General features: G+C 66.4%; 55 protein-coding genes (2 of these 55 only partly in view). 30 read left to right on the top strand and 25 right to left on the bottom strand.

The features are described 5' to 3' along the window. The 4 genes from AB0I14_RS07820 to AB0I14_RS07805 form a co-directional block, all read left to right on the top strand. Window positions 1-389, top strand: partial view of an ABC transporter ATP-binding protein gene (locus AB0I14_RS07820; protein ID WP_358018332.1) — the 3' portion only. The gene continues 544 nt to the left of window position 1, outside the view; only the last 389 of its 933 coding nucleotides appear in the window; its start codon lies beyond the left edge, outside the window; the stop codon is at window positions 387-389. Continuing rightward, the gene (locus AB0I14_RS07815) at window positions 386-1,168 is read left to right on the top strand and encodes an ABC transporter permease (protein ID WP_358018329.1); all 783 of its coding nucleotides are present in this window, start codon (window positions 386-388) and stop codon (window positions 1,166-1,168) included. The genes AB0I14_RS07820 and AB0I14_RS07815 overlap by 4 nt, the downstream gene beginning before the upstream one ends. Window positions 1,169-1,247: 79 nt before the next feature. Next, window positions 1,248-2,201, top strand: coding sequence for a heme A synthase (locus AB0I14_RS07810; RefSeq protein ID WP_358019040.1), 954 nt, complete (start codon window positions 1,248-1,250; stop codon window positions 2,199-2,201). 89 nt (window positions 2,202-2,290) lie between these two features. Continuing rightward, window positions 2,291-3,094 carry a DeoR/GlpR family DNA-binding transcription regulator gene (locus tag AB0I14_RS07805; protein WP_358018327.1) on the top strand — a complete coding sequence of 268 codons (804 nt, stop codon included), beginning with the start codon at window positions 2,291-2,293 and terminating at the stop codon, window positions 3,092-3,094. Here AB0I14_RS07805 and AB0I14_RS07800 read toward each other — a convergent pair. Both AB0I14_RS07800 and AB0I14_RS07795 read right to left on the bottom strand, forming a co-directional pair. Beyond that, window positions 3,077-3,814 carry an inositol monophosphatase family protein gene (locus AB0I14_RS07800; protein WP_358018324.1) on the bottom strand — a complete coding sequence of 246 codons (738 nt, stop codon included), beginning with the start codon at window positions 3,812-3,814 and terminating at the stop codon, window positions 3,077-3,079. The genes AB0I14_RS07805 and AB0I14_RS07800 overlap by 18 nt on opposite strands. Continuing rightward, the gene (locus tag AB0I14_RS07795) at window positions 3,811-4,626 is read right to left on the bottom strand and encodes a BtpA/SgcQ family protein (RefSeq protein ID WP_358018321.1); all 816 of its coding nucleotides are present in this window, start codon (window positions 4,624-4,626) and stop codon (window positions 3,811-3,813) included. Before AB0I14_RS07795 ends, AB0I14_RS07800 begins: the two co-directional genes overlap by 4 nt. 191 nt (window positions 4,627-4,817) lie before the next feature. On the opposite strand from AB0I14_RS07795, the gene AB0I14_RS07790 reads away from it, so the two are divergent. The 6 genes from AB0I14_RS07790 (at window position 4,818) to ugpC (ending at window position 11,268) form a co-directional block, all read left to right on the top strand. After that, complete coding sequence (locus AB0I14_RS07790) at window positions 4,818-6,305, top strand: FGGY family carbohydrate kinase (protein ID WP_358019037.1); 1,488 nt, start codon at window positions 4,818-4,820, stop codon at window positions 6,303-6,305. Continuing rightward, complete coding sequence (locus AB0I14_RS07785) at window positions 6,302-7,087, top strand: SDR family NAD(P)-dependent oxidoreductase (RefSeq protein WP_358018318.1); 786 nt, start codon at window positions 6,302-6,304, stop codon at window positions 7,085-7,087. The genes AB0I14_RS07790 and AB0I14_RS07785 overlap by 4 nt, the downstream gene beginning before the upstream one ends. Before the next feature lie 62 nt (window positions 7,088-7,149). Beyond that, window positions 7,150-8,451 carry a sugar ABC transporter substrate-binding protein gene (locus AB0I14_RS07780; protein ID WP_358018315.1) on the top strand — a complete coding sequence of 434 codons (1,302 nt, stop codon included), beginning with the start codon at window positions 7,150-7,152 and terminating at the stop codon, window positions 8,449-8,451. 55 nt (window positions 8,452-8,506) lie between these two features. Then, complete coding sequence (locus tag AB0I14_RS07775; RefSeq protein WP_358018312.1) at window positions 8,507-9,373, top strand: sugar ABC transporter permease; 867 nt, start codon at window positions 8,507-8,509, stop codon at window positions 9,371-9,373. Further along, window positions 9,370-10,185: a carbohydrate ABC transporter permease gene (locus tag AB0I14_RS07770; RefSeq protein ID WP_358018309.1), complete on the top strand. Its 816-nt coding sequence runs from the start codon at window positions 9,370-9,372 to the stop codon at window positions 10,183-10,185. The genes AB0I14_RS07775 and AB0I14_RS07770 overlap by 4 nt, the downstream gene beginning before the upstream one ends. Window positions 10,186-10,203: 18 nt before the next feature. Beyond that, the gene (gene ugpC, locus AB0I14_RS07765; RefSeq protein ID WP_358018306.1) at window positions 10,204-11,268 is read left to right on the top strand and encodes a sn-glycerol-3-phosphate ABC transporter ATP-binding protein UgpC; all 1,065 of its coding nucleotides are present in this window, start codon (window positions 10,204-10,206) and stop codon (window positions 11,266-11,268) included. 19 nt (window positions 11,269-11,287) lie between these two features. On the opposite strand, the gene AB0I14_RS07760 is transcribed toward ugpC, so the two are convergent. Further along, a complete protein-coding gene (locus AB0I14_RS07760; protein ID WP_358018303.1) occupies window positions 11,288-12,226 on the bottom strand; it encodes a hypothetical protein in 939 nt (312 codons plus the stop codon). Between the two features lie 32 nt (window positions 12,227-12,258). Here AB0I14_RS07760 and AB0I14_RS07755 point away from each other — a divergent pair, with 32 nt between their 5' ends. Continuing rightward, a complete protein-coding gene (locus AB0I14_RS07755; RefSeq protein ID WP_358019034.1) occupies window positions 12,259-13,233 on the top strand; it encodes a quinone oxidoreductase in 975 nt (324 codons plus the stop codon). On the opposite strand, the gene AB0I14_RS07750 is transcribed toward AB0I14_RS07755, so the two are convergent. Then, window positions 13,230-14,159: a DUF1214 domain-containing protein gene (locus AB0I14_RS07750; RefSeq protein WP_358019031.1), complete on the bottom strand. Its 930-nt coding sequence runs from the start codon at window positions 14,157-14,159 to the stop codon at window positions 13,230-13,232. The two genes, AB0I14_RS07755 and AB0I14_RS07750, sit on opposite strands and share 4 nt — an antisense overlap. A 60-nt stretch (window positions 14,160-14,219) precedes the next feature. Continuing rightward, entirely contained in the window at window positions 14,220-15,152 is a 933-nt protein-coding gene (locus AB0I14_RS07745; protein WP_358018300.1) for a heme o synthase, read from the bottom strand. Between the two features lie 232 nt (window positions 15,153-15,384). Here AB0I14_RS07745 and tkt point away from each other — a divergent pair, with 232 nt between their 5' ends. From tkt to AB0I14_RS07700, 9 genes are all read left to right on the top strand, one after another. Continuing rightward, entirely contained in the window at window positions 15,385-17,475 is a 2,091-nt protein-coding gene (tkt, locus tag AB0I14_RS07740) for a transketolase (protein WP_358019028.1), read from the top strand. A gap of 26 nt (window positions 17,476-17,501) precedes the next feature. Further along, window positions 17,502-18,617, top strand: a complete 1,116-nt coding sequence (gene tal, locus AB0I14_RS07735; RefSeq protein WP_358018297.1) for a transaldolase — start codon at window positions 17,502-17,504, stop codon at window positions 18,615-18,617. Further along, on the top strand, window positions 18,614-20,161 hold the full coding sequence (zwf, locus tag AB0I14_RS07730; protein ID WP_358018294.1) for a glucose-6-phosphate dehydrogenase: 1,548 nt from the start codon (window positions 18,614-18,616) through the stop codon (window positions 20,159-20,161). Before tal ends, zwf begins: the two co-directional genes overlap by 4 nt. After that, window positions 20,161-21,072, top strand: coding sequence for a glucose-6-phosphate dehydrogenase assembly protein OpcA (gene opcA, locus AB0I14_RS07725; protein ID WP_358018291.1), 912 nt, complete (start codon window positions 20,161-20,163; stop codon window positions 21,070-21,072). Before zwf ends, opcA begins: the two co-directional genes overlap by 1 nt. After that, window positions 21,069-21,800: a 6-phosphogluconolactonase gene (gene pgl / locus AB0I14_RS07720; RefSeq protein ID WP_358018288.1), complete on the top strand. Its 732-nt coding sequence runs from the start codon at window positions 21,069-21,071 to the stop codon at window positions 21,798-21,800. Before opcA ends, pgl begins: the two co-directional genes overlap by 4 nt. A 215-nt stretch (window positions 21,801-22,015) precedes the next feature. Further along, window positions 22,016-22,393: an ATPase gene (locus AB0I14_RS07715; RefSeq protein WP_358018285.1), complete on the top strand. Its 378-nt coding sequence runs from the start codon at window positions 22,016-22,018 to the stop codon at window positions 22,391-22,393. Window positions 22,394-22,598: 205 nt separating this feature from the next. Continuing rightward, a complete protein-coding gene (locus tag AB0I14_RS07710; protein ID WP_358018282.1) occupies window positions 22,599-23,891 on the top strand; it encodes an MFS transporter in 1,293 nt (430 codons plus the stop codon). Next, entirely contained in the window at window positions 23,861-25,168 is a 1,308-nt protein-coding gene (locus tag AB0I14_RS07705; protein ID WP_358018279.1) for an ABC transporter substrate-binding protein, read from the top strand. The genes AB0I14_RS07710 and AB0I14_RS07705 overlap by 31 nt, the downstream gene beginning before the upstream one ends. A 17-nt stretch (window positions 25,169-25,185) precedes the next feature. Beyond that, window positions 25,186-26,310 (top strand): FAD-dependent monooxygenase, encoded by a 1,125-nt coding sequence (locus tag AB0I14_RS07700; RefSeq protein ID WP_358018276.1) that lies wholly within the window; start codon window positions 25,186-25,188, stop codon window positions 26,308-26,310. Here the strand turns inward: AB0I14_RS07700 and ppc are convergent. The 9 genes from ppc to AB0I14_RS07655 all read right to left on the bottom strand — a co-directional run bounded on the left by ppc (window position 26,307) and on the right by AB0I14_RS07655 (window position 37,105). Beyond that, the gene (gene ppc, locus AB0I14_RS07695) at window positions 26,307-29,123 is read right to left on the bottom strand and encodes a phosphoenolpyruvate carboxylase (RefSeq protein ID WP_358018273.1); all 2,817 of its coding nucleotides are present in this window, start codon (window positions 29,121-29,123) and stop codon (window positions 26,307-26,309) included. The genes AB0I14_RS07700 and ppc overlap by 4 nt on opposite strands. Before the next feature lie 112 nt (window positions 29,124-29,235). Next, window positions 29,236-29,469, bottom strand: a complete 234-nt coding sequence (gene secG, locus AB0I14_RS07690) for a preprotein translocase subunit SecG (protein WP_166904538.1) — start codon at window positions 29,467-29,469, stop codon at window positions 29,236-29,238. Window positions 29,470-29,513: 44 nt separating this feature from the next. Then, window positions 29,514-30,299 carry a triose-phosphate isomerase gene (gene tpiA, locus AB0I14_RS07685; RefSeq protein WP_358018270.1) on the bottom strand — a complete coding sequence of 262 codons (786 nt, stop codon included), beginning with the start codon at window positions 30,297-30,299 and terminating at the stop codon, window positions 29,514-29,516. A 3-nt stretch (window positions 30,300-30,302) separates the two neighbouring features. Continuing rightward, complete coding sequence (locus tag AB0I14_RS07680) at window positions 30,303-31,529, bottom strand: phosphoglycerate kinase (RefSeq protein ID WP_358018266.1); 1,227 nt, start codon at window positions 31,527-31,529, stop codon at window positions 30,303-30,305. A gap of 5 nt (window positions 31,530-31,534) precedes the next feature. Then, the gene (gene gap, locus AB0I14_RS07675) at window positions 31,535-32,557 is read right to left on the bottom strand and encodes a type I glyceraldehyde-3-phosphate dehydrogenase (protein ID WP_358018263.1); all 1,023 of its coding nucleotides are present in this window, start codon (window positions 32,555-32,557) and stop codon (window positions 31,535-31,537) included. Between the two features lie 81 nt (window positions 32,558-32,638). Then, entirely contained in the window at window positions 32,639-33,631 is a 993-nt protein-coding gene (locus tag AB0I14_RS07670; RefSeq protein WP_358018260.1) for a phospholipase D-like domain-containing protein, read from the bottom strand. After that, window positions 33,628-35,403, bottom strand: coding sequence for an ABC transporter ATP-binding protein (locus tag AB0I14_RS07665; RefSeq protein WP_358018257.1), 1,776 nt, complete (start codon window positions 35,401-35,403; stop codon window positions 33,628-33,630). Before AB0I14_RS07665 ends, AB0I14_RS07670 begins: the two co-directional genes overlap by 4 nt. A 119-nt stretch (window positions 35,404-35,522) precedes the next feature. Beyond that, window positions 35,523-36,443: a sterol desaturase family protein gene (locus AB0I14_RS07660; protein ID WP_358018254.1), complete on the bottom strand. Its 921-nt coding sequence runs from the start codon at window positions 36,441-36,443 to the stop codon at window positions 35,523-35,525. Between the two features lie 5 nt (window positions 36,444-36,448). Beyond that, complete coding sequence (locus AB0I14_RS07655) at window positions 36,449-37,105, bottom strand: TetR family transcriptional regulator (RefSeq protein WP_358018251.1); 657 nt, start codon at window positions 37,103-37,105, stop codon at window positions 36,449-36,451. Window positions 37,106-37,199: 94 nt separating this feature from the next. Here AB0I14_RS07655 and AB0I14_RS07650 point away from each other — a divergent pair, with 94 nt between their 5' ends. Continuing rightward, the gene (locus tag AB0I14_RS07650; protein WP_358018248.1) at window positions 37,200-38,165 is read left to right on the top strand and encodes a DUF1152 domain-containing protein; all 966 of its coding nucleotides are present in this window, start codon (window positions 37,200-37,202) and stop codon (window positions 38,163-38,165) included. Between the two features lie 239 nt (window positions 38,166-38,404). Here AB0I14_RS07650 and AB0I14_RS07645 read toward each other — a convergent pair whose 3' ends face one another. Beyond that, window positions 38,405-39,262, bottom strand: a complete 858-nt coding sequence (locus AB0I14_RS07645) for a hypothetical protein (protein WP_358018245.1) — start codon at window positions 39,260-39,262, stop codon at window positions 38,405-38,407. 497 nt (window positions 39,263-39,759) lie between these two features. Here AB0I14_RS07645 and AB0I14_RS07640 point away from each other — a divergent pair, with 497 nt between their 5' ends. The 6 genes from AB0I14_RS07640 (at window position 39,760) to AB0I14_RS07615 (ending at window position 43,283) form a co-directional block, all read left to right on the top strand. Continuing rightward, on the top strand, window positions 39,760-40,119 hold the full coding sequence (locus tag AB0I14_RS07640; protein WP_358018242.1) for a hypothetical protein: 360 nt from the start codon (window positions 39,760-39,762) through the stop codon (window positions 40,117-40,119). Window positions 40,120-40,181: 62 nt separating this feature from the next. Continuing rightward, window positions 40,182-40,709: a hypothetical protein gene (locus AB0I14_RS07635; protein ID WP_358018239.1), complete on the top strand. Its 528-nt coding sequence runs from the start codon at window positions 40,182-40,184 to the stop codon at window positions 40,707-40,709. Window positions 40,710-40,822: 113 nt separating this feature from the next. Continuing rightward, a complete protein-coding gene (locus tag AB0I14_RS07630) occupies window positions 40,823-41,731 on the top strand; it encodes a YwqG family protein (RefSeq protein WP_358018236.1) in 909 nt (302 codons plus the stop codon). A gap of 200 nt (window positions 41,732-41,931) precedes the next feature. Continuing rightward, on the top strand, window positions 41,932-42,363 hold the full coding sequence (locus tag AB0I14_RS07625) for a ferredoxin (RefSeq protein WP_358018233.1): 432 nt from the start codon (window positions 41,932-41,934) through the stop codon (window positions 42,361-42,363). A gap of 194 nt (window positions 42,364-42,557) precedes the next feature. Beyond that, window positions 42,558-42,959 (top strand): hypothetical protein, encoded by a 402-nt coding sequence (locus AB0I14_RS07620; RefSeq protein WP_358018230.1) that lies wholly within the window; start codon window positions 42,558-42,560, stop codon window positions 42,957-42,959. Window positions 42,960-42,980: 21 nt separating this feature from the next. Further along, complete coding sequence (locus AB0I14_RS07615; protein ID WP_358018227.1) at window positions 42,981-43,283, top strand: hypothetical protein; 303 nt, start codon at window positions 42,981-42,983, stop codon at window positions 43,281-43,283. A 151-nt stretch (window positions 43,284-43,434) separates the two neighbouring features. On the opposite strand, the gene whiA is transcribed toward AB0I14_RS07615, so the two are convergent. Genes whiA through uvrC form a run of 4 tightly spaced genes read right to left on the bottom strand, consistent with a single transcriptional unit; the run spans window position 43,435 to window position 48,518 of the window. Continuing rightward, the gene (whiA, locus tag AB0I14_RS07610; protein ID WP_358018224.1) at window positions 43,435-44,412 is read right to left on the bottom strand and encodes a DNA-binding protein WhiA; all 978 of its coding nucleotides are present in this window, start codon (window positions 44,410-44,412) and stop codon (window positions 43,435-43,437) included. Beyond that, window positions 44,409-45,470, bottom strand: a complete 1,062-nt coding sequence (gene yvcK, locus AB0I14_RS07605) for a uridine diphosphate-N-acetylglucosamine-binding protein YvcK (protein ID WP_358018221.1) — start codon at window positions 45,468-45,470, stop codon at window positions 44,409-44,411. Before yvcK ends, whiA begins: the two co-directional genes overlap by 4 nt. After that, window positions 45,467-46,381, bottom strand: a complete 915-nt coding sequence (gene rapZ, locus AB0I14_RS07600) for an RNase adapter RapZ (RefSeq protein ID WP_358018218.1) — start codon at window positions 46,379-46,381, stop codon at window positions 45,467-45,469. The genes yvcK and rapZ overlap by 4 nt, the downstream gene beginning before the upstream one ends. A gap of 37 nt (window positions 46,382-46,418) precedes the next feature. Further along, window positions 46,419-48,518, bottom strand: coding sequence for an excinuclease ABC subunit UvrC (uvrC, locus tag AB0I14_RS07595; RefSeq protein WP_358018215.1), 2,100 nt, complete (start codon window positions 48,516-48,518; stop codon window positions 46,419-46,421). A 50-nt stretch (window positions 48,519-48,568) separates the two neighbouring features. Here uvrC and ggt point away from each other — a divergent pair, with 50 nt between their 5' ends. Then, window positions 48,569-50,527: a gamma-glutamyltransferase gene (gene ggt / locus AB0I14_RS07590; RefSeq protein WP_358018212.1), complete on the top strand. Its 1,959-nt coding sequence runs from the start codon at window positions 48,569-48,571 to the stop codon at window positions 50,525-50,527. A 10-nt stretch (window positions 50,528-50,537) separates the two neighbouring features. Here ggt and AB0I14_RS07585 read toward each other — a convergent pair whose 3' ends face one another. The 4 genes from AB0I14_RS07585 to AB0I14_RS07570 all read right to left on the bottom strand — a co-directional run bounded on the left by AB0I14_RS07585 (window position 50,538) and on the right by AB0I14_RS07570 (window position 53,511). Then, window positions 50,538-50,990, bottom strand: coding sequence for a PH domain-containing protein (locus tag AB0I14_RS07585; RefSeq protein WP_358018209.1), 453 nt, complete (start codon window positions 50,988-50,990; stop codon window positions 50,538-50,540). 19 nt (window positions 50,991-51,009) lie between these two features. Further along, entirely contained in the window at window positions 51,010-51,489 is a 480-nt protein-coding gene (gene ribH / locus AB0I14_RS07580; protein WP_358018206.1) for a 6,7-dimethyl-8-ribityllumazine synthase, read from the bottom strand. Beyond that, complete coding sequence (locus AB0I14_RS07575) at window positions 51,486-52,814, bottom strand: bifunctional 3,4-dihydroxy-2-butanone-4-phosphate synthase/GTP cyclohydrolase II (protein ID WP_358018203.1); 1,329 nt, start codon at window positions 52,812-52,814, stop codon at window positions 51,486-51,488. The genes ribH and AB0I14_RS07575 overlap by 4 nt, the downstream gene beginning before the upstream one ends. A 97-nt stretch (window positions 52,815-52,911) precedes the next feature. Then, complete coding sequence (locus AB0I14_RS07570; RefSeq protein WP_358018200.1) at window positions 52,912-53,511, bottom strand: riboflavin synthase; 600 nt, start codon at window positions 53,509-53,511, stop codon at window positions 52,912-52,914. A 73-nt stretch (window positions 53,512-53,584) separates the two neighbouring features. Here AB0I14_RS07570 and AB0I14_RS07565 point away from each other — a divergent pair, with 73 nt between their 5' ends. Further along, window positions 53,585-54,301 carry an LppX_LprAFG lipoprotein gene (locus AB0I14_RS07565; protein ID WP_358018197.1) on the top strand — a complete coding sequence of 239 codons (717 nt, stop codon included), beginning with the start codon at window positions 53,585-53,587 and terminating at the stop codon, window positions 54,299-54,301. Further along, window positions 54,301-55,977: an MFS transporter gene (locus tag AB0I14_RS07560; RefSeq protein WP_358018194.1), complete on the top strand. Its 1,677-nt coding sequence runs from the start codon at window positions 54,301-54,303 to the stop codon at window positions 55,975-55,977. Before AB0I14_RS07565 ends, AB0I14_RS07560 begins: the two co-directional genes overlap by 1 nt. Before the next feature lie 314 nt (window positions 55,978-56,291). Here AB0I14_RS07560 and ribD read toward each other — a convergent pair whose 3' ends face one another. Together ribD and rpe are read right to left on the bottom strand one after the other, a co-directional pair. Next, window positions 56,292-57,293, bottom strand: a complete 1,002-nt coding sequence (gene ribD / locus AB0I14_RS07555) for a bifunctional diaminohydroxyphosphoribosylaminopyrimidine deaminase/5-amino-6-(5-phosphoribosylamino)uracil reductase RibD (RefSeq protein ID WP_358018192.1) — start codon at window positions 57,291-57,293, stop codon at window positions 56,292-56,294. Continuing rightward, window positions 57,290-57,671, bottom strand: the 3' portion of a protein-coding gene (rpe, locus tag AB0I14_RS07550; protein ID WP_358018189.1) for a ribulose-phosphate 3-epimerase. 296 nt of this gene lie beyond the right edge of the window; 382 of the gene's 678 nt are visible here — the last part of the coding sequence; the start codon falls outside the window, past its right edge — the gene reads right to left on this strand; its stop codon occupies window positions 57,290-57,292. Before rpe ends, ribD begins: the two co-directional genes overlap by 4 nt.

The following is a 57,671-nucleotide window of genomic DNA, read 5'->3' as shown; positions in this document are numbered from 1 at the left end:
GCGACGGTGTGACGGTCGTGCTGACCACACATCACCTGGCCGAGGCCGAAGAACTGGCCGACCGGATCGTGATCATCGATCACGGCGTCGCGGTAGCCACCGGCACACCCGCCGAGCTGACCCACAGCGGAGCCGAGAACCAGTTGCGTTTCAGTGCGCCACGCAAGCTCGACCTGTCCCTACTGGCCGCGGCGCTGCCGGAGAACTACAAAGCCACCGAGACGGCACCCGGCGAGTACCTGGTCGAGGGGCACATCGACCCGCAGGTGCTGGCCACCGTGACGGCGTGGTGCGCCCGGCTCAACGTGCTGGCCACCGGTATGCGGGTGGAGCAGCGCAGCCTCGAAGATGTATTCCTCGACCTCACAGGACGGGAGCTGCGGTCATGACGAGCGCTCCGAACCGATTCGCCCCGGGCACCTTCTCCCCCGATCCCCGCCCGGCCAAGGTGCCGGCCATGCTGTCCGCACAGTACGGGCTGGAGCTGAAGTTGCTGCTGCGCAACGGCGAGCAGCTTCTGCTGACCATGTTCATCCCGATCACGTTGCTGGTCGGGATGACGCTGCTGCCGTTGGGCTCGTTCGGCGACGATCGGGCGGGAACCTTCACTCCGGCGATCATGGCCTTGGCCCTGATCTCCACGGCATTCACCGGGCAGGCCATCGCCGTGGCCTTCGACCGCCGCTACGGCGCGCTGAAACGCCTTGGCGCCACCGCGCTTCCAGTGTGGGGAATCATCGCCGGCAAGTCCCTGGCGGTGGTGACCGTCGTGTTCTTACAGGCAATCTTGCTGGGCGCCATAGGTTTTGCGCTGGGTTGGCGGCCGTCGCCGCTGGGTCTGGCGCTGGGTGCGGTGATCATCGCGCTGGGTACCGCCACGTTCGCCGCATTGGGGCTGCTGCTCGGCGGCACCCTCAAGGCCGAGATCGTGCTGGCATTGGCGAACCTGCTGTGGTTCGTGTTCGCGGGCCTGGGCGCGCTGACCCTGGAAGGCGGCCCGGTGCCGTCGGCCCTGCGCTGGGCCGCCCGGTTGACCCCTTCCGGGGCCCTCACCGAATCCCTGACCCAGGCGATGACGCTGTCGATGGACTGGTTCGGCGTGGCCGTACTGGTGGTGTGGGGTGCCGTCGCCGCGATCTGCGCCCTGCGCTGGTTCCGGTTCACCTGATCCAGACCGGCCCTACTACGGGCTGTAGTTCCTGATCAACTACGATCAGGCCGTGCCCGGCGGAACAGCTTTCCAACGACTGGTCGATGTGCTGCCCAAGCCGAGCCTGCGGGTCCAGCGCCTGATCGCGTTTCTGGTGATCCTCACCCAGGGCGGAATCTCCGTCACCGGAGCGATCGTCCGGGTCACCGCGTCCGGCCTCGGCTGCCCCACCTGGCCGCAGTGCTTCCCCGGCAGCTTCACTCCCGTCCCGCACGCCGAGGTCGCCGTCGTGCATCAGGTGGTCGAGTTCGGCAACCGGATGATCACCTTCCTGGTGGTACTCACCGCCATCGCGGCGGTCCTGGCCGTGACCCGGGCCCGCCGACGCCGCGAAGTGCTGATCTACGCGTGGCTGATGCCCGCCTCCACCGTGGTCCAGGCCATCATCGGCGGCATCACGGTGCGGACCGGCCTGCTGTGGTGGACCGTGGCGATCCACCTGCTCGCGTCCATGGTGATGGTGTGGCTCGCGGTGCTGCTGTTCGTCAAGATCGGCCAACCCGACACCGGCACCCCCACGACCACTGTGCCGAAACCGTTGCGGCAGTTGACCGTCCTGAGCGCCGTCATCCTGGCCGCGGTCCTGGCGACGGGCACGCTCGTGACCGGCGCCGGTCCGCACGCCGGGGACAAGAGCCTCGACCGCGTGGTGCCGCGCCTGCAGGTCGAGATCACCATGCTCGTACACATGCATTCGTCGCTGCTGGTCGCCTACCTGGCCCTGATCGTCGCACTGGGATTCGGCCTCGCCGCGGTACGCGCCCCGCGCCCCGTCATGGTCCGGCTGACCGTCCTCGTCGCGTTGGTGTGCGCGCAGGGGCTCGTCGGGATCGTGCAGTTCTACACCGGGGTTCCCGCCGTCCTGGTCGCAGTTCACGTCGCCGGTGCGGCCACCTGTACTGCGGCCACCGCGGCACTGTGGGCATCGATGCGCGACCGGGTGACGCCGTTGGCCGACGGAGCTGACGGCGCTGCCGACGCCGATCGCTGAGCTGTTGGAGTATCACAGCCGACGCGGGCAGCCACACCGAGGTCTGTGATTGCTGTTATTAATTCACAGCCTTCCCCTACGCTGTACCCATGGCACCAGGCTTGAACGCCCACGCCCGGCGGGCAGCGATCGCCGCGCGGATCCACACCGATCGCGAGGTCGACTTCACCACCCTGGCCGACGAGTTCGACGTCTCGGCGATGACCATCCGCCGCGACATCGAGCGGCTGGAGGATCAGGGCATCGCCCGCCGGGTTCTGGGCGGCGCGATCGCGTTCGGCGGGAAGTCGACCGAACCGTCCTTCGCCGCCCGGGCCGCCGACGCCGCCGACGAGAAGCTGCACATCGCCCGCGCGGTCGCCGACCTGCTGACCCCACGCGAAACCGTGATCCTGGACAGCGGCAGCACCGTGCTGGCCGTGGCCCGGGCCATCAAGGGCCGGGATCTGGGCCTGACGGTGATCACACCCAGCGTGCTGGTCGCCGTCGAACTCGCCGACGAACCGGACACCACGATCCTGCTGACCGGCGGCAAGGTGCGCCCCGGTGAGCTGAGCCTGATCGGCGCCGAGGCCGAGGACTTCTACCTGCGCTACAACTGCGACACCTATGTCATGGGGATCGCCGGGGTGGACGGCAAGCGCGGCGCCTCGGAGTACCACCGCGAGGAAGGCAATGTGAAGCAGGCCGCCATGCGGGCGGCGGACCGGGTGATCGTGGCCGCCGACGCCACCAAGCTGGGCCGGGTACAGCTGATCAATGTCGCACCGGTATCGGCCATTTCGATTCTGGTCACCGATGGACTGCCGACCCATCCCGCGGTCGAGGCACTGCGCTCGGCCGGCGTCTCGGTGGTCTGCGTCAGCAGTGAGCGGTCAACGCCAGCGCGCTGACACCACGGTGTCGCGGCCTTCGGCCCGGGACACCCGGGCTCCGGCCTCCTCGGCGATCAGTGCGCCGGCCGCCCAATCGTGCACCGCGAGATCGTCCTCGACGAAGGCGTCGAGGCTGCCCTGGGCCACCAGGCACAAGTCGACCGCTGCCGCGCCGAATCTGCGCATATCGGTGTAGCCGGTCATCAGGGCACCGAGTTCGCGCAGTTGCCTGCGGCGGTGACCGGGATCGTAGGACAGCCCGGTGCCCACCAGCCGGGCCGAGGATTCCATCATCGCCAGCGGCAGTCGCATCTCATCCGATCCTGAGACTAACTGTGCTCCAAGATGTTTGGCCGCACTCCAGGTCATGCCCAGGGCGGGTGCGGATATCGCACCGGCCAGCCAGCTGCCGTCGGCCAACGAACGGGCCGCCACCGAGGTGGCGAAGTACGGGATACGCCGGGTGTAGTTGGTGGTGCCGTCGAGCGGGTCGACTACCCATTGCACGGCACCGACGCCGGTGTGCTCAGCCAGCTCCTCGCCGAGCACACCGTCGTCGGGTCTGGCCCGCAACAGCACCGCGCGAACCGCCTCCTCGGCAGCCCGGTCCACGGTGGTCACCACGTCGCCGGCCGCGCTCTTGGTCGCCACCTCCAGCGGTTCGCCCCATCGCCGCAGGCATACCTCGGCCCCGGTCCGAGCGGCCGCCACGGCCAGCACGCGCAGCTGTTCGTTCATAGGGTCTTACGAAATTCCTTGACCACGTTCATCAATTCGCTGACCCGGGAGGCCACGGCGCGATTCTCGAACACCCCGCCCTCCTTGAAGTAGGTGCCGACGATCGCGCCGTCGGCGACCGAAAGCTGCTCGGCCGCATTGTGGGCGCGCACGCCGGTGTTGACGAACACCGGCACGGCGCCGGCATTGTTCTTGACCACCTGCAGCGCCTGCGAATCCGTGGGGGCGCCCGCGGTCAGCCCGGACACACAGATGCCGTCGGGATTGGTGGCGAACACCGTGGTGGCAGCGACCGAGGCGAGATCGCGGTCGGCCAGGTAGACCGCCGATTCCGGGACGATGTTGAACAGCAGCTTGACCCCGCTGCCGCCGATCCGGTGGCGGTGCCGGGCAACCTCGCCGACATTGGTGTTCCACAGGCCGAAATCGCTGGCGTAGACGCCGGTGAAGATCTCGCGGACCCACTGGGCGCCGGTGGCTACGGCCAGATCGATCGAGGCCCGTCCGTCCCACAGCACGTTCACGCCATACGGCACGGTGAAGTCGGGCAGCAGCTCGCCGATGATCCGGGCCATGGTGATCGCGGTGATCGGCTCGGTCTTGGTGAGGTACGGGAGGCTGAACTCGTTGGAGATCATCACTCCGTCGACGCCGCCCTCCTGTAGCTCGGCCAGCTCGCCGCGGGCCCGGTCGACCACTGCACCAATGCCTGCAGCCGAATCGAATCCAGGATCGCCCGGCAGCGCCGACAGGTGCAGCATCGCGATCACGGGCTTCCGTACCGCAAATACCTCGTCAAGCCAGTTGGTCATGGGGCGCATCTCCACTTCGTCTTCGCCATACTTCGGTAGAACACCTGTTACTAAATCACAGTCATCGTACAGATTCGCGTGAGCTGCCGTGACTATCCCACATATCTTGTGAGAATCTAACAGTGTCAGTAGGGTAGTTCCACCGCGGCCACGCAGTGCACATCTCGCGGTTATCTATGGGAAAGGACGGCATGCCGGAGTTCACGATCGGCATCGACATCGGCACCACGGGCACCAAGACCGTGCTCGTCGATATCGGCCACGCACGCATTGTCGCCCAGGCCACCGGCGAGGCCCAGCTGTATTCCGGCGGACCGGGGCAGGCCGAGGCAGATCCGGCGCAGTGGCTGGATAACGTGCATGCCGGCATCCGCGCCGTGCTGGCCGAATCCGGAGTTGCCCCCGGGCAGATCGGTGCGCTGTCGACCACCGGCATGGTCCCGGCCGTGGTCCCGGTGGACAGCCAGGGCGCACCGCTGCGCCGCGCGATGCTGCAGAACGATGCCCGGGCCACCGCGGAGATCGCCGAACTCAAGGACGCTCTCGACGAGGACGCCGTGCTGCGCGCGACCGGTTCGGCGGTGACCCAGCAGTCCGTGGGACCGACCGCGCTCTGGCTTCAGCGGCATGAGCCCGAAACCTGGCGCGCCACCACCCACCTGGTCGGCTCCTACGACTGGGTGCTGATGGCGCTGGGCGCACCCGCGCACGTCGAGCTGAACTGGGCCATCGAATCCGGGCTGGGCACCGTCGACGGACAGCGCTTCGAGCCGATGTACGCCGCGGCCGGCCTGGCGCCCGAACTGGTGCCGACCGTGCTCTCCCCCGGTACCCAGGCCGGCGAACTCAGCGCAGCCGCCACGGCCGCCACCGGCTTGCCCGCGGGGTTGCCGTTGATCGTCGGTGGCGCCGACCACGTGCTCTCGGCGTACGCCGCCGGGATCAATGCCGAAGGTGACTGGCTGGTGAAACTCGGTGGCGCCGGGGACATCCTGGCCGCTGCCGATCAACCGGTGATCGACGCCCGCCTCTACCTCGACGCCCACCCGGTCCCGGGCCGCTGGCTGCCCAACGGTTGCATGGCCACCAGCGGCAGCCTGATCCGCTGGTTCCAGACCCTGTCCGGCGGCCTCGACCTGGTCGCCCTCGACGACGAGGCCGATGCCCGCAAGCCCGCCGAAGTCCTCTGTCTGCCGTACTTTCTCGGCGAGAAGAGCCCACTGCACGATCCCGATCTGCGCGGCGCGTTCGTCGGGCTCGACCTGGCCCACAATCGCGCGGACATGTACCGCTCGGTCCTGGAGGCCATCGCCTACGGCTTCAAACACCACACCGAGATCTTCGCCTCGATGGGGGTGCCGCTGCGACGCGCCCTGGTCACCAATGGCGGCAGCCGATCGGTGCTGTGGAAGCAGATTCTCGCCGACGTGCTCGGCACCCCGCTGTCACCGATCGTCGGCCATCCCGGCGCCTCCCTGGGCGCCGCGGTGATCGCCGCCGTCGGCACCGGCCTGCTCGAAGACTGGGACAGCACCGCAGCGTTCCAGACCGTCGGAGAACCCGTCGTGCCCAACCCGAAACACGTCGACCGCTACGCCGAGGCTTATGCCCAATGGCGCGAGCTCGGCGACGTGCTCACCCCCGTGTCCCACCGCATCGCCCGAAAGGCCCGGTCATGACCGCCGAAAACAACACCCCCACCCAGACCGTCGTGGTCACCGGCGCCGGTTCCGGCATCGGCCGGGCGATCGCCACCACCCTGGCCCAGCGCGGCTGGCGCGTGACCGTCACCGATATCGACGCGGCCGCCGCCGAGCAGACCCGCGACGGGCTGGCCGGCACCGGGCATGAGGCGGCCCGACTCGACGTCACCGACGCCGCCGCGGCCGCCCGCCTGGCCGACGATGTGGCCGACCGCACGGGGCTGCACGCGTGGGTCAGCAACGCCGGCATCTCGGCGATGGCCAGTTTTGTCGATGTTTCCACCGAGCAGCTCGACCGCAGCCTCGACATCAACCTCAAGGGCGTGTTCCTGTGCGGCCAGGCCGCGGCCCGCGCGATGATCCGCACCAACGTGCGCGGAACCATCGTCAACACCGCATCGATGGCGGCCAAACAGGGCGGGGTGCCGTTCCTGTCGGACTACGTGGCTTCCAAGTTCGGTGTGCTCGGACTCACCCAGGCCATGGCCTATGAGCTTGCGGCCCATGGCATCACGGTCAACAGCGTGTGCCCGGGTTTCGTCGCCACCCCCATGCAGACCCGGGAACTGGAATGGGAGGCCGGCCTCAGCGGGTCCACCCCCGAGGGAGTTCGCCAGGCCTGGATCGACGCCACCCCTCTGGGTCGGCTGCAGACCCCCGACGACGTCGCCCGCGCGGTGGCGTTCCTGGTCTCCGAGGATGCCCGGTTCATCACCGGAGAAGCACTGTCCGTCAACGGCGGTGCCTACATGGATTGAGCCGAACCCGTCCCCGACAGCGACTCGATCCACCCCACCCGGACAAGGGAAAGTGAGAACCTATGAAAATTCCGACGTTGAGCCGGTGGTTGCCCGCGGTGATCGCGGCCGCCGGTCTGACCCTGGCCGGCTGCGCCGGCAGCGGCGGCTCCGGCGAGCAGAGCTCATCCGGAATCGGTGATGTGCCGACCGACACCAGCGCCACCGTGCGGGTGCTGATGGAAAACGTGCCGGACACCGACGTCGTGAAAAACCTTGTCGGACAGTTCAACCAGAAGTACCCCGACATCAAGGTCCAGATCGAGACCATGACCTTCGACCAGATGCGCGACCGTCTGGTGTCCTCGTTCCAGGCTTCCGAGCCCGCCTACGACCTGATCGTCGTGGACAACCCGTGGATGGACGACTTCGCCGCGGCCGGGTTCCTGGAGCCGCTCAACGACCGGATCGCCTCCACCACCGGATATCAGCCCGATGACTTCTTCCCGTCGCTGAAGGCCATCACCGACGTCGAGGGCACCACCTACGGGGTGCCGTTCTACAACTACGCACTCGGCTACATCTACAACACCGGTGATCTCAAAACGGCCGGCGTGACCGTCCCCACCGATCTGGATGCCCTTGTCTCGACGTCGCAAAAGCTCAAGACCACGGATCGGGCAGGCATCGCGATGCAGCCCCAGCGCGGCTACAAGATCTTCGAGGAGTGGGCCAACTGGCTGTTCGCCGCAGGCGGATCGATCTACGGCGAGGACGGCAAGCCCACACTGAACACCGAGCAGGCCGCCCGGGCACTGGACGCCTACATCGAGACCTACCGCACCGCGGCCCCGGCCAACAGCCTGTCCTGGGGATTCGACGAGGCCTTCCGCTCGGTGTCCAGTGGCAAGGCCGCCTCGATGATCGGCTACAACTGGAACCTGCCCGCACTCAACGACCCCGCCGGGGCTTCGGCGCAACGTGCCGGCCAGTTCGCCCTTGCCCCCATCCCTGGCGGCAAATCGGCACTGGGCCTGTGGAGCTGGGCCATCCCGGCCAACTCCAGCGCGGCCGACGCCGCATGGGCATTCGCCTCCTGGGTGACCTCACCCGAGGTCGATGCGCAGCGGGTCGCCGACGGCGGGGCCGTGATCCGGCAGAGCTCGCTGACCAACCCGAAGGTTCTGGCCGACGGGTACGGCGCCGACTACTACAAGACCGTCGGTGAGATCCTGGCCAACGCCGCACCCTTGACCAAGGGCAAGGGCGGCGAGGAAATGATCCAGGCGGTCGGCACCGAGCTCAACGACGCCGCCGCGGGCAACAAGAGCGTCGCCGACGCACTGCGCGATGCCCAGGCAGCTGCGGAGCGGATCCAGAAGTGACCGTAGGGAATCCGGCGGCCACATCCGTAACCGCGGGGCGACGAGGGCGACACCGATGAAGTTCAAGTACGGCATGCTCATGCCGCTGCTCGCCCTGTTCGCTGTGGCCGTCGGATTCCCGCTCTGCTACGCGGCCTACCTGTCGCTGACCAACTACAAGCTGACCGACCGCAAACAACCCGGTTTCGTCGGCGCGCAGAATTTCACCGACGCCCTGACGAACTCGTCGTTCTGGGAGGCCTTCGCCACCACCGCGATCTACGTGGTGATCGCGGTGACCGCCGAACTGGTGATCGGTTTCGCCCTGGCACTGGCGCTGCATCAGCAGCGCTGGGCCAAGGACCTGTCCCGGGCCATCGTGCTGGCCCCGATGTTCATCACCCCGATCGCGGTCGGGCTGATCTTCCGGTTCCTGCTCAACGACCAGATCGGCGCGGTACCGGCGCTGCTGCACGCGGTAGGGGCCGACTACGACTTCTTCGGCGCCGGCCGGGCCCTGCTGACCCTGGCGTTCATCGACGTCTGGCAGTGGACACCGTTCATGGTGCTGCTGATCCTGGCCGGCTTGGAGTCGATGCCCAAGCAACCCATGGAGGCCGCCCGGGTCGACGGCGCCGGGCCGGTCTACCGGCTGCGCCGGGTACTGATCCCGATGCTCGCCCCGGTACTCACCGTGGCGGTGCTGCTGCGGGGCCTGGACGCCCTGCGGGTCTTCGAATACGTCTACGCCACCACCCGCGGCGGCCCGGGCACCGAGACCCAAACCCTGCAGTACTACATGTATCTCGAAGGCATCCAGTTCTTCCGGCTCGCGCAGGCCAGCGCCATGGCCTTCATCGTGCTGGCGGTGGTGCTGGTGGTGATCGTGCTGGCGTTCCGCACCATGGAACGCAGCCGGGCCTCGGAAAGGACCGTCCGATGACCCGACCCCGCGGGCTGGAGATCCTGCGTCTCGCCGTGCTCACCGCGGCGTTCGTGTTCGTCCTGTTCCCCATCCTCTGGGTGGCGCTGGCGAGTTTCAAGACGCCCGAACAGATGTCGGAGCCGTTCCTGCTCGCCTTCGCTCCCAGCCTGGCCAACTGGCAGAACGTGCTGGATTCCGGTGTCTTCGCCGCCGCCGGCCGCAGCGCGCTGGTCGGCATCATCACGGTGTCGATCAGCCTGGTGGTCGGCAGCATGGGCGCCTACGTCATCGCCAAGTACCGGGCCGGCGGATCATTGACCCGGTTCGGCATGCTCGCCGCCCAGGTGGTTCCGCCTGCGGTGATGGTGTTCCCGTTCCTGACCATGGCGCATGCGCTGCGGTTGACCGACACCCTGGCGCCGGTGATCTTCGCGCATCTGTCCTTCGTGCTGCCGCTGGTCACCTGGTTTCTGATCGGCTTCTTCGAGGCCGTTCCCGCCTCATTGGAGGAACAGGCCCGGGTCGACGGGTTCACCCGCTGGCAGGCTTTCCGGATGGTGGTGCTGCCGCAGGTGTATCCGGGTATCGGCGCCGCGGGCATCTTCGGGTTCACTCTGTCGTGGAACGACCTGTTCTACGGGCTGATCCTGGCACCCGGCAACGCGGCGATCCTGCCGGTGGCCATCGCGAACTTCAACACCTTCCGCGGTGTGCAGATCGGCACCATGAGCGCCGCGATCATGATCGCGATCGTCCCGGTGGTGATCGCCAGCTTCTTCATCCAGCGACGCTTGGTCCAGGGGATCAGCGGCGGCGCGGTCAAGTACTAGACAAGCAAGGATTCGGATATGGCAGCGGTGAAGTTTTCCAAGGTCGGAAAGTCCTACGGGACAACGACTGTGGTCTCCGATCTCGACCTGGAGCTGGCCGACGGCAGCATGACGGTACTGGTCGGCCCGTCCGGCTGCGGTAAGACCACGTCGTTGCGGATGCTGGCCGGGTTGGAAGAGATCACTTCCGGCAGCATTCATATCGGCGACCGGGATGTGACGGCCTTGGAACCCAAGGAACGCGATATCGCCATGGTGTTCCAGAACTACGCCCTCTACCCGCACCTGACGGTTCGGGAGAACATCGCCTTCCCGTTGCGGGCCAAGCGGATTGCGCGCGCCGAGGCGTTGCGGCGGGCCGATGAGATCGCCGAGTCACTCGGCCTGGGCAAGCTGGTCGAGCGCAAGCCCAAGGATCTGTCCGGCGGGCAGCAGCAGCGCGTCGCGATCGGCCGGGCCATCATCCGTGAACCCGCGGTGTTCCTGTTCGACGAGCCGCTGAGCAACCTCGACGCCAAGCTGCGGGTGGAGACCCGCACCGAACTGCTGCGGCTGCAGCGCAAGCTGGGCATCACCGCGCTGTACGTGACCCACGACCAGGAAGAGGCGATGACGCTGTCGGACCGCATCGTGGTGATGCGCGACGGGCGCATCGCCCAGGCCGGCCCGCCCGAGGAGGTCTACCGGCACCCGGCCGACACCTTCGTCGCCACCTTCGTCGGCAGCCCGAAGATGAACCTGATCGACGGCGCGGTCAGCGGCGGCGAGCTGCGCACCTCCTCCGGGGTGCGCATCACGGTCGGCGGGCCGGACGCCGGGGCGGTGACGATCGGGATGCGCCCCGACGACGTCATCCTCACTCCGCACACCGGCAAGGGCACCAATGACGGCCTCGCCTCGGTGGAACTCGTGGAACTACTCGGGCCGCGTGCCATTGTCACGGTGCGCGCCGCCGATCAGCAGGTCACAAGCGTGGTTGAGGCCGCGTCCTTGAGCGACATCACGCCGGGCGCCACCGTACGGCTCTCGGCCCGCGCTGTGCACCGCTTCGACGTGGCCACCGGACTGCGGATCGAGGACTGACACCCGCGCCTGCCGGGGCTCAGAACCCGCGGTGCGACAGCGGGCCCAGCCCGAAGCGCTCCAGCGCGCCCTCCACGCCGACCGAGAACCGCCGCTCGGCATCCTCCCGATCGATCCGATCGAGCTGGCGGAAACCCAGTCCCGGCTCCACCAGTTCGAGTTCCAGCAGCCGGGGATCCTCCGGGCCGCCGATCACGTCGACCCGCGCGTACAGAAGATCCTGCGGCTCAAGGTCGAACATGCGAATCACCGCGTCGATCGCCAGGCGACCAACCCGCCACACCTCGTCGTCAGGATCGGCCGGCGACAGCGACTCCTGCGCGTAGGTACCGGTCTCCTCGAACTCGGGTGATTGTCCGGCCGGCGGCAGGATCGGCCCCTTGGTGAACGCGTGGGACTCCTCGCCGCCCAGGAACACCAGCGCAGTCTCGCCGTCGGCTATCCGCGGGTCATACGGCTGCACCAGTACCGCACGGCCCTTGGCCTGCAGTGCCGCCGCGTGGGCCAGGGCCTCGGAGGCGTCGACGAAGCGCTGCGCTCCAGTCGAGCCGGCACCCACCGCGGGCTTCACCACCACTTCACCGTCGGGCACGATGACCTGTTCACCGACCGCGAAGTATCCGGTCGGAACCACCGGAACCCCCATGCTGTGCAGATCATCGAGGTAGCGCTTGTCCGCGTTCCACTCCACGATCTCTGCCGAGTTGAGCACGTGCGGCACGGATCGGGTCCAGGCCAGGAACTCGTCGAGACGCTCGGTGTAGTCCCAGGTGGCCCGCAGGATCACCAGATCGGCGTCGAGCGTGGCCGGGTCGTCCCACGGCAGCCAGCGGGCATGCAGACCGCGGTTGCGCAGCGCCCTCACCAGGCCGGCGTCGTCGCCGTCCCCGTCAGGCAGTGCCGCGCAGCCGGCCAACACGATGCGGGGATGGAACACATCCGGACGGGCGAGCTTCACCCCCGCGATGATAGGTGTGGATGATGGATGGCGTGTATGCCATCGAAGTTGCCGAGACCGGCGGACCCGAAGTCCTGAGCTACGTCGAGCGGCCCGAGCCCTCCCCTGGCCCCGGCGAGGTCCTGATCAAGGCCGAGGCCATCGGCGTCAACTTCATCGACACCTACTTCCGGTCCGGGTTGTATCCCCGTGACCTGCCGTTCGTCGTCGGGTCTGAAGTCTGCGGCACTGTCGCCGCCGTCGGTGACGATGTCGCCGCACTGGCCGTCGGTGACCGCGTGGTCACCGCCAACGCGACCGGCGCCTACGCCGACTTCTGCGTCGCCCCAGCAGATTTCGTCGCCTACGTGCCTGACGGTGTGGCTCCCGACGCGATCGCGTCGGCACTGCTGAAGGGCATGACCGCGCACTACCTGATCAAGTCCACCTATCCTGTCCAGCCGAGCGACACGGTGCTGGTGCATGCCGGGGCCGGCGGCGTCGGCCTGATCCTCACCCAGTGGGCCACCAGCATCGGCACCCGCGTGATCACGACGGCCTCGACGCCGGAGAAGGCCGAGTTGTCGCGGCAGGCCGGCGCGATCGAGGTGCTCGAGTACCCCGAGGATGCGACCGAATTCGGGGACAAGATCCGCGACCTCACCGGCGGGGCGGGCGTCGCCGCTGTCTACGACGGGGTAGGCGCAACGACGTTCGACGCCAGCCTGGACAGCCTCGCGGTGCGTGGCACGCTGGCCCTGTTCGGGGCGGCCAGCGGTCCGGTGCCCCCGGTGGACCCGCAACGGCTCAACGCGGCAGGCTCGGTGTTCCTGACCCGGCCGACGCTGACCCACCACACCCGCACTCCCGACGAATTCTCCTGGCGTGCAGGCGAATTGATCAACGCCATCGCGGACGGGTCGATCACCATCACCGTCGGCGGTCGCTACCCGCTGGCCGAGGCGGCCCAGGCCCACACCGACCTGCAGGGCCGCAAGACCGTCGGCTCGGTCGTGCTGGTGCCCTAGACCGGCTGCGCGTCGGGGAACGTCCACGACCCGTCGAGGATCTCCGGTCTCGGCCGGTACAGCCGGACGAGGTAGTTCCAGCCTTCGGTGACCGGCAACAGGTTGGCCGCACCGGTACCACCGAACTGCACCGTGGTCGCGCCGTCGGGATCCTTGACCGCGGTGACGTTGTTCACCGAGTAGGCGTTCTGCGGGTTCGGCGTGAAATAGCCGTCCTTGTTGTAGACCGTCACCGACCAGAATCCGTCCACCGGGACGTCTTTCACGGTCAGCCGGTGCACCGTGGCGCCGTCGTTACGCGGTGGCACCACTGTGAGATACAGCGCGTCACGTTCCGGATTGCCGCCCCAGGCGAACGCCGAGCCGATCAGGTGGCGTACGGGCTCCACCGCATACCTGGGCCCGAACATTGATTTGGTGTCGGCAAGGGTGGTCGACAGGGTGATGAGTGCGTCCCGAACCGTCTTCTGGCTGACCGGATCCCGCTGCGGGATCTCGAAGAAGCCCCGCTCGACCTGTGATACGCCGATCGCGTCCTGCAGTGCGTGCACGGCGGCCAGATCTGCGGTGTCGGCGGGATCGGCCAGGATGCGTACCGCCGCGGCCGCATATCGGGTGTCCACGGAGTCGCGACTGAACGTCAGCTCGGCCGGCGCGTAGACGACGTTGGTGGTGTAGTGGTCCTCGCTGATGATCTGCAGTGACATGAACCTGCCCCCGCCGTCGGGCAGCGTGACGGTGACGGGTCCGGCGTCGAGATCGAACACCGCCGCGGAGTAGAGGGTGTCGCGGTTCTGCCGGATGACGATCTGATGGTCGATCGAGCTCATCTCACGGTTGTGGAAGAACTGCCCGAAGCCGCCGTCGTTGACGATGTTGGCGAAGTACAGGTCGGATTCGGCTCGCGCGAAGTTGTCGGAGCTCACCAATTCGGTCATGGCCCCAACGCTGCCACACCGAGGAAGTGCCAGCAGCGGTTCGCGGGCCTAGTGACCGAAGATCGTCGGCAGCGCGAGCGCCGAGTCGATCGCCAGCGCGCAGAACACCACGGCCAGGTAGTTGTTCGACTGCAGGAACAACCGCAGCGGCTTGACGGGTTCGCCGCGCTTCACCCCGGAGTACAGCTGGTGCGCCATCACCAGGAACCACGCGCCCGCAAGCAGCGCCACAGCGCCGTACAGCCATCCGGTAGCCAGCGCCAGCGCCAGCGTGGTGAGGACTGTCAACCAGGTGTAGATCAGGATCTGACGGGTGACCTGACGCTCCGTGGCCACGGCGGGCAACATCGGCACCCCGGCTGCCTTGTAGTCATCCTTGTAACGCATCGCCAGCGCCCAGGTGTGTGGCGGCGTCCAGAAGAAGATGATCAGGAACATCACCAATGCCGGCCATTGGATAGTGCCGGTCACCGCGGACCAGCCGATCATCACCGGCATGCAGCCGGCCGCCCCGCCCCACACCACGTTCTGCGAGGTGCGGCGCTTGAGCAGCAAGGTGTAGACGAAGACGTAGAACGCGATCGTGGCCACCGCCAGCACCCCGGACAGCAGATTCGACGTCCAGGTCAGCCAGCAGAACGAGGTCACTGACAGCACCAGCCCGAAGATGAGTGCGTGCCGCGTCGGGACCGCGGCCTGCGCCAACGGTCGGCGAGCGGTGCGCTTCATCACCTTGTCGATGTCGGCGTCGGCCACACAGTTGAGCGTGTTGGCGCCGGCCGCGGCAAGCATGCCGCCCACCAACGTGTTCAGGATCAGGAGTGGGTCAACGGTCCCACGGGCCGCCAGCAACATGGCCGGAATGGTGGTGACCAGCAACAACTCGATCACACGTGGCTTGGTCAACGCCAAATACGACAAGAGGGTGGATCGTATTCGGCTCGGCGCCCCATGGATGAGCCGGCGCTCGCGAATGCTCACGCAAATAACTCCTCGGGTGGCGTCACGCGGCTTCTACTACACACGATGGTAGACCGCCGCCCGCACACCTCAGCACCGCAGGGTCTGTTCGGGGCAACAACCGGGTAAACGAGCGGCTATCGGTGCGAGAACCAGTCTGCATCGGATGACTCCGCCCCACTAGGGTGTTTGTCGTAGCAGCATGGCAACTGCGCGCATGTGCCAGCAGATAGATGACGAGGAAGTGAGCTTAGTGACCACCGCCGAAGAGATCACCGCACTCACCCAGCCCAACCACCCAGATGACTGGACCGAAGTCGACAGCGTTGCCGTCGACACCGTCCGGGTGCTTGCGGCTGACGCGGTGCAGAAGGTCGGCAACGGCCACCCGGGAACCGCGATGAGCCTGGCACCGCTGGCCTACACGCTGTTCCAGCGGCAGCTCCGACACGATCCCAGCGATACCCACTGGATAGGCCGGGACCGTTTTGTGCTGTCCTGTGGGCATTCCAGCCTCACCCTGTACATCCAGCTGTACCTCGGCGGTTTCGGCCTGGAGCTGGCCGACATCGAGGCGCTGCGCACCTGGGGCTCGCTGACTCCGGGCCATCCCGAGTACCACCACACCAAGGGTGTGGAGATCACCACCGGCCCGCTGGGCCAGGGTCTGGCGTCGGCCGTCGGGATGGCGATGGCCGCCCGCTACGAGCGCGGCCTGTTCGATCCCGACACCGCCGCGGGTGAGAGCCCCTTCGACCACTACATCTATGTGGTGGCCTCCGACGGCGACATGGAAGAGGGCGTCACCAGCGAAGCCTCGTCGCTCGCGGGCACCCAGCAGCTCGGCAACCTCATCGTGTTCTGGGACGACAACAAGATCTCCATCGAGCACAACACCGACATCGCGCTGAGCGAGGATGTGCCCGCGCGCTACCGCGCCTACGGTTGGCACGTCCAGGAGGTCGAGGGCGGCGAGAACGTCGTGGGCATCGAGCAGGCGATCGCCGAGGCCAAGAAGGTGACCGACAAGCCGTCGTTCATCGCGCTGCGCACCATCATCGGCTACCCCGCCCCCACCAAGATGAACACCGGTGGCGTGCACGGCTCGGCGCTGGGCGCCGACGAGGTGGCCGCGACCAAGAAGATCCTCGGCTTCGACCCCGACAAGACCTTCGAGGTGCGCGACGATGTCATCGCCCACACCCGTGAGCTGGTGACCCGCGGCAAGAAGGCGCACGCCGATTGGCAGGTCACCTTCGATGCCTGGGCCGAGCGCGAGCCCGAGCGCAAGGAGCTGCTGGACCGGCTGCAGGCACAAAAGCTCCCCGAGGGCTGGGACGCCGAGCTGCCGCACTGGGACCTCGATTCCAAGCCGGTGGCCACCCGCGCCGCCTCCGGGGCCGTCCTGGCCGCCGTCGGCCAGACGCTGCCCGAGCTGTGGGGCGGTTCCGCCGACCTCGCCGGCAGCAACAACACCACGATCAAGGGCGCGAATTCGTTCGGGCCGCCGTCGATCTCGACCGAGGACTGGAATGCGACCTGGTACGGCCGCACCCTGCACTTCGGTATCCGTGAGCACGCGATGGGCGCGATCCTGTCCGGCATCGTGCTGCACGGTCCGACCCGGCCCTACGGCGGGACGTTCCTCCAGTTCTCGGATTACATGCGGCCGGCCGTGCGTTTGGCCTCATTGATGAACATCGATCCGATCTACGTCTGGACGCACGATTCGATCGGCCTCGGCGAGGACGGCCCGACGCATCAGCCGATCGAGCACCTGGCAGCGTTGCGCGCGATCCCGAACCTGTCCGTCGTACGACCGGGTGACCCGAACGAGACCGCCTACGCGTGGAAGACCGTGCTGGAGCGCACCGCCAGCACCGGCCCGGTGGGGTTGATCCTGACCCGCCAGGGCGTCCCGGTGATCGAGGGCACCAGCGCCGAAGGCGTGGCCCGCGGTGGCTATGTGCTCGGCGGCACCCCCGGCGAGAACCCCGACGTGGTGATCATCGCCACGGGCTCCGAGCTCCAACTCGCCGTCGCAGCGCAGAAGCTGTTGGCGGACAAGGAGATCAACGCGAGCGTGGTGTCGATGCCGTGTGTCGAGTGGTTCGAATCGCAGCCCGAGGAGTACCGCGATTCGGTGCTACCGCCTGCGGTTTCGGCCCGGGTGGCGGTCGAGGCCGGAGTGGCGCAGAGTTGGTACAAGCTGGTCGGAGACACCGGCGAGATCGTCTCGATCGAGCACTACGGCGCCTCCGCCGACGACAAGACGCTGTTCCGCGAGTTCGGTTTCACCCCCGAGGCCGTGGCGGCCGCGGCGGAACGCTCCCTGGACAACTGACAGACGACTAGCAGGAGAAGGCGAACATGACTCAGAACCCGAACCTCGCGGCGCTGAGCGCCGCGGGTGTATCCGTCTGGCTCGACGATCTGTCGCGCGAGCGGCTGCAGACCGGAAATCTGCAGAATCTGATCGATACCCGCAGCGTCGTGGGCGTCACCACCAACCCGTCGATCTTCCAGGCAGCGCTGTCCAAGGGCACTGCCTACGACGCCCAGGTCAAGGAACTGGCCGAGCGGGGAGCCGACGTCGACGCCACCATCCGCACCGTCACCACCGATGACGTCCGCAATGCCTGCGATGTCCTGGCCAAGCAGTACGAGGCCTCCAACGGCATCGACGGCCGGGTGTCCATCGAGGTGGATCCACGGCTGGCGCACGACACCGACAAGACGATCCTGCAGGCGATCGAGCTGTGGAAGATCGTCGACCGGCCCAACCTGCTGATCAAGATTCCTGCGACCCTTGCCGGGCTGCCGGCAATCACCGCGGTGATCGCCGAAGGCATCTCCGTCAACGTCACGCTGATCTTCTCGGTCGAACGCCACCGGGCCGTCATGGACGCCTACCTGGCGGGCTTGGAAAAGGCCAAAGAGGCCGGCCACGATCTGTCCAAGATCCACTCGGTCGCGTCGTTCTTCGTGTCCCGCGTGGACACCGAGATCGACAACCGGCTCGAAAAGATCGGCTCCGACGAGGCTTTGGGCCTGCGCGGCAAGGCCGGCGTGGCCAACTCGCGCCTGGCCTACGCAGCCTACGAAGAGGTTTTCGGGGGCGACCGTTTCGCAGCGCTCAAGGGCGACGGTGCCCGCGTTCAGCGCGTGCTGTGGGCCTCGACCGGCGTCAAGAATCCGGACTACTCCGACACGCTCTATGTCACCGAGCTGGTCGCCGCCCACACGGTGAACACCTTGCCGGAGAAAACGCTCGAAGCCGTCGCCGACCACGGCAAGATCGCCGGCGACACCATCACCGGGACTGCGGCGGCATCGCAGGAGACCTTCGACAATCTCAGCGCCGTCGGCATCGACCTGGTCGACGTGTTCAAGGTGCTCGAAGACGAAGGTGTGGAGAAGTTCGAGAAGTCGTGGCAGGAACTGCTCGACGCGACACAGGGCCAACTCGACGCCGCCAAGAAATGACCGCTTGCAGCGGTAGGCCGGCCGACTGGGTGAACCCGCTGCGGGACAAGCGCGACAAGCGCATGCCCCGTATTGCGGGGCCCTGTGCGGTCGTCATCTTCGGCGTGACCGGGGACCTGGCGCGCAAGAAGTTGATGCCGGCGATCTACGACCTGGCCAACCGCGGATTGTTGCCGCCGGGTTTTGCGCTCGTCGGCTTCGCCCGTCGCGACTGGGCGGACGAGGACTTCGGCAAGGTCGTCTACGACGCGGTCAAACAGCACGCCCGCACCCCGTTTCGTCAGGAGGTCTGGGACCGCCTGGCCGAGGGATTCCGGTTCGTGCAGGGCACTTTCGACGACGACGCATCCTTCGAGCGGCTAAAGGACACGCTGCACAAGCTCGACACCGAGCGCGGCACCGGCGGCAATCACGCGTTCTACCTGTCGATTCCGCCGAAGGCGTTCCCCCAGGTCTGTGAACAGCTGTCGAAGTCCGGTTTGGCGGACAAGCCTGACGGCTGCTGGAGCCGGGTCGTGATCGAGAAGCCGTTCGGGCATGACCTCAAGAGCGCCGAGGAACTCAACGGCGTGGTCAACAGCGTGTTCCCGGAGTCGTCGGTGTTCCGCATCGACCACTACCTGGGCAAGGAAACGGTCCAGAACATCCTGGCACTGCGCTTCGCCAATGAGTTGTTCGAGCCGGTGTGGAATTCGCACTACGTCGACAGCGTGCAGATCACCATGGCCGAGGACATCGGGCTCGGCGGGCGTGGAGGCTACTACGACGGTGTCGGTGCGGCCCGCGACGTCATCCAGAACCACCTGCTGCAGCTGCTGGCGCTGACCGCGATGGAAGAGCCGGTGAGTTTCTCCCCTGCCGAGCTGCAGACCGAGAAGATAAAGGTGCTCTCGGCCAGCCGGTTGGCCGAGCCGCTCGACGAGACCACCTCGCGCGGCCAGTATGCGGCGGGCTGGCAGGGCGGCGAGAAGGTCGTCGGCCTGCTCGACGAGGAGGGATTCTCCAAGACGTCCACCACGGAGACGTTCGCGGCCATCACGGTCGACGTCGACACCCGCCGGTGGGCCGGAGTGCCGTTCTATCTGCGTACCGGAAAGCGCCTGGGCCGCAGGGTGACCGAGATCGCCCTGGTGTTCAAGCGGGCGCCACACCTGCCGTTCGACGCCACCATGACCGAGGAACTCGGCCAGAATGCACTGGTGATCCGGGTGCAGCCGGACGAGGGCATCACGTTGCGCTTCGGGTCGAAGGTGCCCGGCAACGCGATGGAGGTCCGCAATGTCAGCATGGACTTCTCCTACGGGTCGGCCTTCGCCGAGGACTCGCCCGAGGCCTACGAGCGGTTGATCCTCGACGTCCTGCTCGGGGAGCCGTCATTGTTCCCGGTCAATGCCGAGGTCGAATTGGCATGGAAGATCCTGGATCCCGCGCTGGACTACTGGGCATCGCACGGAAAACCGGACTCGTACGAATCGGGCACCTGGGGTCCGGAGTCCGCATTCGAGATGCTGCGGCGCTCAGGCCGTGAATGGAGGCGGCCGTAATGATTCTCGATATGCCCGACACCAATACCGGCGCGATCAACAAGAAGATCGTGGCGCTGCGGGAAGAGGGCGGCGCCATCACCTTGGGTCGCGTCCTGACCCTGGTCGTCGCACCGGATACCGAAGCGTTACTGGAAGATTCGATCGAGGCGGCAAATGCTGCCAGCCGCGAGCACCCGTGCCGGGTGATCGTGGTGATCCCCGGTGACCGGTTCGCCACCGAAGCACGCCTCGACGCGCAGCTGCGGGTGGGCCGCGATGCCGGCTCGAACGAGGTCGTCGTGCTGCGACTGTCCGGTCCACTGGCCGGCCACGCCAGCAGCGTCGTTATGCCGTTCCTGCTGCCGGACACCCCGGTGGTCACGTGGTGGCCCGATGTCGCACCAGCCATACCGGCGCAGGATCCCCTGGGCCAGTTGGCAGTTCGACGGATCACCGATGCCACCAACGTCGAGGACCCGCTGGGCACGATCAAGGGCCGGCTCAAGGGCTACACCCCAGGCGACACCGACCTGGCCTGGAGCCGCGTCACGTACTGGCGTGCGTTGCTCACCTCGGCCGTCGACCAGGCGCCGTACGAGCCGATCACCGCGGCCCTGGTGTCCGGGCTGAAAGACGAGCCTGCGCTGGACATCATGGCGGGATGGCTGGCCAGCCGGATCGACGGTCCGGTGACCCGCGCGGTAGGCGAGCTCAAGGTCGAACTGACCCGGCCCAGCGAAACCATCACGTTGAGCCGACCGCAGGAAGGCGTCACCGCGAAACTGACCCGCACCGGACAGCCGGAAGCGTCAATTCCGTTGGCCCGCAGGGAGGCTCGCGACTGCCTGGCCGAGGACATGCGCCGCCTCGACGCGGACGAGATCTACTACGACGCACTACGAGGAATCGACAAGGTCCAGTACGTATGAGCACTGTTATCGAGCGTTACGCCGACGCCGACGCGTTGGTGGCCGCCGCCGGAGATCGGTTGGTGACTGCCATCAAATCGTCCATCTCTGCGCGAGGTCATGCAAACATCGTGCTCACCGGCGGAGGCACGGGAATCGGTCTGCTCAAACGCGTGGGTGAGCACGGCGACGAGATCGACTGGTCGAAGGTGCACGTCTATTGGGGCGACGAACGGTTCGTACCGCAGGACGACGACGACCGCAATGACAAGCAGGCCCGCGAGGCACTGTTGGACCATGTCGGGATCTCGGACGTCAACGTGCACGCGATGGCTGCCAGCGATGGCGAATTCGGTGACGACCTCACCGCAGCCGCCGCCGGTTACGCACAGCTGCTGGCCGCCAACTTCGACGCTCCAGGACCCGAGTTCGACGTGCATCTGCTCGGCATGGGCGGCGAAGGACATATCAACTCGCTGTTTCCCGACACTGCCGCGGTGCGTGAAACCGACCGCATGGTGGTGGGTGTGCCGGACTCCCCCAAGCCACCGCCACGCCGGATCACGTTGACGCTGCCCGCGATTCGTAACTCACGCGAGGTGTGGCTGGTGGTGTCCGGTGAGGCCAAGGCCGACGCGGTCGCCGCCGCGATCGGTGGTGCGAATCCGGTGGACATCCCCGCCGCGGGCGCGATCGGCCGCGATCGGACAGTGTGGTTGCTCGACGAGGCTGCCGCAAGCAAGCTCTGAGCAGACCGGCTAGTCGTCAGTGCGGCCACCGCGCCGCTCAGTCGTGGCGTCGGCCAAAGCCTCGGCGTAGCCGGCCAGGTAATCGGCCACTTCATGATTCGTCGCACCCCCGTCGGCCGTCACGACCGGCCGCGCTCGGTGTTCACAGAATTGCCGCACAGCCATTCAGACGCGGTTCGGCCACGTTTGGTTCCGTACCGGCCATACTGATCGGTATGGCAGACAAAGGGGATGGTCGCGCCCGCCCGAATTCCGGGCGTCAGAGAATTCGGACATTGACGCAGGCCGCGCTCAACGCCGACATGACCGTGGAGCAGGTCGACACCCTGCTCACCGATCTGAGCACCACCCTGGTCGACCTCAACAAGTCGACCGGCGGCCTCGATGCCACCCTGGACCGGTTCAACGACACCATCACGCGCATCGATGAGCTCGCGCCCCGCCTCATCGGCGTCGTCGAGCGCCTGGAATCGATCGTGGATCGCGTCGAGGTCATCGTCGGGATCGGCGAAGCCGTGATGTCGCCGCTGGCAGCAACGGAGAACGCGGTGCGCGGAATGATCAGCCGGGTCCGCAAGAGCACAGGTCTCTAGGGCGGGCTCAACCGGCACCTCGGTTACAGTGGTCGCCATGGGTGCCGGATTCGATCGAGCAGACGCACATCCCGTGCGTGTTGCGGCGTCGTTCGCACCCAGTTTGCTGGCGTCGATCTGGAACCGGGCGCGCCTGGCGCCGCTGAAGAGGATCTCGGGTTAGCTCTCGCTGCCCATTTGATCCTGCTATCAGCTTCGAGGCGTCATGAAGCCGTCCCTATATGCCGTTGCGGCATCGCTCTACCTCACCGAATACACCCTCTACTCCAACTCGTCGTCGGCTGTGCTGTTGAACTCGGCGATTGCCGACTACTTCGGCATCCCGTTCTCACAGGCCGCCTACATCGGCGTAGCGTTCCTGGCCGGATTCTGTCTGGCGTTGCTACCCGCCGGCCTGCTGTCGCACCGCTACCGGCCGTCGACCGCATTCTTCGCCAGTTCGGCGGTGCTGGCCGTTCTCGGTATCGCCGCCGGCCTCAGCCCGCAGTTCTGGGTCCTCATCGCGTTGCGGTTCTTGCAGGGCATCGCCTCGGCAGTGCTCGCACCCCAGATATTCCGGATCATCCGGGCGCAGTTCTATCCCCACCACCACTCGGCGGTCCTGGGCACCTGGGGTCTGGTGGTGTCGGCATCCGCACTGTGTTCACCGCTGATCACCGCGTGGCTCAACGATCTGTGGGGCTGGCGTTCGTTCCCCTACGAGACGGTGGTGGCCACCGTCGTGGCGATGGCGCTGTTGGCCATCTCGCCGGGGACGGAAGACGCCGCCGACGACGGCGCCACGACCCGACGGGTGGGCACCCCGGTGGTGGCTCTCGCGGTGGTTCAACTGGCGATCTTCCTGGCGATCGGAGTGTCCACCGCGCTCCATACCAAGGTGACGTTGCTTGTGGTGTCCATCCTGCTCGGGATCGCCGTGATCATTCTGCGCAGCCGGTCCCAGACGCGGGTCCTGTCGGGAAGCCTGGTCGTGGTCTTCGTGGCGGGTATCGCGACCAATGTGTTCACCCTCTCGGTGGTGTATGTCCTACAACAGGTGCGCGGGCTGGATTCGTATGGCTCGGCACTGTTCCTGTTGCCGATGGCGTTCTTCGCCGGGCTGATCCCGATGCTGAAATTCGGCAGGCCCGGAGGCAATCGGAAGAACACCCGGCTGGTGTGCGTCGGCTCGGCATTCCTGATCGTGGCCGGTCTGAGTCTGTTCGGACACGTGCCGCTGGGTAGTGCCGCGTTGATGGGCTGCGCGATGGGGTTCCTGTGGAGCTCATTGGCCAGCAATGTGCTGACCAATTCGACAGAGATACCGTTCGATTCCAGCCTGTACCACTACCTTCGGGCGCTGGGCGCCGCGATCGGAGTGGCGACCGGGGCGACGATGATCGACGGTCTCGGCACCGAACTGTTCACCGGCGCGGCCGCGGTGGTGACGGTGGTCGGGCTGGTCGCGACGCTGGCGGCTCGTTCAGCGTGGCAGACAACGAGATTGGCGCCGGTGTGATGATGCGCAACCTCACGTTCGGCTGGCCCACCCACCAGCTCACCGACGATCCGCGGCTGGCCTACAACAGCATCTCGAAGACATATTGCCGGCTGATCTATGAGAGCCTGCTCGACATCGATCCGGACACCGGGAAGCTCCTACCCTGGCTGGCCTCCTCGTGGCACTACCACGACCCCCTGACCCTCGACCTGTCGATTCGCCCCGACCGGTGTTTCTCCGACGGCACACCGCTGACCCCGGACGCCGTCGCACAGACCTTCGCCGACATCACTGCGCTCAAAGACGTTTCACCGCGTCCTGCCGCGGTGACGATGCTCACCGGGCTCGGCTCGGTCGAGGCGGGGACCGACACCGTGACGTTTCACTTCGTACATCACAATGCGGCGTTCCTGCGGTCGTTGGCCAGTGTCAACCTGGCGATCCGCAACACGCAGGGGCTGGGTACCGGCCGATGGCATCCGGTCCCCGGCGGGGTGAGCGACGGATCACGCAGATTGACGTTCGAGCAGGCCGACATCGGTGACCTGTACGCCGGGCCGATCGATGGCTACCGCCGCGCCGAAATACACAACCCCGGTATCAGTTACGGATTGTGTCCCAACGCTTCCCGCGGTCCGCTGACCGACCCCCGCGTTCGGCGTGCGCTGTCTCTGCTGACAGACCGCCCCGCGCTACAGCCGATCCTCGATGCCGAGGGATATTCCGTCGCCTCGTCGGTGTTCACCCCGACGACCGATGGGTACCGTGACTGCTCTGCCGAGCTGGCCTACGATCCGGTGACGGGCCTCCGGCTCCTGGCCGCCGCAGGCGCGCAGCGGCTTTCGTTCGAGGTGGTGTTCAACAGTACGTTCTCCCCCATCGACGCCGCTGTCCTCACCCAGGTCGCCGCACAGTGGAGAGAACACGGCATCGAGCTGGTCCTCGCCGACGTCGACTTCCCGGAGCTGCGTAACCGCCAGGAGACCGGAGACTACGACTTCCGGTTCTTCTACTTCACCGGCAGCGACCCCGATCTGCTGCGCTACCAGTTCGCCGTGAGCCAGCGAAACATGAACCGCCGCACCGGATCAAATGAGCTGGACATCCTGCTCGACTCCCAGCTCAGGTGTGCGGACTCCGAAGCCCGAGGCGAGCTGGTGGACGACATCCAGCGCCAGATCCTCACCGGCGGCCTGTGGCTGCCGCTCTGCAATGTCCGGACCGTCACCAGCTACCGGCCCGGCGTGCTGTCCGGTGTCTACCTCGACGCCGAAGCCCTGGCCCGGATCCCGTGAACCCGAAAGGAATCTCCATGGACATCGCCATCATCGGCGCCGGCCTCGGTGGCCTGGCAGCCGCCGTCGCCCTGCAGCACCACGGCCATCGTCCGGTCATCTTCGACAAGACCCGTGAACTCGGCGAGGTCGGCGGCCCCCTGGGTATCTCGCCGCAGACACTGCGACTGTTCAGGCAGTGGAACGTTGTCGATGCGTTCGACGTGATCTCCTCGGCCACCCAGTACTTCGAGAACCGCGATCAGCTGGGCCAGTTGGAGAAGATCACCGACTACGCGGCAACGCCCGAGGACGGCGCCGAACACGGCCGGTTCGGCTACGCCGACGCCGACCTTGCTCCCCGCACCGTGCACCGCGCGGATCTGCACAGCCTGCTGGTCTCGGCTGTGGGACCCGAGCGGGTGCGGCTTCGCCACGAACTGTGCGGCATCGCCGAGCGCGACGACCATGTCGAGCTCACCTTCACCAACGGTGAGGTCGTCCGGGCCGGTCTGGTGATCGCAGCCGACGGACTGCGCTCGAAGGCACGGAAGATGTTCAGCGACGACGACATTCACTACTGCGGTTCGGTGATCTTCCGGGCCGTCAGCCCCGCCGACTGTCTTGGGGTAACCAACGACCGATTGCGGTCCTGGCATTCGGCGGACTATGCCAAGCACGTCATCTCCATGCCGGTGCGGGCCGGCAGGCAGGTGGCTGTCGACGCCACCCTCGGGGTGGACGAGCCGCCGCCGCACCTGTGGTCGGCCCAGGCCGATCTGGCGGCACTGGCCGACCAGTTCGACGAGTTCGACCCTGCGGTCGGTCGGATGCTGCGCGCCGCGACGAGCCCGGTCTACATGCATCCGGTGTACGACCGGGATCCGATCGACCGGTGGACCACCGCGCGCGTTGCGCTACTCGGGGATGCGGCACACCCGATGACGCCGTTCGGTGGCCAAGGCGCCAATCAGGCCATCCAGGACGCCGCTGAGCTGGCCACCCAGATCGCCACGGTCCACGACGGCGACCACACCGAAGCACTGCAATGCTATCAACGCGTCAGAACGGAACAGACCGCGGAAATCCAGCGTGCCGCACGCGGTTACGCCGACCGCCGGGCGAGAGTGTCGCTGCGCCTGGACGACATCCTGGTGCGCTAGCCACTATTGCGAAGCGCTGTCGCCAAGCCACTCATGGTGAGCAGGATTCCGCGCTGCACCAGTTCGTCGGTGTCCCCGCCGCGATACCTGCGCAGCAGCTCGACCTGCAGGTGATTGAGCGGCTCCAGGTAGGGGAACCGGTTGAACACCGAACGGGCCAGGGCCGGGTTGTCGGCCAGCAGGTCGTCCTGGCCGGTGATCAGCTTGTACATGTCGATGGTGCGGGCGTGCTCGGCAACGATCTTGTCGAATACCCTGGCCCGCAGTTCCTCGTCGTCGACCAGCTCGGAATACCGTGCCGCCAAACCCATGTCCGACTTGGACAGCACCTGGGCCATGTTCGACAGCACCGTGCGGAAGAACGGCCATCGCTGGTACAGGTCCTGCAACACCGAGACCCGGGCCTCGTCGTCGGCGATCCACTGCGCGAAGGCGGTGCCCGTGCCGTACCAACCGGGCAGCATCACGCGGGACTGGCTCCAGGCGAGCACCCACGGGATGGCCCGCAGATCGGCGATCGAAGTGGTCGGTTTGCGTGAGCTGGGCCGGCTGCCGATATTGAGTGCACCGATCTCGCTGACCGGCGTCGAGGCCTGGAAGTATTCGACGAATCCCGGTGTCTCATGGACCAATTCGGCGTAGGCCCGCTGCGCCAGAGCAGCCAGCTCATCGAGCACCTGGTAGGCGGGTCCGGCTTCATCGCCGAGCCCCTCGACGTCGAGCAGGGTGGATTCCAGCGTCGCGGCCAACAGCGTCTCCAGATTGCGGTGCGCAATCCGAGGCTCCGCGTACTTCGCCGCGATCACCTCGCCCTGCTCGGTGATCCGCAACGAGCCCTTCACCGCGCCGGGCGGTTGTGCCAGGATCGCGTCGTAACTGGGTCCGCCACCACGGCCCACGGTGCCACCCCGTCCGTGGAACAGGCGCAACCGAATCCCGGTGGTGCGCGCCGCTTCGACGAGGTCCAGTTCGGCCCGGTACAGCGCCCAATTGGCCGCCAGGTAGCCGCCATCCTTGTTCGAGTCCGAGTAGCCCAGCATCACTTCCTGATGCTGTCCGCGCGCGGTGACGATGCTGCGGTAGACCGGCAGGGCAAGAGCCGCCTCCAGGACTGCCGAACCCTGCTGCAGATCCTCGATGGTTTCGAACAGCGGCACGATCCCGACCGGTGCGTATACCTCGCCGTGAGCTGCACCCGAAACATCGAGCAGGCCGGCCTCTTTGAGCAGGACCGCCGCTTCGAGTAGATCAGATACCGACTGGCACATGGAGATGATGTAGTTGGGCACGGCCTGCGCGCCGAAGACGCCGACCGCCCGGGTCGCCGCCCCGATGATGTCGAGTTCCTTGCGGGCCAGCTCCGACAGCTCGGCGCCCTCGCCGATCAGCGGGCGACGGGTGGAGATCTCGGCCGCGAGCAGTTCCACCCGCTGCGCTTCGGGCAGGGATGCGTAGTCGGGATGCACCCCGGCCCAGGCGAGCAACTCGGCGACCACCTGCTCGTGCACCTCGGAGTTCTGGCGCATGTCCAGGCCACACAGGTGAAACCCGAAGACCCGCACAGCTTCTCGAAGCCGGGCCAGCCGATCGTCGGCCAGCACCGCGCTACCGTTGGCGCGCAGCGAGACGTCCACCGTGTCGAGGTCGGCCAGGAACTGCTCCGGGGCACGGTAGGCCGTAAGGCCCAGGTCGAGCTCGTGTTCGGGCTCCTCATCGAGGATTTCGTGACCGGTGGCGGTCAGCCGGGCGTGGATCACCCGCAGTGCCCGTCGGTAGGGCTCGTCGCCACGTGCCGGCTCATCGCAGGCATCGGCCAGCAAGGTGAGCTCGTCACTGACCCTTACCAGGCGCGCCGACATCGACAGCTCTTCCTCCAGCGCGGTGAGCTCGGTGAAGTAGTGCGCGAAGGCCATGTGGGCGGCGCGCCCGGTGGCCAGCCGCACCACGCCCGCATCGACATTGGGATTGCCGTCGCGGTCACCGCCGATCCAGCTTCCCGGCCGCAGGATCGGTTGCTCCAGCAGTTCCGCCCCGGGCCAGCGGGCCCGCAACGCGGTGCGCACCTCGGCGTTGACCTGTGGGATGACCTCGAAAAACGCTGCCGGGTAATACCGGAGCCCGGTTTCGATCTCGTCGGAGATCTTGAGTCTCGACAACCGTACGAGCGCGGTCTGCCACAGCGTGAGGATGTGGCGGCGCAACTCGACCTCGATGTCGCGGCCGTCGGCGGTGCGGGTCAGGCCGTGCATGCGCAGCCGCATCAACTCGGTGATCCGGTGCTGGGTGTCGAAGACGGTCCGGCGCCGGGTTTCGGTGGGGTGCGCGGTGATCACCGGCGCGACCAGAGCACCGCTCAAGGCGTCGGCGACGGTCGCCGAACTCAGTTCCGCGGTTGAGATCGCCCGGTCCAGCTTGAGATACGTCGCGTCCAGGCTGCTGTCCTGTGGTGGCTCGCCGGCCGCCACATGAACTGCGCGTCGCCGCTCGCGGTGGATGTCCTCGGCGACGTTGGCCAACAGCGCGAAGTGGGTGAAGGCACGGATCACCGGGATCGCCCGGTGGACATCGATGCCGGAGAACAGGTCGGCCAGCTCGGCCCGGTCGATCTCCGAGCGGCGGACCCGGAAGGATTCCACCCGGGCCCGCTCGACCAGGTCGAAGACCAGGGCTCCGTTCTGTTCGCGCACGGTGTCACCGAGGATCGCACCGAGCAGCCGGATGTCGTCGCGCATCGGCTCGGTGGCCTCACGGCCAACCGGAGTGCGCTGAACCGCACCGATGGGGTCTAGCGCGGTGTCGGGACCGTCAGCCATGTCACCAGTATCGACGTACCGCGGGCACGCTGCAGAGTGGAGCAAGCACCGCACTCACGTCGATCTCGGCGAATGCCGCGACGCGAAGGGTCCGGAGTTGATCAGCTGGCGGTTAGCCGTACTTGATCAGCAGCGCAACGCCGACGATCGAAACCACCCAGATGCCGGTCACGAACAGCGTCAGCCGGTCGAGGTTCTTCTCGACCACCGTGGAGCCGGACAGGCTGGACTGGACACCGCCGCCGAACAGGGTGGACAGACCGCCACCTTTGGCACGATGCAGCAGCACCAAGAGCACGACCAGCACGCTGGTCACGACCAGAGTGATCTGCAGAGCCAATTCCATGGCGGTAAGACTACCGGGTACGGTGTCCGGCCCAGGCCCCCGGGTTACGGCAGCGGTCCGCCCGCGGCAATCGCCGACAGCGTCGCGAACTGCTCGCCGTCCAGCGAAGCACCACCGACGAGCGCCCCGTCCACATCACCCTTAGCGACGATCTCGCCGACGTTCTTGGCGTTGACCGAACCGCCGTAGAGCACCCGCACACCGGCCGCGAGCTGCGGCGACGACAGGTTCCCCAGCTCGCCGCGGATGGCCTTGCAGACCTCCTGGGCATCGGCGGCGCTGGCCACCCGGCCGGTGCCGATGGCCCACACCGGCTCGTAGGCGATGACGGCCTGGCCGATCTGCTCCTTGGTCAGCCCGGCCAGGGACCCGCGCAACGAGTTCACGTTGTACTCGACGTGATTGCCGGCCTCGCGCACCTCGAGCTGCTCGCCGATGCAGATGATCGGCGTGATGCCGTGCTTGAACGCCGCAGCGGCCTTGGCCGCGACCAGCTCATCGGTTTCGCCGTGGTAGGTACGCCGCTCGGAGTGCCCGACCACCACGAAACTGCATCCGAGCTTGGCCAGGAACGCTCCGCTGATCTCCCCGGTGTAGGCGCCCGAATCGTGCTTGGAGACGTCCTGGGCGCCATAGGTGAGTCGCAGTCTGTCCCCGTCGACCAGGGTCTGCACGCTGCGCAGATCGGTGAACGGCGGGATGACCGTCACATCCACCTTGTCGAAATACTTGTCCGGCAATGCGAATGCGATCTTCTGCACCAGCGCGATGGCCTCGAAATGGTTGAGGTTCATCTTCCAGTTGCCGGCGATGAGCGGCTTACGGGCCATGTTCTACGACTCCAGTACTTCGATGCCGGGCAGGGTCTTGCCCTCAAGATATTCCAGCGACGCGCCGCCACCGGTCGAGATGTGCGAGAAACCGTCCTCGGCCAGGCCGAGCTGGCGCACCGCGGCCGCCGAGTCGCCGCCGCCGACCACGCTGAACGCGCCCTTGGCTGTGGCACCGATGATCGCCTCGGCCACACCCTTGGTACCCGCCGCGAAGGCCGGGAACTCGAACACGCCCATCGGGCCGTTCCAGAACACGGTCTTGGCGTTGGACAGCAGCGCGGTGAAGCGCTTGACCGACTCCGGACCGATGTCCAGGCCCATCTTGCCCTCGGGGATGCGATCGGAGGCCACGGTCTCCGGCTCGGCATCGGCGGCGAACTTGTCGGCCACGACGATGTCCACCGGGAGGTGGATCACGTCGGCGTAGGTGTCCAGCAGCCGCTTGCAGGTGTCGATCATCTCTTCTTGCAACAGCGAGGTTCCGACCGAAACCCCTTGGGCGGCAAGGAAGGTGAAGCACATGCCGCCGCCGATGACGATACTGTCGGCCTTGGTGGCCAGGTTCTCGATCACCGCGAGTTTGTCGGAGACCTTGGACCCGCCGAGCACCACGGCGTAGGGGCGCTCTGTCGAGTTGGTCAGCTGCTCGAGCACCTTGACCTCGGTGGCCACCAGCGTGCCCGCGTAATGCGGCAGCAGGGTGGCGACGTCGTACACCGAGGCTTGCTTGCGGTGCACCACGCCGAAGCCGTCGGAGACGAAGGCACCCGGCGAGCCGTCGGCACCCTCGACCAGGGCGGCCAGCGCCTTGGCCAGCGCCAGCCGCTCGGCGTCGTCCTTGCTGGTCTCCCGCGGGTCGAAACGGATGTTCTCCAGCAGCAGGACGTCACCGTCGGTGAGGCCCTCGGCCCGGGCCAGCGCATCGGTGCCGACGACATCGCCGGCCAGCTGGACGTGGCGTCCCAGCTTCTCCCCCAGCGCCGCGGCGACCGGCGCGAGCGACAGCTTCGGGTCCGGGGTGCCCTTGGGGCGGCCCAGATGCGCGGTGACGACAACCTTGGCGCCGGCCTCGGCCAGCGCCTTCAGCGTCGGGACCGAGGCGATGATGCGTCCCGGGTCGGTGATGTGGCCCTGGTCGTTCAGGGGGACGTTCAGGTCCGAGCGCACGAGCACGCCCCGGCCCTCCACGCCGTCGGCCAACAGGTCAGCGAGTGTCTTGACAGCCATCGGTACTAGAGCGACTTCCCGACGAGCGCGACCAGATCGGCGAGGCGGTTGGAGTAGCCCCACTCGTTGTCGTACCAGGAGACGACCTTGGCCTGGTTGTCGATGACCTTGGTCAGGCCCGAGTCGAAGATCGAGCTGTGCGGGTCGGTGACGATGTCGCTCGACACGATCGGCGCGTCGTAGTACTTGAGGATGCCCTTCATCGGTCCCTCGGCGGCGGCCTGCATGGCGGCGTTGATCTCGGCGGCACTTGCCGACTTGGCCAGCTCGGCGGTCAGGTCGGTGACCGAACCCGTGGGGATCGGCACCCGCAGCGCATAGCCGTCCAGCTTGCCCTTGAGCTCCGGGAGGACCAGGCCGATGGCCTTTGCGGCACCGGTCGAGGTCGGCACGATGTTCAGCGCGGCGGCGCGGGCGCGGCGCAGATCCTTGTGCGGGCCGTCCTGCAGGTTCTGGTCCTGGGTGTAGGCGTGGATGGTGGTCATCAGACCCTTGACGATGCCGAACTCGTCGTTGAGGACCTTGGCCAGCGGGCCGAGGCAGTTCGTGGTGCACGAGGCGTTGGAGATGATGTTCTGGCTGCCGTCGTACTTGTCGTCGTTGACGCCCAGCACGATGGTGATGTCCTCATCGCTCGCCGGCGCGGAGATGATGACCTTCTTGGCGCCGGCATCGAGGTGGCCCTGCGCCTTGGCGCGGGCGGTGAAGATACCGGTGGACTCGACGACCACGTCGACGCCGAGGTCGCCCCAGGGCAGGGCCGCCGGGCCTTCCTTGACTTCGAGGGCCTTGATCTTCTTGTCGCCGATGACGATGGTGTCTTCACCCTCGAGGCTGACGTCCTGCGGCAGACGGCCGAGAATCGAATCGAACTTCAGCAGGTGAGCCAGGGTGGCGTTGTCGGTGAGGTCGTTGACGGCCACGATCTCGATGTCGGTGTTCTTGCCCTCGGCCTGCTGCGTTGCCAGGGCCCGGTAGAAGTTGCGCCCGATGCGGCCGAAGCCGTTAACGCCTACCCGGATGGTCACGTGATTCTCCCTCAGTTGCCGGTAACTGCCCGCCGCCAGCCTAGTGGTGATGCTCACTGTCCGTGCGGCCTGGTCAGTGCATCAGATGTCGGGGTCGCGTAGGGCGAGTTGGTCGAGTTCGTGCGGGTCCTGGCCGACCAGATCGGCGATCAGTCCGTCGTCCGACAGGTCCATCGGCTCGGAGTGTTTCCAGTCGTGATGGGCCACCTCGTTCAAACGTTTGATGATGTGGTGGTCGGTCACCTCGATGGCCAGTTCACGACGATGGTCGAAGCTGCCCGGGGAGAAATTGATCGAGCCGACGATGGCTCGCTCGTGATCGGCCAGGATCATCTTCGCGTGCAGTTTCATGTGCTTGAGGCGGTGGATCTTGATGCCCACGTCGTCCAGGATGCGCATGCCACTGACGCCTTCGAGAAGCTTGCCCGCCTTGAGATGGTGGGCGGCGCGGGCCATGACGTGAACCTTCACCCCGCGGTGCGCCGCGCGGACCAGACGCTCGATGATCACCGGGTCCTGATAGCGCTCGTTCTGGACGAACAACGTGTGTTTGGCGGTGTCGATGAACTCGGCGATGCGATGCCTGCCGTTGGTCGGGCACCAGATCAGGTGCGCACTGCCACCGGGATCGAACTCCTCGCGGGCCCAGTCGGCTTCGAAGCAGTCGATGATCTCGGCGACCTCGTAGACGCTGGGCGTGACGACGGCGTAGTCCCTCGTCACGGTGAAGTTCTCCTCGGTCCAGTTCAGTGACTCGACAAACGCGCGCTCGTCGTCGACGACCATGGACTTCTCGTGCGTCAGGTCGAAGGCGGGGTTGCTCTCCCGGACCGCGATACCGAACCGCTGCAACATCTCTCGGGCGACATCGTTGTCGGTCTCCCCGTCGCGCCGCTCGGGGTTGAGCATGACCTTGACGTCCACACCGCGCCGGTGGGCGGCCACCACGGCCTCCAACAGCGGCAGGTGGTTGAAGGCGAACATCTTGATGCGCACCGACCGGGTGGACTCACCGATCGCGTCGAGCACCGGCTTCGCCGAGTCGTCGGGCAGGATGATCAGCGAACGTGTCACGATGGCTCGTCCTCGTATTGGATGCGGTGCAGGGCGGCATATCTGCCGCCCGCGGTCAGTAGCTCGCTGTGCGTGCCCTGTTCGACGACCCGGCCCTCCTCGAGCACGACTATCTTGTTCGCGTCACGAATTGTGCTGAGCCGGTGGGCAATCGTGATCACCGTGCGGTCCTTCATCAACCGCTGCAGCGCGGACATCACCAGGCGCTCGGACTCCGCGTCGAGAGCCGCGGTCGGTTCGTCGAGGATGAGGATCGGGCTGTCCCGGATGAGGGCACGCGCGATGCCGATGCGCTGGCGCTGACCGCCGGAGAGGGTGAGCCCGCGCTCGCCGACCGGGCTGTCGTAGCCCTGGGGCATCTCGGAGATGAACTCGTGGGCATTGGCCAGTTTGGCCATCTCGACGATCTCGTCATGGTCGGCCTCGGGCCGGCCGAAGGCGATGTTGTCACGGATGGTGCCCCGGAACAGGACCGTGTCCTGCAGTACGTAGGCGATCTGGCGGCGGAGTTCGTGGAGTTTGTAATCGCGCAGATCGACTCCGTCGACGCGGACGGTGCCCATGCTCGGGTCGTAGAACCGCGGAATCAGGCTGACCAGACTGGATTTTCCGCTTCCGGTGTGTCCGACGACGCCGACGAGTTGGCCCGGTTCCACCTCGAAGGTGACATCGCGCAGCACGGGCGTCGCGCTGTCGTAACTGAACGCCACCCGCTCGAAGCTGATCGCGCCCTTGATGCGCTCGGCATCGATCGCGTCGGCTTTCTCTTCGACCGACGTCTCCGCGGTGAGCAGGGCGTTGACGCGGTCCACCCCGACCGAGGCCATGGCGATGGTGTTGGTGAGCTTGGCCAGATCCTGCACCGGCTTGAAGAACGACGCCAGGTAGGAGATGAACACCGTCAACGTGCCTGCCGTCATCGCACCCGCGAGGATGAGCGCCGACCCGCGCCACAACACCACCGCGGTACAGGCGGCCACCACGACGCCGACGATCGGCGACACCACCGATTTCACGCGGCGCGCGTTGAGCGCGGCATCGACGGCCTGCTGGCCGGCGATCGCCAGCTCACGTTCCTGCATGTCCTCGCGATCGAACGCCTTGACCACGCGGATGGACTGCAGGCCCTCCTCCGCGACCGCGACGATGTCGGATTCCCGTCTGCGCACCTCGTGCGTGGCCGCCTTCACGGCCTTACGGATCCGGGACACGAACAACAGCAGCAGGGGCGCCACGGCGAGCGCGATGAGCGTGAAGTCCCACTGCAGCCACAACATCATGGCCAACATGCCCACGATCGTCAGCAGGTCGGTTGCGATGCCGAGGGTCGAGGACGACGCGAAGCTCTGGATGGTGTCGACGTCGTCGGTGAGCGTGCTCAAGATGGGGCCGACGCGGTGGGTGTCGAAGTAGTTGAGCGACAACTGCTGCAGGTGGTGGTAGGCGCGGGTGCGCAGGTCGTTGCCGATGCGCTGGCCGACGGTTTCGGTCAGGTAGTTCGCCACGTACGTGGCGATTGCCGCCACCACGGCGATGACGAACACCATGATCGCCGCCAGGCCGGCGATGTGCATCTTGCCTTCGCCACCCAGTAACGGCTGCAGCAGACCGTGCAGCCATCCCGGTAGTGGATGGTGGCCGACCACGCTGTCCAGCACGACCTTCAGCGGCCAGGGCGCGGCCAGGCCGGTGGCGATCTGCAGCAGCAGTACCGCAAAGATTCCGGCGATCAGCAACCGGTAGGGGCGGATCAGCTCAAGAATCAGTCTCATCGCGAGCGCCGCCTCGATTGTTGGTGTTGACGTCGAAGTTTGTCGCCACACATTACAACGCCATGATGACGTCGGAGCGACATCTCGGTCGGCGTCGGCAACGACGGACGTCGCCGCACTCAGCTCATCGCGCTCTGGACCGACACCTTCTGCATCTTGGGCTCGACAGTCGTTGCGGCATCGGCGTTTTCGCTCCATCCGGGCGGACCGAACAGGTAGCCGAGCCGGCCGCGCCAGGTCTTCGCACGCCAGACGTCGCCGACCATGGCGACGAACTCGTGGTAGTTCACCTTGATCGGGTTGTGGGTATCGATGTTCTTGGTGAGTCCGTAGCAGACCGGTTCCCCCTCGGCGACGAAGCTGCCGAACATCCGGTCCCACAGGATGAAGATGCCCGCGTAGTTCTTGTCGAGGTACGGGTTGTTGGCACCGTGATGCACGCGATGGTGCGACGGGGTGTTGAACACATACTCGATCGGGCGAGGCAGCCGGTCGATGCGCTCGGTGTGGATCGGGAACTGGTAGAGCAGCACGATCGCCTGCGACAGGAAGACCAGCCAGGCCGGAATACCGATCAACGCCAACCCCACATACCCGATCGTGGAGAGGAACGATCCGGGAATCAGCCACGACAGCCGTGTGGCCGTGGACAGGTTGAAGTACTGGCTCGAGTGGTGCACGTTGTGCGCGGCCCAAAACATCCGGATGCGGTGCGACATCCGGTGTTGCAGGTAGTAGGCCAGGTCGGCGAGCACGATGGCCAGCACCCAAACCCACCAGTGCGACGCCGAGAGATGCAGTGGCGTCACGGCCGCGGCGATCGCCACCATCGGAACCGCGATGAATTTGTCCAACGGCCGCAGGACGAAGCCGAGCACATAGATCGAGAGGTTTGTGCCCGTGTCCCGCCAGGAGATCCCGGCCCGGGGCCGGGAGGAATCGTCGTCTTTGTCTTTGTCGAAGTGGTAACTGAGGAATTCGACCGCCATCAAGACGAAGAAGGCGGGCATCGCGTAGAGCCCGATGCGCAAGGGATCCATCGGGGTTACCTCTTGCCTTTCTTGTCGTCTTTCTTGGGCATGCCGGCCAACTGCCAGGCCAGCGCCTGGCCGAAAAGTTCTGGGGGTACCCGGTCCGGGTCGATGCGCCGCTGCCGGATCAGCCCCTGGAAGAGCGCGAGTACCACGACCGCGAATCCCTCCACCGAGACGCTGTCGTCGATGTTGTTGCGCTCCAGCGCGTCGGCGAGGATCTCGCGCAGCGAGGCCAGCGTGCGCGCCGACCGGTCCCGCAGAATCTGCATGGCATCGGGATTGCGCACGGCGTGCAGCCAGAACTCGCCCTGGATCGCCTCGAACTCGATGTCGTTGTCGGCGATCTCGACGAGCACCTGGCCCAACGCGGTCAGCGGTCCCCCGTCGGCGTCCTCGGAGATGGTCTGCACCACCTGGTCGAGCCGGCCGGTGGCACGCTCGTTCATCAGCTCGGAGAACAGCTGCTCCTTGCTGGAGAAGTTCGAATACACCGCGCCGACCGAATACCCCGCCGCTGCGGCGATCTCGTCCACCGACGCCGCGGCGTAGCCCTTGCGCGCGCAGGTCTGGGCGGCCGCGTCCAAGAGCGCCGCCCTGGTCCGCGCCTGATTCTCGGCGCGCGTGAGCCGTACCGGCGCCGCGTCGTCGCTACTTCGATCGTCGACCATATTTCAGATAGTAGTCGTTATCTGAAATTTCGGATAGTGAATGTTATCCGAAATGGCCCGATGGCCTCGACGGCGGTGCTGGATACTTCGACAGATGCCCGTGCCCACCTTGTTCGACACACCGGTATTGCACCGACTTCGCGACTGCGAGCGGATCCTGATCGCTGGTGCCGGTGGCGGACACGACCTGATCAGCGGCCTCCCGATCGCCTTCGCGCTCCACGAGCGCGGCAAGACTGTGTTCCTGGCGAACCTCACCTTCACCCCGGTCACACGCACGAAGGCACAGCAGGTAGCGCCCGGGCTGTTCGAGACGCGCGCCGACACCATCGGGCCGCTCGCCTACTTCCCCGAAAAACACCTCGCGGTCTGGCTACGCGATCACGGTTACCGCGACCGCGTGTTCCTGATCCGCAAGGGCGGGCCCGCCGACGTCCAAGCGGCCTATGCGTGGCTGGCCCGGGAACTGCACCTGGACGCGGTGGTGCTCATCGACGGCGGCACCGATCTGCTCATGACGGGCGACGAAGCCGGCCTCGGAACACCAGTCGAGGACATCACCAGCCTGCTGGCGGCGCACGCACTCGACGTGCCGGTCAAACTCGCCGCATGCGTCGGGTTCGGCGTCGACACCTATCACGGCGTATGTCACGCCGACTTCCTCGAAAACGTCGCCGCCCTCACCAAGCTCGGGGCCTATCACGGCGTGTTCGCCCTCATTCCCGGCACGGCGTCCGTCGATGCCTGGCTGCATGCAGCCGCCTGGGTGCAACAACACACCCCCGATAGGGAAAGCATTGTGTGCGCGTCTATCACCGACGCCGCCCGGGGCGAGTTCGGAGACCACCACTCCTTGACACGCACACGTGACAAGGACATCGAGTTGTTCATCAATCCCCTGATGTCGATGGTGTGGGGATTCGACCTCGACGCGGTCGCCGACCGAGTCCTCTACCGTCGCGAGATCGCGCACGCGACAACGCCGTTCGAAGTCGCGGCCGCGATCGAAGCGTTCCGTGATCACACATCGCTACGCACTCGACGGATCATTCCGGCCTGACGGCGTTGCGTGGCACAATGCGAAGCGATCAGCTTCTTCGACCACGCCGGTCTTGTGCGGTGGATCCTGATGTCACACCGACGAGTGGGCTGTTGGAAATCCTGTGCCAATGGGCCCCGGCTGCAGGGTGGCGGGTGTGGGACGCCGGCAGTGGGACGAAATACACCGCAGAGGAATTCGCCTAACCCCTCACTGGGCGCATGTACGGAGGTACGCCAAGAACTCGACGTCAGTCAAACTCAAGCCCCGCCCGGACTGCCAGCTGCCGTCGGAAGTAGAAAGTTCACCGCCCCAACCCATTCGGATTGCGGCAGCGCCGCACACGTGCGCTGCAGAGCGTCCAGCCGGTATTGGTGGCCATCGTCGCCGATCAGCCAGTCATCACCAGGCGCATCCTGCGGCGCCGGTTGCACGCTGACCCCGCGACGCCTCAGCTCCTCGACCGTCAGCGCCCGCACGAACCGTTGTCGGTCGGCATCCGTATCGACCGCGGGCTCGTCGACGGTCACCTCCCGAGTTCGCGAAAACCGGCTCAGCAGCGTGCGCCGCACGGCCCGCTGTACCTCGCTATCCGACGCCAGAGCTGAAAATCGGTCGAACACAACACCATCGGCCTTCCAGCGCCGGTAGTCGTCGCGGTGCCGATTGAACGCCGACAGCCATTGATCTCCGCTACGGCGGCTTGCAGCCACCTCAACGGCGGCCGTCACGTCCAGGAACCAGTCGTAGCGCCAAGGCAGCTCCACACCCCACCCCGGCACGGGCCAGCGGCCTGCCACCGATGGGATGCCCACCCACCTCCCCTCCAGCTTGTCCACATACGCCTGCCCCAGGAATTTCATGTAGAGCAACATGCCGTGCGAGTCTTCCTGCAATGGCTCAACGTCTTCGTATGTGTCCACGAGTGTTCTCTCAACGAAGCTGATCGCTTCGTCACTGAAATAATCTTCCTCGGGGAAGCCGGGAAACCAATCCTCTGGCGTGTCAACATGCAGGTCGATACCCATATCGAGCGCTTCAGCCCACGCCTGGAAATCGTCGCGCCGCTGAGTCTCAGCGAACGCAGGGACATTGCGCCACCAACGCGCATCGGACACCGTCAACCCCCGTCTCTCAGCCGAGGCCACCGAGAATCGGCTCGCCTTCGGTCACGCTATCCAGCAACAGAATCCACACCATTTCATGTAGCAGCGCCGTCAGGCGCGACATCGCTCGAACATTTGGCCCCAATTACGGGGTTTCTGGTTCCGCCGGCGCAGGTTCGTGGTGTGGAAAGGTGATTGCTCACGTGGGTGTTCAGAGCCCCGGCCGGCGCACGGAGGAGTGGACCTCCTCAACCAAGGCAGCGCAACTAGATTGCCCAGCGTCGCCTTCCATATGGACCTCAGATCCCTCGGCAGCACACGGCGGTAACGATCTTTGCGGCGTCGCCACGGTAAGGCACCGGAATCCACACAGGTCACCGATACGGTTCCCACATGGCCGCCGAGGAATTCGCCCGAGGACATGCCGTCAGGATCGACACCCGCACAGCCATTTTCGGGGCCGGCCACAACATGTCGAAGCAGTTGGGGTTCAACTAATGCCACGCTGCGTGAGCGTCCTCGTTGGACTCGTCCTGTGCCCGATCCTGGGCCTGGCCGCCTACAACATCTCGGTAGAGATCGTGTTCAGCATGCAGAACACCTGCCTACCAGACCCCGGCCCCGGCGACAGATTCATCGCCGTACTCCTACTGGCACCAGCGGTGCTCACCATCGGCGCCACCGCCTTCACCTACACGGTGGTTCACCGACTCGTAGAGCGCGCCTGGTCGATACACGTCGCGGTAGCCGCCGCGGTCCTCATCACGCCGATCATGATCGTCTACGCCGTCAACTCCCAATACGACCCCGCCCCAACCGCACTTTGTCCTACCGGCACCCCGCCATGGTGGCCGTGGCAGCCGAACTAGCTGTATCGACCACGAAGGCCAGATTCGGGGTGGCGCAATGACAGGGCAGCGATAATCGGCGAGTGTCCTTCTTCGGCATCCAGGGGTATCAACCGGACTGGCTCACCGGCCGCGAGATAGTTGCTCGCGCCCACGGACATCGATTACACGCCCTGATCGGTCGCCGCCTCACCGATAGCTGGCTGGTGTGGGACCGCACCTCCGATGAATGGTTCGCCGACTGCCCCGTCCTGCTGGACTTCGAGGACGAACAGCTAGAGATCACCCACCAGACATTCGACGAACTGTCCATCACCTGGAACACCATCAACCCCCGTGAGCCCATCACATACGGCGAGGATCAGGAAGACGCCTCTCTGACGTGGCGCGATGACGCGTGCCTGCGGCTTTCAGCAAGTCACGGTCAACAGCTCCGCACCGTCGAACTTCTCGTGTGGCGCGGCGCTGAAACCGACCTGGCCAACGACACGGTTGCAGTCAGCTTCGGCTCCGCCCGTGACCGGATCACAATCGCCAACGCCCTCGATGAAAACGCCATCGAATTCGGCCCACCGGACCCCGGATACCGCAGTTATCCACCGCACAACTGACACCGCGGAACAGCCGGACTTGCGGACAAGAAGGCGAGACATGCTGGGTCTACGCCTGATCGACTGTCCCCAGGGAGTTTTCGAGGCTTCCGGCACCATGAGTGAGGGAATGAATGGAATCGATTGAGACTGTCCGCGAACGCGTGATGGCCGCAGGACGCGAACATCTGGGCGACGAACTCGGGGCGCAATGGGCGTCGATGTTGACCGAGGGCACCCGTTTACGGGCATCCCATCCTCCCGCGAAACGTCGATTCATTCTTCGGAGGGGCGTCAGCCCAGCGCCGGTCGGTCGGTTGGGCGGACTGGCGCCTCTTCCGCGAGGCGCAGCGTGGCCAGTTTGGGAAGGCTACGGTCCGCTGACACACATCGCCACCCTCGATTGCCGGGAGCTCGTCCGGTACCTGCCGGAGTCGCTGAAGGCTGCCGGCTTCCCGCTGGACGGGCACCTATCGTTTTTCTACTTCGACGGCCAGGTCGATGACGGCGTCGAGGTCGTCGGAGCATTGTTCGGAACCGGCGATGGCGCGCGAGTGATCCATACCCCGGCGGATGAGCCGGTCGTACTGACCGAGCCGCCGTCGCCTATCACTGCCTACCCGGAGGTTGAGCTTCGGGCGGAACCGGTCCTCACCTGGCCAGCCTCGGAGCACCCCGACCTAAACGATGAAAACTGGCCAACCGAGGGATGGAGTGGGCTGTTTGAAAAGTTGGATGCCGTGCGGCAAGCAATTCCCGGACCGCTTCATCAGATCGGAGGTCACCCGGACCCGGTCCAAGGCCCCGTCGAGGTCGAAATCGCCTACGGGCTGCTGTCGGATGGCGGCCGAAACCAACTCGACTGGAGTGACCCGGCCATTACGACGGAGTCACGCGAATGGCAGCTGCTCGCTCAGTTCGACACGGACGACAATGCCGGATTCATGTGGGGTGACTGCGGCGTTCTCTACTTCATGATCCGACCACAAGACCTTGCGGTGGGGGCGTTCGACCGGGCGAGCTTCACGTGGCAGTGCTGCTGACGACGCGAGGGCTAGAGGGAATTGAATTGAGCTGGAGCGGGCGGCGCATTGGCTAGGGTCTGGGCGTGTACTGGAATCCGCTCCCAACGGTTGCGACGTCAGTAGGACTGGAAGTCATTGACCACCCTTTCGGGCCTGCGTTCCTAGGGCCTCCCGAGGGATATCTACGTGGAGAGTGGAGCGAGCGAGATTGGCGTAATGTGCCGGGACCGTTCTATTGCGCCGAGACCGACAACTGCCTAACCGGGTTCGTCGCACCGGCCAATGTCGCTTTCACGGATGAATTCGGCGCCGAGTTCGTCTACCGACAACCGCGTGATGAGCATGAGGTTCAGCTGCTACTAAGTGCGGCGTGTCAGGAGGTATTCGAGGCCTATGCATGCGACGGAGACGAACACTGGACGCTGGCACTGGTGCGAGAGTGGTGGGCAGAGCGGGACCGACTGCTCGACTGGATCGCTACCGCTAACGCAATGTGGTCCGAACACAGGGGTTGGGACATGACGTTCCTGATGGGCGAGTACTGGGCGTTCATCACGGGCGGTCTCGAAACCTATCTCCGAGAGTATGGATTCTGGCTCGAGCACCGCCGCCCCGCCACGCCGAACGAGGCCCTGCCGAGACTTTCATAGCGGGCAGTCCGCAGAACTCCACCACGTACTCCGTGGGATGACCAGAAAACTCGCCGATAAACACAATCGTCCAGTGGCCCCCGCGGCGCACTGGATTTCCTGTGTTCGTCGTTGTCGTTGGTGCGCAATGGGGGCCGCGCAGCAGCCCGGAATCGACGACTGGGACGGCCCTGCTTCTGTTAACGTTTGCCGTCGTGACCGTGATCACTTCCAAGGCTGCGAATGCTCTTATCGAGGACGCCGAAGCCAACGCGCTAGGACGCCTCGCTGCGCAAGCTAGCTCAGGCACGACGCATTGGATCGACCGGTCACGGCAGCGCTACGGCGGGTTGTGGGTTGGCGGTCGGCTGACCCTCACAACCACAACAGTGGAGTTTCATCCCAACGCCGCCAACCGCTCAATCCAAAGCGGCAGCCTGGATGTTGTTGTGCCCCTGCGGTATGTCGAGTCGGTAGAGCTGATGCCGGGTCTCGTGACCAAAATCGTGGTCGTCCGTACCCCAGAGCGGGTGTTGAGTGCCCGGTGTTTCGGTGCGACGAAACTGGCGGACCAGATCCGAGCTGCCGCACACGCCGCTCACGACACAGGTGAGTGATTTCGGTCAAACAGTCATCTCATGGCTGAGGCGTTCAAGCCCAGCGATATCCCCCACTACTACATGTTCTACGAAGCAACCGAATCCGACAGCCGATACATGCTGGAACAGGTGGACAGGCGGGTGGCCGAAGGCAGTGCGGAAACGGTGTGTTTCGGTGGAAATCTGATCGAAGTCACGGTTGATTTCCAGATTGGTAAAGTCGTGCTCGACTTCGTCGGTGCCGAGCTGAGTTGGGGCGATGCGGTATTCACCCTGAACATCGAAGAGTTCCGCACTCTCCTTGAAAGCTGTATCGATTTCTACACGTCCAACGAACAGTAAGTTCCGCGATCCCGACGGGTCCTCTGCGCAGCACGACAGCGATGTGCGTTCTCCCCCATGCATTTCACCCGCAATGGTCCAGCAGAGGAATCAGCGATCCGCCGCGACGGAACCCCCGCGGCGCACAGGTGAAATAGACGCGCGCCGACGATCAGGCGTCGTCGAGCAGGTCCGGAGTCACCGCCGACTCGGTGTCGGGAAGCCCCTCCTGCTTGGCCTTGCGATCCGCCATCGAGAGCAGGCGCCGGATACGGCCGGCCACAGCATCTTTCGTCATCGGCGGATCGGCGAGCCGGCCCAGCTCCTCCAGCGACGCCTGCCGGTGCTCGACCCGCAGCTTGCCCGCCGCAGCGAGGTGATCGGGTACCCCGTCACCGAGGATGTACAACGCACGTTCCACCCGGGCAGCCGCGGCCACCGCGGCCCGCGCCGACCGGCGCAGGTTCGCATCGTCGAAATTGGCCAGGCGGTTGGCAGTGGCGCGGACCTCGCGGCGCATGCGCCGTTCCTCCCACGTCAGCCGGGTGTCCTGGGCGCCCATCCGGGTCAGCAGCGCACCGATCGCCTCGCCGTCACGCACCACCACGCGGTCAGCGCCACGCACCTCGCGGGCCTTGGCACTGACTCCGAGCCGTCGGGCCGCACCGACCAGGGCCAGGGCCGCCTCCGGACCGGGGCAACTGACCTCGAGCGCCGACGACCGACCCGGCTCGGTCAACGATCCGTGAGCGAGGAACGCGCCACGCCACGCGGCCTCGGCGTCACCCACGCTGCCACCGACCACCTGCGCGGGCAGGCCGCGCACCGGGCGTCCACGAAGGTCGAGCAATCCGGTCTGCCGAGCCAGCGCTTCGCCGTCGGCGGCCACCCGCACCACATACCGGGTGTTCTTACGGATGCCGCTGGCCGACAGCACGTGCACCACCGCGTTGTACCCGTACAGGTCGTAGATGTCCTTACGCAGGCGTCGCGCGATGATCCCGAGATCCACCTCGGCTTCCACCACCACCCGGCCGGCCACGATGTGCAGGCCGCCGGCAAAACGCAACAACGACGCCACCTCCGCGCGGCGAGCGCTCACCGAGTTGACTACCAGGCGGCTCAGCTCGTCCTTGACTTCGGCCGTCATCGCCACGGATCGTCCCCTCTCGGTGTATTCGGCGCCGGCTCCTGATGCGCCACGTCGACCGACCTCGCAGCGGGCGTGGGAACGGTGGACTCTTGCACTGCCCGACCGGGCCCTGTCGCGCGCAACCGGACCCCCTCCAACACCGCGGCCAACTTCGCCGGGTCATGTAAAGGTGTACCAGGTCGACACACGTCAGCAAACTCAACGCGGGCATTGAGGATATTGGCCGTGCGGCTGAGTTGCTCCCGTTCCCGGTCGCTCGGCACTCGGCTGGCATCGACGATGATGTCATGCACGCTGAAGTCCGGAGCATGCTGGGCCAGAACGTGGATGTGACGCTCGGCCGAGAACCCCGCCGTTTCGCCCGGCTCCGCAGCCAGATTCAGCACGAGTGCACGGCGCGCCGTCGTCGCCCGCAATGCCGCCACCAACTGCGGCACCAACACGTGCGGGATCACACTGGTGAACCACGACCCCGGGCCGAGCACCACCAGATCGGCGCTCATGATGGCCTCCACCGCCTGCCGGGTGGCCGGCGGATCCCCGGGCAGCAACCGCACCCGCCGCACCTTGCCCACCGTGGTGGCGATCGCCACCTGACCGCGGATCACCCGGCTCATCCGGGGATCGGACTCCAGACCGGCAACATCGGCCTCGATCTGCAGGGCGATCGGGCACATCGGCAGCACCCGGCCCTTCACCCCGAGAATCCGTCCGAGCTCGTCGAGCGCCGCGACGGGGTCAGCCAGCACCTCACTGAGGCCCGCCAGTATCAGATTGCCGATCGGGTGACCGGCCAGCGCGCCGCTGCCACCGAACCGGTGCTGAATTATCGTCGCCCACAACCGGCCATGCGGACTGTCAGAAGCCAAGGCCGCCAACGCCATTCGCAAGTCACCGGGTGGCACCACATCGAGTTCGCTGCGTAGCCGACCCGATGAACCGCCGTCGTCGGCAACCGTCACCACGGCCGTCACGTGCGGGCTGAGCCGCCGAGCCGCCGACAAGGTGGCGTACAACCCGTGCCCTCCACCGAGGGCGACGATGCGCGGGGTCATTCGCGACCCAGATCCCGGTGCAGCACGTGGACGGTGAGCCCGTCACCGCCCTGCAACCGCTCCGCCAGCGCCTCGGCGATCGCCACGCTGCGATGTTTGCCGCCGGTACACCCGATGGCGACGGTCATATAACGCTTCCCCTCCCGGCGGTAACCGGCAATCACCACGTCCAACAGACGATGGTAGGTGTCGAGAAATTCCCTGGCCCCTGGTTGTCCCAGTACGTACTCACGCACATCCGGATGTTGACCGCTGTGCGGCCGCAACTCGTCCACCCAGTGCGGATTCGGCAAGAACCGCACATCCATCACGGTGTCCGCGTCCATCGGCAGGCCGTACTTGTAACCGAACGACTCCACGGTGACATTCGTGTAGGCGACGGTCTCACCGCCGAATGCCCGCTCGATGCTCTCACGTAATGCCGGCACCGGGAGCGCAGACGTGTCGATCACCAGGTCGGCCGCCGCGCGCACCGGCGCCAGCAACGCCCGCTCGGCGGCGATCCCCTCGGCCAGGGTCTGTGTGCCCTGCAGCGGGTGACTGCGCCGGTTCTGCTCATAGCGGCGCACCAGAATATCGTCGGACGCCTCCAGGAACAGCACCCTCGGCGTGATGCTCCGCGCCGCCAATTCGTTGCGCACCCAATCCAGATCACCGGTGAAGCCCCGCGACCGCACATCCATCACCACAGCCAGCTGGGTGATCCGCGATCCAGCGGCCAACCCCAACTCGACCATGCGGGCGATCAGCTCCGGCGGCAGGTTGTCGGCGACATACCAGCCGAGGTCCTCCAGCACCTTGGCCGCCGTACCGCGCCCGGCCCCCGACAGGCCGGTGACCAGCACCACGTCGATCCCCGAATCCGCGTCCGCACCACCGATGATGCCGCCCTCGCGCAGATGTTCGTTCATGCGCGATCCGCCTGGCTTGTCATGTCCCCGTTACCCGTCATCCCGACACCCTGCGTCGATCATCCTCGATAACCGTTGCGGGCGCCCCTGAATCGCCCAGTCCGGCGCTGTTCTCACTTCGCGGATCACCGCTTTCTACCGGTGGCGGCTCGCCGTTTTCGGGTGATGGCGGCTCGCCGCCGTGCCCAATTGGCGGCTCGCCGCCGTGCCCAATTGGCGGCTCGCCGCCGAGCGCAGCCAGGACCGCCTTCGCCGTCGTCACACCGATCCCCGGCACCGCGGTGATCTCCTCGACCGTGGCCTCCTTCAGCCGCGCCACCGAACCGAAATGCGTCACCAACGCCTTGCGGCGGTGTTCGCCCAACCCACGCACCGAGTCGAGTGCGGACGCGGTCATCCGCTTGGACCGCTTGCTGCGGTGATAGCTGATCGCGAACCGGTGTGCCTCGTCGCGCACGCGCTGCAACAGATACAGCCCCTCGCTGTTGCGCGGGAAGATCAGTGGATCGGGCTCCGCCGGCACCCACACTTCTTCCAACCGCTTGGCCAGCCCGATCACCGCGACATCGGTGACACCCAGTTCGTCGAGTACCGCGGCGGCCGCGTTGACCTGAGGAGCACCGCCGTCGACCACGAACAGATTGGGCGGATAGGCGAACCGGCGCGGACGCTGATCGGCACCGGGCTCCGGCTGCGCATCGCTCACGTGCCGCAGGAAACGACGCCGCGTCACCTCGGCGATCGAGGCGACGTCGTCCGAGCGGCCGTCACCGGCAGCCTCACGGATCGCGTAGTGCCGGTAGTCCGACTTGCGCGGCAGCCCATCCTCGAACACCACGAGTGAGGCCACCACATCGGTGCCCTGCACGTGGCTGATATCCACGCATTCGATCCGCAGCGGCGCATCGGCCAGGCCCAGGGAATCCTGGATACTCTGCAGCGCTTCCGATCTCGCGTTGAAGTCGCCGGCCCGCTTGAGCTTGTGCTGGGCCAGCGCCTCGTGGGCATTGCGTTGGACGGTCTCGGACAGCGTGCGTTTGTCGCCGCGCACCGGCACCCGCAGGCTCACCCGCGAACCACGAAGTCCCGACAGCCATGCCGCCAGTTCGTCCGCGTTCGGCGGCAGCACCGGCACCAGCACCTCACGGGGCACCGGGTTGGTGGCCTCGTCGGCCGCGCCGCCCAGTTCGGCCTGCTCGCCGTAGAACTGGGTGAGGAACTGCTCGACCAGATGCTCCTGCCCGGATTGTTCTGGGTCACCGGACTTCTCGACGATCCAGCCGCGCTGGCCGCGCACCCGGCCGCCACGCACGTGGAACACCTGCACGGCCGCCTCAAGATCGTCGTCTGCGAACGCCACCACGTCGGCATCGGTGCCGTCACCGAGCACCACGGCCTGCTTCTCCAGCGCACGCTTGAGCGCCGCGATGTCATCGCGCAGCCTTGCGGCGCGCTCGAAGTCGAGGTCCTCGGCGGCGGCCATCATCTGCTGTTCCATGTCCCGGGCCAGCCGGTCGGTCTTGCCGGCCAGGAAGTCACAGAAGTCGAGGACGATCCGCCGGTGTTCCTCGGCGCTGACGCGACCGACGCATGGCGCCGAACACTTGTCGATGTAGCCGAGCAGGCACGGACGGTCGATCTGCCTGTGCCGCTTGAACACTCCCGCCGAACAGGTTCTGGCCGGAAAGACCCGGGTCAGCAGGTCGAGTGTCTCGCGGATGGCCCAGGCATGCGAATACGGGCCGAAGTACCGCACACCCTTGCGCCGTGGCCCGCGGTACACCATCAGCCGCGGGTACTCCTCGTTGAGCGTCACCGCCAGCACCGGGTACGTCTTGTCATCGCGGTAGCGGATGTTGAAGCGTGGATCGAACTCCTTGATCCAGTTGTACTCCAACTGCAGTGCCTCGACCTCGGTGGTGACCACCGTCCACTCGACACTGCCCGCCGTCATCACCATCTGCCGAGTGCGCGGCGCCAGGCTCGCGATGTCGGCGAAGTACGACGTCAGCCGGCTGCGCAGGCTCTTTGCCTTACCGACATAGATGACCCGGCCGTGCGGGTCCCGGAACCGGTACACGCCCGGCTCCACTGGTATCGATCCGGGCGCCGGCCGGTACGTCGCTGGATCGGGCACGGTTTCCAGGTTACTGCCGCGATCCGACCGAACTCCGCTACCGTCGAACTGTGCGGTTGCTGGCGTCCACCCGTTCGGTCATCACGCTGCTCAGTGCCGTCGCTGTGATCCTTGCCGGATGCTCCGATGGGAGTCAGCGTCCGGCGAGGACCGATGCCGGGCCCTGTCAGATCCTGTCCAACGGCACCCCGAACGCCAAACCCCCTCCGGCGCCCCAGCCGGTCCCCGGTGCACCGGCGCGCGACCTGGCCACCAACCCCGAGATCGGCACCGGATACCGCAGCGACATGACGGCCGTCCGCACCTCTACCTACGCGGTGGCCACCGCCAATCCACTGGCCACCGAAGCCGCCTGCAAGGTGCTGCGCGACGGTGGCACCGCAGCCGACGCGCTGGTGACCGCACAGGCCGTTCTCGGCCTCGTCGAACCGCAGTCCTCCGGGGTCGGAGGCGGCGGCTTCCTGCTGTACTACGACGCCGCAGGCAATGCGGTGCGCGCCTACGACGGGCGTGAGACGGCACCGGCCGCGGCGACCGAGAACTACCTGCGCTGGGTATCGGAGACCGACCGAACGGTCCCCAAACCCGATGCGCGGTCATCGGGCCGCTCGATCGGGGTGCCCGGCATCGTGCGGCTGCTCGACGATGTCCACCGCCAGTTCGGCAAGAAGGCCTGGCGCGACCTTTTCGACCCGGCGGTGTCGATGGCCGATCAGGGATTCGACGTCAGTCCGCGCCTGGCTGCCGCGATCGACGATGCCGACGCCCAACTTCGGCTGGACCCCGCCGCGGGCGCCTACTTCCTCAACCCCGACGGCAGCCCCAAACCGGTGGGCACCCGCATGACCAACCCGGCCTACGCGAAAACCCTGGGCGCCATCGCATCCGGGGGCGCGCAGGCCTTCTACACCGGCGATATCGCCCGCGCCGTCGTTGCCGCCGCCACCGATACCAGCGGCGGGCGCACGCCGAGTGCCATGACCGAGCAGGATCTCGCCGGCTACACCGTCAAACAGCGTGACCCGGTGTGCACCACCTACCGTGGCCGCGAGGTCTGCGGGATGCCACCGCCGTCGTCGGGCGGCATCGCGGTGGCGGCCGCCCTCGGCATGCTCGAGCACTTCCCCATGAGCGACTACAAGCCGGCCCGCGTCGATCTCAACGGCGGTCATCCGGCGGTGACCGGGGTACACCTCATCTCAGAGGCCGAACGCCTCGCCTACGCCGATCGCGATCGCTACATCGCCGACACCGATTTCGTCCCGCTGCCCGGTGGATCACCCGAAACCCTGCTCGACGGCGCCTACCTCACCGGCCGGGCCGCGCTGATCTCCAGGAACCACACGATGGGCGTGGCCGCTCCCGGTGACTTCGCGCCACCGATAACCATGCCGCCGACGCCGGAGCACGGAACCAGTCAGATCAGCGTGATCGACCGCTTCGGCAACGCGGCGTCGCTGACGACCACGATCGAGTCGGCGTTCGGTTCGTTCCACATGGTCGACGGCTTCCTGCTCAACAACCAGCTCACCGACTTCTCGGCCGAGCCGACCAGCACCGAAGGCAAGCCGGTTCCCAACCGGGTTCAGCCCGGAAAGCGCCCGCGCAGCACCATGGCGCCCACCCTGGTCTTCGACAAGGCCGGGCCGCAACGGGGTCCCCTGTATGCGGTCCTGGGTTCCCCGGGCGGTTCGGTCATCATCCAGTTCGTCGTGAAAACCCTTGTCGGCATCATGGATTGGAACCTGGATCCGCAGCAGGCGGTATCCATGATCGACTTCGGCGCGGCCAACACGCCCGTCACCAATGTGGGCGGCGAGCATCCGTTGGTCGACACCGTCGCCAACGGCGACCGCGATCAACTGGTCGAGGGCCTGCGCGCACTCGGGCATCAGGTTTCGCTGGCCGATCAGTCCAGCGGGCTCTCAGCCCTGGTGCGCACGTCGCCGGGCTGGACCGGCGGGGCCGACCCCCGCCGCGAAGGTCTGGTGCTCGGCGATGCCGGCTGATCGCCCGGCGTCAGCCCTGATCTGAGCGATACCGGTCGATCAGGTCGCGGACCTCGTCCATGGCCTCGACGGCACGCCCCTTGTCGATCGCCTGGATCGCCATCACCGGTATGTACTCGTCGTCGGGTAGATCCAGCCGGGCCCAGCGGGCTCCGGCCGGGAAGGCCACTCCGCGGACCTCGGACCAGGGAATCACCTTGAAACTGACCAGATTCCGTACCGCCATGCCCGATGGGCCGACCCGTAGCCGCGGCCGCGCGAACATCAGCACCGCTCCGGCGATGATGGCTCCGAGCAAGGCGATCGCCACCTGATCGGAGGTCTGGAAGACCACGCCGGTGGATCCCACCTTCAGCAACACTCCGACCGCCACGTGCGCCAGAAAGATGATCAGCGCCGCACCGTAGGCGAAATACGGTGTGCGGTAAGGCCGGATGTCGATATCCCAGGTATCCGTAGTCATATCTTTGGCCATCGGCATGTCACGCGTCGGCGCGCAGTTCGCGCAGTGTCAGCGCCGTGGACAACGCTGCTGCCGCCGCCTGGGCGCCCTTGTCCTCGGTGGAATCCGGGAGGCCGGCACGGTCCAGGGCCTGCGCCTCGTTGTCGGTGGTCAGCACACCGTTGGCGACGGGGGTCGACGAATCGAGCGACACCCGGGTCAAGCCCTGCGTCACCGCATCGCACACATAGTCGAAATGCGGGGTCTGGCCGCGGATGACGACACCCAACGCCACCACGGCGTCGTGGGTGGCCGCCAATGCCTGTGCCACCACGGGGATTTCGATGGCTCCGAGCACGCGCACCACCGTCGGCGCGGCGATCCCGGCGTCGGTGGCCACCTTGCGCGCACCGTCCAGCAGGGCGTCGCAGATCTGGGTGTGCCAGGTGCTGGCCACGATCGCCAGCTTCACATCCGAGGCATCGACCTGGGGCAGATCAGGGACTCCGTGGCCGCTCACAGGCTCGAACCCGAATCGGTCGGGCTGGGCGGCCGGCGGTCACCGAGCAGGTACACCGCCTCGTCGTAGTCGTCCATGCTCACCGCTTCGTCGTAATCTTCGAGGCCGACGAGGTCATGACCCATCCGGTCCCGCTTGGTCATCAGGTAGCGGATGTTCTCCGAGTTCGCCCGCACCGGCAGCGGAACCCGCTCGATGATGTGCAGCCCGTAACCGTCCAGGCCGACCCGCTTGGCGGGGTTGTTCGTCAGCAGTCGCATGGACCGGATACCGAGGTCGACCAGGATCTGTGCGCCGATGCCGTAGTCACGGGCGTCGGCGGGCAGGCCGAGCTTCAGATTCGCGTCGACGGTGTCCTCGCCGGCGTCCTGCAACTGATAGGCCTGCAGCTTGTGCATCAGACCGATGCCCCGGCCCTCGTGCCCGCGCATGTAGAGCACCACGCCGCGGCCTTCTCGGGCCACCATCGCCATCGCGGCGTCCAGCTGCGGCCCGCAGTCGCAGCGCCGGGAGCCGAACACGTCACCGGTCAGGCATTCCGAGTGCACCCGGACCAGGACGTCGTGGCCGTCGCTGGCGGGTCCGGAGATGTCGCCGCGAACCAGCGCGACATGCTCGACGTCCTCGTAGATGCTCTTGTAGCCCACTGCCACGAACTCGCCGTGCCGGGTCGGGATCCGCGCCTCGGCGATGCGCTCGATGTGCTTCTCGTGCTTGCGACGCCACTCGATCAGGTCGGCGATCGAGATCAGGGCCAGGTCGTGGTCGTCGGCGAAGACCCGCAGCTCGTCGGTGCGAGCCATGTCGCCTTCGTCCTTCTGGCTGACGATCTCGCAGATCGCGCCGGCGGGCTGCAGCCCGGCCAGGCGGGCCAGGTCCACGGCCGCCTCGGTGTGGCCGGGGCGGCGCAGCACGCCACCGTCCTTGGCCCGCAGCGGAACCACGTGGCCGGGCTTGGTGAAGTCGTCGATCGCGGAGCCGGGATCTGCGAGGGCACGCATCGTGGTGGCCCGGTCGGATGCCGAAATGCCGGTTCCCACATCCTTTTTCGCGTCAACCGTGACGGTGTAGGCGGTGCCGTGCTTGTCCTGGTTGACCGCGTACATCGGCAGCAGGCCCAGCCGGTCGCAGATCTCACCGTCCAGCGGCACACACAGGTAACCGGAGGTGTAGCGGACCATGAACGCGACGAGTTCGGGGGTGGCCTTCTCGGCAGCGAAGATGAGGTCGCCTTCGTTCTCGCGGTCCTCGTCGTCGATCACCACCACGGCTTTGCCCGCCGCGATATCGGCTATCGCCCTCTCGACGGAATCGAGCCTGGTCATCTGCGCCACCTTGCCTGTTCGAATGCCAGGTCCCCGATGCGGGACCATATGCCGACTCCAGTATGAACCACCGAAATCCAGCGGTTATTGCCAGCTCTTACTCACCGGGACCGGCCATCAGCCGTTCCACGTACTTGGCGATGATGTCGACCTCAAGATTGACCGTCGTCCCCACGGTGGCCTGCCCCAGCGTGGTGAGCTCGCGCGTGGTGGGAATCAGCGACACCTCGAACCAGTCGTCGGCCACGGCCGACACCGTCAGCGACACCCCGTCGACGGTGATCGAGCCCTTCTCCACCACATAACGCGACAGCGCGGCAGGCAGGCCGATCCGCACCACTTCCCAGTGGTCGAAGGGCGTGCGGGAAATCACAGTGCCGGTGCCGTCCACGTGCCCCTGCACGATGTGACCACCGAGGCGACTGTTGACCGCGGCGGCCCGCTCCAGGTTCACCTGGCTGCCGACCCCGACCCCGCCCAGACTCGAGCGGTTGAGCGTCTCCCCCATGACGTCTGCCGTGAACGCGCCGTCGGGCAGCACGTCCACCACGGTGAGGCAGACCCCGTTCACCGCGATCGAATCGCCGTGACCGGCGTCGGCGGTGACCACAGGGCCGCGAATGGTGAACCTGGCGGCATCCGTCAGGTCCGCTTTGTCGACCAGGACGCCCAGCTCTTCAACGATTCCGGTGAACACGTCGACCAGAGTATTCAGTCCAGTACGAGTTAGAGAAAACGCCCGACCGCCGCAAGCCTCTACGATGCAAGTCATGCAGACGCGCCCACGCTTCGCAGTCCAGTCCGTACTCGCAATTCTCTTCGCAGCGACCGCGCTCGTCGCGGGCTGCTCGTCATCGTCCTCGGAGAAGTCGAACGCCCCGCTGCCCGATGCGGCCCAACTCCTGCAGGAGTCCGCGGCCAGCACCAAGGCCCAGCAGAGCGTTCACCTGCTGCTGACCGTGCAGGGCAAGATCGACGGCCTTCCCATCGAGAAGCTCGACGGCGACCTGACGAATGCTCCCGAGGTGGCCGCCGAGGGCACCACCGACCTCATCGCCTTCGGCCAGAAGATCGCGGACGCGAAGTTCGTCGTCGCCGACGGAAACCTCTACGCCGCGCTGACCCCTGGCGACCCGCTGTCCAACTACGGACCTGCCGAAAAGATCTACGACATCTCGGCGATCCTGAACCCCGACACCGGATTGGCCAACGTGCTGGCGAACTTCAGCGACGCCAAGGCCGACGGCCGTGAATCGATCAACGGCACCGAGGGTGTCCGGGTGACCGGCAGTGTCAGCGCCGACGCGGTCAACAAGATCGCCCCGCAGCTCAAGGCCACCGGCCCGGTCCCGGGAACCGCCTGGATCACCGAGGACGGCAACCACACCCTGCTGCAGGCCAAGCTCGAACCCACCCCCGGAAACAGCGTCACCATGACTCTGACTGACTGGGGCAAGCAGGTCACCGTCACCAAGCCCGCATCCTGATGCGGGCCGCGCAGTCGGTAAGCGCCGGCCGCAGCCGCCACATCGCGATCAGCGCGGGCAGCCTCGCCGTGCTGCTCGGTGCCCTCGACACCTACGTCGTGGTCACGATCATGACCGACATCATGTCCGACGTCGGTATCGCGATAAACAAGATCCAGCAGGTCACGCCGATCATCACCGGCTATCTACTGGGCTACATCGCGGCCATGCCGCTGCTGGGCCGGGCCTCGGACCGATTCGGGCGCAAGATGCTGATCCAGGTCGGACTGGCCGGTTTCGCTGTCGGTTCGGTGATCACCGCACTGTCCGGCGACCTGACCATGCTGGTCATCGGCCGCGTGGTGCAGGGCACCGCGAGCGGTGCGCTGTTGCCGGTGACGCTGGCGCTGGCCGCCGATCTGTGGGCCGCGCGTAGCCGCGCCGCCGTGCTGGGCGGCGTCGGTGCCGCACAGGAGTTCGGCAGCGTCCTGGGCCCGCTCTACGGCATCGGCGCGGTGGCGCTGTTCCACCACTGGCAGGCCGTGTTCTGGATCAACGTGCCGCTGGCCCTGATCGCCATGGCGATGATCCACTTCAGCCTGCCGGGCAAGGAGCCCAGTGACCACCGGGAGAAGGTCGATGTCGTCGGCGGCATCCTGTTGGCGATCGCGTTGGGCCTGGCCGTCGTCGGTCTGTACAACCCGGAGCCGGACGGCAAGCAGATACTGCCCAGCTGGGGCCCACCGCTGCTGATCGGCGCGTTGGTGGCGGCTGTCGCGTTCTTCGTGTGGGAGAAGGTGGCCCGCACCAGGCTGATCGAACCCGCGGGGGTGAAGTTCCGGCCGTTCCTGGCTGCGCTCGCCGCATCGTTGTGTACCGGCGCCGCCCTGATGGTCACACTGGTCAATGTCGAGCTGTTTGCGCAAGGTGTGCTCGGCAAGGACAAGTACGACGCGGCGTTCCTGCTGCTGTGGTTCCTGGGTGCCCTGCCGATCGGCGCGCTGATCGGCGGCTGGATCGCCACCCGCATCGGGGATCGCATCGTCACCTTCGTCGGCCTGATGGTCGCGGCGGGCGGCTTCTGGCTGATCACCCACTGGTCGATCGACGTGCTCGACAAGACCTACGACCTGGCCCTGTTCCGGCTGCCGGTGCTCGACACCGATCTGGCGATCGTGGGTCTGGGGCTCGGGCTCGTGATCGCTCCGCTGACCTCCGCCGCACTGCGGGTGGTGCCGGCCGCACAGCACGGCATCGCCTCGGCATTCGTGGTGGTGGCCCGGATGATCGGCATGCTGATCGGCATGGCGGCCCTGTCAGCCTGGGGCCTGTTCCGCTTCAATCAGCACCTGGCCAGCCTGGCGGCCGCGGCGAGCACCAGCGAAATGTCGCTGCAGGAGCGGTTGGCGTCACAGGCAGTCCGCTATCGCGAGGCGTACGTGTCGATGTACGGCGATATTTTCGGGATCACGGCGATCGTCTGCGTGGTGGGTGCGGTGCTCGGCCTGCTGATCGCCGCCCGCCACTTCCATGTCGACGAGTTGGACGGACCTCCCGAGAACCTCGGCGCCGGTGAGAGCGATGACACGTCGACCGGGCAGCTGTACCTGCCGACGCAGGTCCTGCCGGTCCAGTCCGCCGACCAGGAGGTCCAGCGCACCGACCAGCCGCCGCCGGGACGCCACCGATCCGGCTGATCGGTTCAGCAGCGTTCTACCCCAGGACGCAGCAAACGTGGTGCCCGGTCGGCCTCTTCCGGCCGGCTGGGCAGCACGAGGCGTAGCGGCGCACTCACCAGCGCCCGAAGTGTGCGGGGAGTCCATGGTGTGCTGGGGAGCCAATCCTGCAGTGCAGTCATGGTCGCGTCCTTTGCTCGTGTTCACCCGGCGCACATTCGGCAGCGAACGCGCTTTGGTACGAGTGTACCGATCATCACCGACACTGCCCGACATTTCGGGACCGTAACTTAGGTCACCCTAACTCAAACTGGCTAACTACTGCGAGTCCGCTATCAGTTGGGCACCAGACTCAGGCGAACATCCGGCCCCATGGCGGTGATGCCGTCGAACCGCCAGCGCTGCGCGTGCACCATGCTCGGCACCCCGATATCGTCGACCGCGGTGATCGGTCCGCCCAGCAAGATCGGCGCCACATAAGCCACGATCCGGTTGACCACACCGGCTCGCAGGAAGGCCCCGGCCAGAGTCGGCCCGCCCTCCAGAAACACGTCGGTCCGGTCGCCCAGCGACCGCATCACCTCATGCGGATCGTGCGTCCGGATCAGCATCGTGTGCGAATCATCGTTGAGCACCTTGGCGTCCAGCGACACCTCGCGCATACCCACCACCACCCGCAGCGGTTGATGATCGGTGAGGGTGCCGTCGGCTCGGCGTGCGGTCAGCGTCGGATCATCGACGAACACCGTCCCGGTACCCACTACGATCGCATCGGCCGCCGCCCGCTTGCGATGAACGTCCGCGCGGGCCGCCTCACTGGTGATCCACTGACTGGAACCGTCCGCGGCGGCGCTACGGCCGTCCACGCTGGTGGCGAATTTCCATGTGACATGCGGTAATCCGGTTCGTTGCTTGTGCAGCCACTCACGCAGCGGTCCCTTTTCGACCTCGTCGGCCAACAGTCCGGTGCTGACGGTGACACCGGTATCGGCGAGGCGTTGCGCCCCGCCTGCCGCGTCCGGATTGGGGTCGGAAACCGCATAGGTGACTTTCGAAACCCCTGCTGCCAGAAGCGCATCCACGCATGGCGGGGTACGTCCGTGGTGATTGCACGGCTCCAGCGTGACGACGGCGGTGCCGCCCTCGGCACGGTCGCCGGCCGCCTGCAACGCCACCACCTCGGCGTGCGGGCCGCCGACGGCCTGCGTCCCGCCGACCCCGGCGATCTGCCCGTCCCGGTCCAGGATCACCGCGCCGACAGGCGGGTTGGGGTACGTCGAGCCCTTGACCTGTTCGGCTTCCTCGATGGCCAGCCGCATCGCGGCCTCGGGCGTCATAGCGTCAGATGTCGCGAGGCGCTCGCCGCCTGCCGGCGCAGCGATTTCACCGCAGCGGCCGGATCGGCCGCGCTGTACACCGCGGAGCCGGCCACGAAGCAGTCCACGCCGGCCTCGGCCGCCTGCTCGATGGTGTCGGCGTTGATGCCCCCGTCGATCTCGACGACGATGGTCAATTCTCCGGCGTCAACAAGACGACGCACCGTGCTCACCTTCGACAGCACCTCCGGGATGAACTTCTGCCCACCGAACCCCGGCTCCACCGACATCACCAGCAGGGTGTCGAACTCCTTGAGGATCTCCAGGTATGGCTCCAACGGGGTGCCCGGTTTCACCGACAGACCGGCCTTGGCGCCGGCGGCGCGGATATCGCGGGCC

Source organism: Mycobacterium sp. NPDC050441 (assembly GCF_040655355.1).
Taxonomy (GTDB): domain Bacteria; phylum Actinomycetota; class Actinomycetes; order Mycobacteriales; family Mycobacteriaceae; genus Mycobacterium.
The sequence above is the reverse complement of the archived record's forward strand: the minus strand, read 5'-3'. Positions and strand labels throughout refer to the sequence as shown.

Coding starts and splice junctions, on each gene's coding strand:
- AB0I14_RS07780 (WP_358018315.1), top strand. CDS start 7,150: ATGAAAATTCCGACGTTGAGCCGGTGGTTGCCCGCGGTGATCGCGGCC.
- AB0I14_RS07790 (WP_358019037.1), top strand. CDS start 4,818: ATGCCGGAGTTCACGATCGGCATCGACATCGGCACCACGGGCACCAAG.
- yvcK (WP_358018221.1), bottom strand. CDS start 45,470: ATGACCCCGCGCATCGTCGCCCTCGGTGGAGGGCACGGGTTGTACGCC.
- AB0I14_RS07815 (WP_358018329.1), top strand. CDS start 386: ATGACGAGCGCTCCGAACCGATTCGCCCCGGGCACCTTCTCCCCCGAT.
- AB0I14_RS07665 (WP_358018257.1), bottom strand. CDS start 35,403: ATGAGACTGATTCTTGAGCTGATCCGCCCCTACCGGTTGCTGATCGCC.
- AB0I14_RS07630 (WP_358018236.1), top strand. CDS start 40,823: ATGGAATCGATTGAGACTGTCCGCGAACGCGTGATGGCCGCAGGACGC.
- AB0I14_RS07800 (WP_358018324.1), bottom strand. CDS start 3,814: ATGAACGAACAGCTGCGCGTGCTGGCCGTGGCGGCCGCTCGGACCGGG.
- AB0I14_RS07775 (WP_358018312.1), top strand. CDS start 8,507: ATGAAGTTCAAGTACGGCATGCTCATGCCGCTGCTCGCCCTGTTCGCT.
- AB0I14_RS07655 (WP_358018251.1), bottom strand. CDS start 37,105: ATGGTCGACGATCGAAGTAGCGACGACGCGGCGCCGGTACGGCTCACG.
- pgl (WP_358018288.1), top strand. CDS start 21,069: ATGAGCACTGTTATCGAGCGTTACGCCGACGCCGACGCGTTGGTGGCC.
- AB0I14_RS07575 (WP_358018203.1), bottom strand. CDS start 52,814: ATGACCAGGCTCGATTCCGTCGAGAGGGCGATAGCCGATATCGCGGCG.
- AB0I14_RS07715 (WP_358018285.1), top strand. CDS start 22,016: ATGGCAGACAAAGGGGATGGTCGCGCCCGCCCGAATTCCGGGCGTCAG.
- AB0I14_RS07805 (WP_358018327.1), top strand. CDS start 2,291: ATGGCACCAGGCTTGAACGCCCACGCCCGGCGGGCAGCGATCGCCGCG.
- opcA (WP_358018291.1), top strand. CDS start 20,161: ATGATTCTCGATATGCCCGACACCAATACCGGCGCGATCAACAAGAAG.
- AB0I14_RS07700 (WP_358018276.1), top strand. CDS start 25,186: ATGGACATCGCCATCATCGGCGCCGGCCTCGGTGGCCTGGCAGCCGCC.
- AB0I14_RS07795 (WP_358018321.1), bottom strand. CDS start 4,626: ATGACCAACTGGCTTGACGAGGTATTTGCGGTACGGAAGCCCGTGATC.
- AB0I14_RS07710 (WP_358018282.1), top strand. CDS start 22,599: ATGAAGCCGTCCCTATATGCCGTTGCGGCATCGCTCTACCTCACCGAA.
- whiA (WP_358018224.1), bottom strand. CDS start 44,412: ATGACGGCCGAAGTCAAGGACGAGCTGAGCCGCCTGGTAGTCAACTCG.
- AB0I14_RS07770 (WP_358018309.1), top strand. CDS start 9,370: ATGACCCGACCCCGCGGGCTGGAGATCCTGCGTCTCGCCGTGCTCACC.
- secG (WP_166904538.1), bottom strand. CDS start 29,469: ATGGAATTGGCTCTGCAGATCACTCTGGTCGTGACCAGCGTGCTGGTC.
- AB0I14_RS07650 (WP_358018248.1), top strand. CDS start 37,200: ATGCCCGTGCCCACCTTGTTCGACACACCGGTATTGCACCGACTTCGC.
- tpiA (WP_358018270.1), bottom strand. CDS start 30,299: ATGGCCCGTAAGCCGCTCATCGCCGGCAACTGGAAGATGAACCTCAAC.
- AB0I14_RS07680 (WP_358018266.1), bottom strand. CDS start 31,529: ATGGCTGTCAAGACACTCGCTGACCTGTTGGCCGACGGCGTGGAGGGC.
- AB0I14_RS07785 (WP_358018318.1), top strand. CDS start 6,302: ATGACCGCCGAAAACAACACCCCCACCCAGACCGTCGTGGTCACCGGC.
- AB0I14_RS07660 (WP_358018254.1), bottom strand. CDS start 36,443: ATGGATCCCTTGCGCATCGGGCTCTACGCGATGCCCGCCTTCTTCGTC.
- ugpC (WP_358018306.1), top strand. CDS start 10,204: ATGGCAGCGGTGAAGTTTTCCAAGGTCGGAAAGTCCTACGGGACAACG.
- ribD (WP_358018192.1), bottom strand. CDS start 57,293: ATGACGCCCGAGGCCGCGATGCGGCTGGCCATCGAGGAAGCCGAACAG.
- tal (WP_358018297.1), top strand. CDS start 17,502: ATGACTCAGAACCCGAACCTCGCGGCGCTGAGCGCCGCGGGTGTATCC.
- AB0I14_RS07560 (WP_358018194.1), top strand. CDS start 54,301: ATGCGGGCCGCGCAGTCGGTAAGCGCCGGCCGCAGCCGCCACATCGCG.
- AB0I14_RS07585 (WP_358018209.1), bottom strand. CDS start 50,990: ATGACTACGGATACCTGGGATATCGACATCCGGCCTTACCGCACACCG.
- rapZ (WP_358018218.1), bottom strand. CDS start 46,381: ATGAACGAACATCTGCGCGAGGGCGGCATCATCGGTGGTGCGGACGCG.
- zwf (WP_358018294.1), top strand. CDS start 18,614: ATGACCGCTTGCAGCGGTAGGCCGGCCGACTGGGTGAACCCGCTGCGG.
- AB0I14_RS07615 (WP_358018227.1), top strand. CDS start 42,981: ATGGCTGAGGCGTTCAAGCCCAGCGATATCCCCCACTACTACATGTTC.
- ppc (WP_358018273.1), bottom strand. CDS start 29,123: ATGGCTGACGGTCCCGACACCGCGCTAGACCCCATCGGTGCGGTTCAG.
- AB0I14_RS07565 (WP_358018197.1), top strand. CDS start 53,585: ATGCAGACGCGCCCACGCTTCGCAGTCCAGTCCGTACTCGCAATTCTC.